At 68.8% G+C, this 57671-nt stretch carries 51 protein-coding genes and 3 tRNA genes (1 of these 54 running past the window's edge); 13 read left to right on the forward strand and 41 right to left on the reverse strand.

What is annotated here, in order from left to right; translation table 11 throughout:
• Positions 1-174: 174 nt before the first annotated feature.
• The 5 genes from ftsY to C7H75_RS16295 all read right to left on the reverse strand — a co-directional run bounded on the left by ftsY (position 175) and on the right by C7H75_RS16295 (position 7107).
• On the reverse strand, positions 175-1668 hold the full coding sequence (gene ftsY / locus C7H75_RS16275) for a signal recognition particle-docking protein FtsY (protein ID WP_106851596.1): 1494 nt from the start codon (positions 1666-1668) through the stop codon (positions 175-177).
• A gap of 116 nt (positions 1669-1784) precedes the next feature.
• Positions 1785-2318, reverse strand: coding sequence for a glutathione peroxidase (locus C7H75_RS16280; protein WP_013416577.1), 534 nt, complete (start codon positions 2316-2318; stop codon positions 1785-1787).
• A 67-nt stretch (positions 2319-2385) separates the two neighbouring features.
• Positions 2386-5988, reverse strand: a complete 3603-nt coding sequence (gene smc, locus C7H75_RS16285; protein WP_106851597.1) for a chromosome segregation protein SMC — start codon at positions 5986-5988, stop codon at positions 2386-2388.
• Between the two features lie 22 nt (positions 5989-6010).
• Positions 6011-6292, reverse strand: coding sequence for an acylphosphatase (locus C7H75_RS16290; RefSeq protein WP_175271739.1), 282 nt, complete (start codon positions 6290-6292; stop codon positions 6011-6013).
• An 8-nt stretch (positions 6293-6300) separates the two neighbouring features.
• Positions 6301-7107 (reverse strand): SMP-30/gluconolactonase/LRE family protein, encoded by an 807-nt coding sequence (locus tag C7H75_RS16295; protein ID WP_233281783.1) that lies wholly within the window; start codon positions 7105-7107, stop codon positions 6301-6303.
• Between the two features lie 1041 nt (positions 7108-8148).
• Between C7H75_RS16295 and C7H75_RS16300 the strand changes: the two genes are divergently transcribed.
• The gene (locus C7H75_RS16300; RefSeq protein ID WP_106851599.1) at positions 8149-9450 is read left to right on the forward strand and encodes an HNH endonuclease signature motif containing protein; all 1302 of its coding nucleotides are present in this window, start codon (positions 8149-8151) and stop codon (positions 9448-9450) included.
• Positions 9451-9503: 53 nt separating this feature from the next.
• Here the strand turns inward: C7H75_RS16300 and C7H75_RS16305 are convergent, their stop codons facing one another.
• The 9 genes from C7H75_RS16305 to C7H75_RS16345 form a co-directional block, all read right to left on the reverse strand.
• A complete protein-coding gene (locus tag C7H75_RS16305) occupies positions 9504-9938 on the reverse strand; it encodes an OsmC family protein (protein ID WP_064057653.1) in 435 nt (144 codons plus the stop codon).
• Positions 9931-11373 (reverse strand): alanine/glycine:cation symporter family protein, encoded by a 1443-nt coding sequence (locus C7H75_RS16310; RefSeq protein WP_106851600.1) that lies wholly within the window; start codon positions 11371-11373, stop codon positions 9931-9933. The genes C7H75_RS16305 and C7H75_RS16310 overlap by 8 nt, the downstream gene beginning before the upstream one ends.
• A 58-nt stretch (positions 11374-11431) precedes the next feature.
• Complete coding sequence (locus tag C7H75_RS16315) at positions 11432-12112, reverse strand: response regulator (protein WP_005512090.1); 681 nt, start codon at positions 12110-12112, stop codon at positions 11432-11434.
• The gene (locus C7H75_RS16320; protein WP_084847361.1) at positions 12109-14682 is read right to left on the reverse strand and encodes a sensor histidine kinase; all 2574 of its coding nucleotides are present in this window, start codon (positions 14680-14682) and stop codon (positions 12109-12111) included. Before C7H75_RS16320 ends, C7H75_RS16315 begins: the two co-directional genes overlap by 4 nt.
• Complete coding sequence (locus C7H75_RS16325; RefSeq protein WP_064057655.1) at positions 14660-15310, reverse strand: potassium-transporting ATPase subunit C; 651 nt, start codon at positions 15308-15310, stop codon at positions 14660-14662. The genes C7H75_RS16320 and C7H75_RS16325 overlap by 23 nt, the downstream gene beginning before the upstream one ends.
• 7 nt (positions 15311-15317) lie before the next feature.
• The gene (gene kdpB, locus C7H75_RS16330; RefSeq protein ID WP_106851601.1) at positions 15318-17444 is read right to left on the reverse strand and encodes a potassium-transporting ATPase subunit KdpB; all 2127 of its coding nucleotides are present in this window, start codon (positions 17442-17444) and stop codon (positions 15318-15320) included.
• Positions 17441-19141, reverse strand: coding sequence for a potassium-transporting ATPase subunit KdpA (gene kdpA, locus C7H75_RS16335; protein WP_106851602.1), 1701 nt, complete (start codon positions 19139-19141; stop codon positions 17441-17443). The genes kdpB and kdpA overlap by 4 nt, the downstream gene beginning before the upstream one ends.
• A 20-nt stretch (positions 19142-19161) precedes the next feature.
• Positions 19162-19260, reverse strand: coding sequence for a K(+)-transporting ATPase subunit F (kdpF, locus tag C7H75_RS16340; RefSeq protein WP_060934553.1), 99 nt, complete (start codon positions 19258-19260; stop codon positions 19162-19164).
• 226 nt (positions 19261-19486) lie between these two features.
• A complete protein-coding gene (locus tag C7H75_RS16345; RefSeq protein ID WP_106851603.1) occupies positions 19487-20146 on the reverse strand; it encodes a pyridoxamine 5'-phosphate oxidase family protein in 660 nt (219 codons plus the stop codon).
• A gap of 78 nt (positions 20147-20224) precedes the next feature.
• On the opposite strand from C7H75_RS16345, the gene pdxR reads away from it, so the two are divergent.
• Positions 20225-21697: a MocR-like pyridoxine biosynthesis transcription factor PdxR gene (gene pdxR, locus C7H75_RS16350; RefSeq protein WP_081182200.1), complete on the forward strand. Its 1473-nt coding sequence runs from the start codon at positions 20225-20227 to the stop codon at positions 21695-21697.
• On the opposite strand, the gene mutM is transcribed toward pdxR, so the two are convergent.
• The 10 genes from mutM to C7H75_RS16400 all read right to left on the reverse strand — a co-directional run bounded on the left by mutM (position 21633) and on the right by C7H75_RS16400 (position 33738).
• The gene (gene mutM / locus C7H75_RS16355) at positions 21633-22499 is read right to left on the reverse strand and encodes a bifunctional DNA-formamidopyrimidine glycosylase/DNA-(apurinic or apyrimidinic site) lyase (RefSeq protein WP_106851604.1); all 867 of its coding nucleotides are present in this window, start codon (positions 22497-22499) and stop codon (positions 21633-21635) included. The two genes, pdxR and mutM, sit on opposite strands and share 65 nt — an antisense overlap.
• Before the next feature lie 24 nt (positions 22500-22523).
• Positions 22524-23294, reverse strand: coding sequence for a ribonuclease III (rnc, locus tag C7H75_RS16360; protein ID WP_005512082.1), 771 nt, complete (start codon positions 23292-23294; stop codon positions 22524-22526).
• A gap of 16 nt (positions 23295-23310) precedes the next feature.
• Positions 23311-23493: a 50S ribosomal protein L32 gene (rpmF, locus tag C7H75_RS16365; protein WP_005512081.1), complete on the reverse strand. Its 183-nt coding sequence runs from the start codon at positions 23491-23493 to the stop codon at positions 23311-23313.
• 2 nt (positions 23494-23495) lie between these two features.
• Positions 23496-24062: a YceD family protein gene (locus C7H75_RS16370; RefSeq protein ID WP_005512080.1), complete on the reverse strand. Its 567-nt coding sequence runs from the start codon at positions 24060-24062 to the stop codon at positions 23496-23498.
• A gap of 156 nt (positions 24063-24218) precedes the next feature.
• Complete coding sequence (locus C7H75_RS16375; protein ID WP_022596897.1) at positions 24219-24974, reverse strand: DivIVA domain-containing protein; 756 nt, start codon at positions 24972-24974, stop codon at positions 24219-24221.
• A 116-nt stretch (positions 24975-25090) separates the two neighbouring features.
• Positions 25091-25585 carry a pantetheine-phosphate adenylyltransferase gene (gene coaD, locus C7H75_RS16380; RefSeq protein ID WP_005512078.1) on the reverse strand — a complete coding sequence of 165 codons (495 nt, stop codon included), beginning with the start codon at positions 25583-25585 and terminating at the stop codon, positions 25091-25093.
• The gene (gene rsmD, locus C7H75_RS16385; protein ID WP_041674318.1) at positions 25582-26148 is read right to left on the reverse strand and encodes a 16S rRNA (guanine(966)-N(2))-methyltransferase RsmD; all 567 of its coding nucleotides are present in this window, start codon (positions 26146-26148) and stop codon (positions 25582-25584) included. The genes coaD and rsmD overlap by 4 nt, the downstream gene beginning before the upstream one ends.
• Positions 26149-26175: 27 nt before the next feature.
• Positions 26176-29583: a pyruvate carboxylase gene (locus C7H75_RS16390; RefSeq protein WP_013416593.1), complete on the reverse strand. Its 3408-nt coding sequence runs from the start codon at positions 29581-29583 to the stop codon at positions 26176-26178.
• Between the two features lie 209 nt (positions 29584-29792).
• Positions 29793-32048 carry an ATP-dependent DNA helicase RecG gene (gene recG / locus C7H75_RS16395; protein WP_106851605.1) on the reverse strand — a complete coding sequence of 752 codons (2256 nt, stop codon included), beginning with the start codon at positions 32046-32048 and terminating at the stop codon, positions 29793-29795.
• A 40-nt stretch (positions 32049-32088) separates the two neighbouring features.
• Positions 32089-33738, reverse strand: coding sequence for a fatty acid kinase ATP-binding subunit FakA (locus C7H75_RS16400; protein ID WP_084847366.1), 1650 nt, complete (start codon positions 33736-33738; stop codon positions 32089-32091).
• A 313-nt stretch (positions 33739-34051) separates the two neighbouring features.
• Between C7H75_RS16400 and rpmB the strand changes: the two genes are divergently transcribed.
• Both rpmB and C7H75_RS16410 read left to right on the forward strand, forming a co-directional pair.
• Complete coding sequence (gene rpmB / locus C7H75_RS16405) at positions 34052-34243, forward strand: 50S ribosomal protein L28 (RefSeq protein WP_005519049.1); 192 nt, start codon at positions 34052-34054, stop codon at positions 34241-34243.
• Between the two features lie 164 nt (positions 34244-34407).
• Positions 34408-35202: an enoyl-CoA hydratase/isomerase family protein gene (locus tag C7H75_RS16410; RefSeq protein ID WP_037086177.1), complete on the forward strand. Its 795-nt coding sequence runs from the start codon at positions 34408-34410 to the stop codon at positions 35200-35202.
• A 27-nt stretch (positions 35203-35229) separates the two neighbouring features.
• Here the strand turns inward: C7H75_RS16410 and C7H75_RS16415 are convergent, their stop codons facing one another.
• From C7H75_RS16415 to C7H75_RS16430, 4 genes are read right to left on the reverse strand one after another with little or no spacing between them, the layout of a single operon-like run.
• The gene (locus C7H75_RS16415; RefSeq protein WP_106851606.1) at positions 35230-35439 is read right to left on the reverse strand and encodes a hypothetical protein; all 210 of its coding nucleotides are present in this window, start codon (positions 35437-35439) and stop codon (positions 35230-35232) included.
• 25 nt (positions 35440-35464) lie between these two features.
• The gene (locus C7H75_RS16420) at positions 35465-36142 is read right to left on the reverse strand and encodes a uracil-DNA glycosylase (protein WP_005519044.1); all 678 of its coding nucleotides are present in this window, start codon (positions 36140-36142) and stop codon (positions 35465-35467) included.
• Positions 36142-36663 (reverse strand): gamma carbonic anhydrase family protein, encoded by a 522-nt coding sequence (locus tag C7H75_RS16425; protein WP_005519043.1) that lies wholly within the window; start codon positions 36661-36663, stop codon positions 36142-36144. Before C7H75_RS16425 ends, C7H75_RS16420 begins: the two co-directional genes overlap by 1 nt.
• Before the next feature lie 9 nt (positions 36664-36672).
• On the reverse strand, positions 36673-37614 hold the full coding sequence (locus C7H75_RS16430; RefSeq protein WP_013416597.1) for a thiamine-phosphate kinase: 942 nt from the start codon (positions 37612-37614) through the stop codon (positions 36673-36675).
• A gap of 261 nt (positions 37615-37875) precedes the next feature.
• On the opposite strand from C7H75_RS16430, the gene C7H75_RS16435 reads away from it, so the two are divergent.
• Positions 37876-38121: an Lrp/AsnC ligand binding domain-containing protein gene (locus tag C7H75_RS16435; protein WP_041674790.1), complete on the forward strand. Its 246-nt coding sequence runs from the start codon at positions 37876-37878 to the stop codon at positions 38119-38121.
• 1 nt (position 38122) lies between these two features.
• The gene (locus C7H75_RS16440) at positions 38123-38710 is read left to right on the forward strand and encodes a DUF3515 domain-containing protein (RefSeq protein WP_005519040.1); all 588 of its coding nucleotides are present in this window, start codon (positions 38123-38125) and stop codon (positions 38708-38710) included.
• A gap of 47 nt (positions 38711-38757) precedes the next feature.
• Here C7H75_RS16440 and C7H75_RS16445 read toward each other — a convergent pair whose 3' ends face one another.
• Positions 38758-39864 (reverse strand): D-alanine--D-alanine ligase family protein, encoded by a 1107-nt coding sequence (locus C7H75_RS16445; protein WP_005519039.1) that lies wholly within the window; start codon positions 39862-39864, stop codon positions 38758-38760.
• Positions 39865-39945: 81 nt separating this feature from the next.
• Positions 39946-40944, reverse strand: a complete 999-nt coding sequence (locus C7H75_RS16450; protein ID WP_013416601.1) for an NAD(P)H-dependent glycerol-3-phosphate dehydrogenase — start codon at positions 40942-40944, stop codon at positions 39946-39948.
• A gap of 154 nt (positions 40945-41098) precedes the next feature.
• On the opposite strand from C7H75_RS16450, the gene cofC reads away from it, so the two are divergent.
• The 3 genes from cofC to C7H75_RS16465 all read left to right on the forward strand — a co-directional run bounded on the left by cofC (position 41099) and on the right by C7H75_RS16465 (position 45089).
• Positions 41099-41815, forward strand: a complete 717-nt coding sequence (cofC, locus tag C7H75_RS16455; RefSeq protein ID WP_013416602.1) for a 2-phospho-L-lactate guanylyltransferase — start codon at positions 41099-41101, stop codon at positions 41813-41815.
• Between the two features lie 147 nt (positions 41816-41962).
• Complete coding sequence (locus C7H75_RS16460) at positions 41963-44092, forward strand: RNA degradosome polyphosphate kinase (protein ID WP_394342311.1); 2130 nt, start codon at positions 41963-41965, stop codon at positions 44090-44092.
• Positions 44093-44156: 64 nt separating this feature from the next.
• Complete coding sequence (locus tag C7H75_RS16465) at positions 44157-45089, forward strand: NUDIX hydrolase (protein ID WP_005519035.1); 933 nt, start codon at positions 44157-44159, stop codon at positions 45087-45089.
• An 87-nt stretch (positions 45090-45176) separates the two neighbouring features.
• Here C7H75_RS16465 and C7H75_RS16470 read toward each other — a convergent pair whose 3' ends face one another.
• From C7H75_RS16470 to leuC, 3 genes are all read right to left on the reverse strand, one after another.
• A complete protein-coding gene (locus tag C7H75_RS16470; protein WP_005519033.1) occupies positions 45177-45905 on the reverse strand; it encodes an HU family DNA-binding protein in 729 nt (242 codons plus the stop codon).
• A 156-nt stretch (positions 45906-46061) separates the two neighbouring features.
• Positions 46062-46673 (reverse strand): 3-isopropylmalate dehydratase small subunit, encoded by a 612-nt coding sequence (gene leuD, locus C7H75_RS16475; RefSeq protein ID WP_005519031.1) that lies wholly within the window; start codon positions 46671-46673, stop codon positions 46062-46064.
• 26 nt (positions 46674-46699) lie between these two features.
• Positions 46700-48133: a 3-isopropylmalate dehydratase large subunit gene (leuC, locus tag C7H75_RS16480; RefSeq protein ID WP_005519029.1), complete on the reverse strand. Its 1434-nt coding sequence runs from the start codon at positions 48131-48133 to the stop codon at positions 46700-46702.
• 120 nt (positions 48134-48253) lie between these two features.
• Between leuC and C7H75_RS16485 the strand changes: the two genes are divergently transcribed.
• From C7H75_RS16485 to C7H75_RS25750, 3 genes are all read left to right on the forward strand, one after another.
• Entirely contained in the window at positions 48254-48955 is a 702-nt protein-coding gene (locus C7H75_RS16485) for an IclR family transcriptional regulator (RefSeq protein ID WP_005519027.1), read from the forward strand.
• Between the two features lie 91 nt (positions 48956-49046).
• Positions 49047-49544 carry a pyridoxamine 5'-phosphate oxidase family protein gene (locus tag C7H75_RS16490; protein WP_005519024.1) on the forward strand — a complete coding sequence of 166 codons (498 nt, stop codon included), beginning with the start codon at positions 49047-49049 and terminating at the stop codon, positions 49542-49544.
• A gap of 96 nt (positions 49545-49640) precedes the next feature.
• Positions 49641-49808 (forward strand): DUF5302 domain-containing protein, encoded by a 168-nt coding sequence (locus tag C7H75_RS25750; RefSeq protein ID WP_005519023.1) that lies wholly within the window; start codon positions 49641-49643, stop codon positions 49806-49808.
• A 79-nt stretch (positions 49809-49887) separates the two neighbouring features.
• Here C7H75_RS25750 and C7H75_RS16495 read toward each other — a convergent pair.
• The 5 genes from C7H75_RS16495 to C7H75_RS16515 all read right to left on the reverse strand — a co-directional run bounded on the left by C7H75_RS16495 (position 49888) and on the right by C7H75_RS16515 (position 52830).
• Positions 49888-49960, reverse strand: a tRNA-Glu gene (locus C7H75_RS16495).
• 67 nt (positions 49961-50027) lie between these two features.
• Positions 50028-50103: transfer RNA gene (locus C7H75_RS16500), tRNA-Glu, on the reverse strand.
• Between the two features lie 119 nt (positions 50104-50222).
• A tRNA-Gln gene (locus tag C7H75_RS16505) sits at positions 50223-50294 on the reverse strand.
• Between the two features lie 189 nt (positions 50295-50483).
• Positions 50484-51956, reverse strand: coding sequence for a glutamate--tRNA ligase (gene gltX, locus C7H75_RS16510; protein ID WP_013416606.1), 1473 nt, complete (start codon positions 51954-51956; stop codon positions 50484-50486).
• A 100-nt stretch (positions 51957-52056) separates the two neighbouring features.
• Entirely contained in the window at positions 52057-52830 is a 774-nt protein-coding gene (locus tag C7H75_RS16515; RefSeq protein ID WP_013416607.1) for a fumarylacetoacetate hydrolase family protein, read from the reverse strand.
• Between the two features lie 127 nt (positions 52831-52957).
• Here C7H75_RS16515 and C7H75_RS16520 point away from each other — a divergent pair, with 127 nt between their 5' ends.
• Positions 52958-54160 (forward strand): MFS transporter, encoded by a 1203-nt coding sequence (locus tag C7H75_RS16520; RefSeq protein WP_041674325.1) that lies wholly within the window; start codon positions 52958-52960, stop codon positions 54158-54160.
• A 74-nt stretch (positions 54161-54234) separates the two neighbouring features.
• Here C7H75_RS16520 and C7H75_RS16525 read toward each other — a convergent pair whose 3' ends face one another.
• The 3 genes from C7H75_RS16525 to ilvC all read right to left on the reverse strand — a co-directional run.
• Positions 54235-55248 (reverse strand): 3-isopropylmalate dehydrogenase, encoded by a 1014-nt coding sequence (locus tag C7H75_RS16525; protein WP_106851608.1) that lies wholly within the window; start codon positions 55246-55248, stop codon positions 54235-54237.
• 110 nt (positions 55249-55358) lie between these two features.
• The gene (gene serA / locus C7H75_RS16530; protein ID WP_005519015.1) at positions 55359-56951 is read right to left on the reverse strand and encodes a phosphoglycerate dehydrogenase; all 1593 of its coding nucleotides are present in this window, start codon (positions 56949-56951) and stop codon (positions 55359-55361) included.
• 263 nt (positions 56952-57214) lie between these two features.
• Positions 57215-57671, reverse strand: partial view of a ketol-acid reductoisomerase gene (ilvC, locus tag C7H75_RS16535; protein ID WP_005519013.1) — the final stretch only. Its footprint extends 557 nt past the window's final position; only the last 457 of its 1014 coding nucleotides appear in the window; its start codon lies off the right edge, out of view; its stop codon occupies positions 57215-57217.

Genomic DNA, 57671 nt, shown 5'->3' on the forward strand with positions numbered 1-57671 from the left:
GTGGTTGCACAGCGTTTCGGATAGGTGAACGGATCGGCCGGTTGTGTTGCAGTCGGGTTTCGCGGTTGCGTTCACCCCCGGATCGAAACTTCGTGGACCACCGCGAAGGTCGCGAAACGCCGCTGCCCGGCCCCTCGGACGAGGGACCGGGCAGCGATGGACGGAGCGTGCCGGTCAGCCCAGCAGCGCGTCGACGAAGGCCTCCGGCTCGAAGGGAGCGAGGTCGTCGGCGCCCTCGCCCAGACCGACGAGCTTCACCGGAACGCCCAGCTCGTGCTGGACCTGGAAGACGATGCCACCCTTGGCGGTGCCGTCGAGCTTGGTCAGCACGACGCCGGTGATGTCCACGACCTCGGCGAACACGCGGGCCTGCATCAGGCCGTTCTGTCCGACGGTGGCGTCGAGGACCAGCAGCACGTCGTCGACGGCCGCCTTCTTCTCGACCACGCGCTTGACCTTGCCCAGCTCGTCCATCAGGCCGGTCTTGGTGTGCAGACGACCGGCCGTGTCGATGAGCACGACGTCGACGCCGTCCTCGATGCCCTTGGCGACCGAATCGAACGCGATGGCCGCGGGGTCGCCGCCCTCGGGTCCGCGAACGACCTCGGCACCCACGCGCTCGGCCCATGTCTGCAACTGATCGGCCGCGGCCGCACGGAAGGTGTCGGCGGCGCCGAGCAGGACGCGTCGGCCGTCTGCGACGAGGACCCGGGCGAGTTTGCCGGTCGTGGTGGTCTTGCCGGTGCCGTTGACGCCGACGACGAGTAGCACGGCGGGATGATCGCCGTGCGGAAGGGCGCGGATCGAGCGATCCATCTCGGGACGCAACTCCTCGACGAGGACCTCGCGCAGGAGCGCCCGGGCCTCCGCCTCGGTGCGCACACCGCGGGACGCCATCTCCTCGCGCAGCCGCTCGACGACCTTGACGGTGGTGGCGGTGCCGAGATCGGCGATCAGCAGCGTGTCCTCGACCTCCTCCCACGAGTCCTCGTCCAGGTCACCGCCACCGAGCAGGCCCAGCAGGCTCTTGCCGACGGCGTTCTGCGAGCGCGACAGCCGACCGCGCAGGCGATCGAGCCGGCCCGCGGTGGGCTCGATCTCCTCGATCGCGGGAGTGGGAGCAGCCTCCGGCTCGGCCACCGGCTCCGGCTCGACCACCGGCTCCGGCTCGACGACGGGCTCCGGCGCGGCTTCCGGCTCGACGACCCGCTCCGGCGCAGGCTCCGGCTCGACGACGGGCTCGGGTGCGGGTGCAGGTTCGACCACCGGCTCCGGCGGAGCCACCGGTTCGGGGGTGACGGGCTCGGGAGCGGCGGGAGCCTCCGGCTCGGCGACCGGCTCCGGGGTGAAGGTGGGCTTCGCCTCCGGAACCGGCGTGGTCGGGGGAACCGGCGGCGCGACCGGGGGCTTGGGCGGAACGACCGGCGGCTTGGGCGCGGCCGGCGGCACCTTGGGCGGCGCGGTGGCCGACGGCCCCTGGCTGAAGTTGAAGCCGCCACCGGCTTGGTATCCGCCCGAACGGTCCTTCGGCTGCTCCGTCAGCTCGGGCTTCTCGGCCGCCGCGGTGAGGCTGATGCGGCGACGGCGGGCCAGGGTCAGGCCGACGACGAGCGCCACGACGAGGACGGCCAGTACGGCCGCTATTGCTATCCAGGCTCCGGTAGTCACACCGACATCCTGTCAGGCTGCCCGCGTCCGTGACGCCTCCGGGCAAGACCGGCGGGGCGTGGCGAGATCGGTCCGTGACACCCGAGGAGCGGCTCCTCGGGTGTCACGTCGGGCCGTCAGAGCAGGGCGGCGATCTCGTCGGCGATCTGCTCCGGGGTGACGGTCGGCTCGAAGCGGCGAACGACCTCGCCGTCCCGGTCGACGAGGAACTTCGTGAAGTTCCACTTGACCTCGTCGGTGCCGATCGCCTCGGGGCGGGTCTTGCTGACGTGCTCGTAGAGGAAGCCGTGGTCCGGGCCGAAGTCACCGGGGGCCTGCGCGCGCAGGTACTGGTACAGCGGGTGTGCGTCGTCGCCGTTGACCTCGAGCTTCGCGTACACCGGGAAGGTGACGTTGTAGTTCACGCTGCAGAACTGCTGGATCTCGGCGTCGTCGCCCGGCTCCTGGTCGCCGAACTGGTTGCACGGGAAGCCGACGACCTGCAGGCCCTTGTCCTTGTTGGCGCGGTGCAGCGCCTCGAGGCCCTCGTACTGCGGCGTGAGGCCGCACTTGCTCGCCACGTTGACGATCAGCAGCAACTTGCCCTTGTGGGCGCTGAGATCCTCGGTGGCGCCGTCGGCGGTCTGGACGGGGAAGTTGTGGGCGTTCATCGATGGTTCTCCCATGTAGTTCGGTGGGGTCGTGCGGGGTGCACGCACGTGAATGACGGTGCCGGGTTCACCCGGCAACCAGGTCCTGACCGCGCAGGCGCTGCGAGATGACGGTGGTGATGCCGTCGCCGCGCATGCTGACGCCGTAGAGCGCGTCGGCGACCTCCATCGTCGGCTTCTGGTGGGTGATCACGATCAGCTGCGACTTCTCCCGCAACTGCTCGAACAACCCGATCAGGCGCCGCAGGTTCGTGTCGTCGAGCGCGGCCTCCACCTCATCCATGACGTAGAACGGCGACGGCCGGGCCCGGAAGATCGCGACCAGCATCGCGACCGCGGTGAGCGACTTCTCGCCACCGGACAGCAGCGACAGCCGCTTGACCTTCTTGCCCGGCGGCCGGGCCTCCACCTCGATGCCGGTGGTGAGCATGTCCGACGGATCGGTGAGCACCAGACGGCCCTCGCCGCCCGGGAAGAGTTTCGCGAACACCTCCACGAACTCGCGTTCGACGTCCGCGTACGCCTCCGTGAACATCTGCAGGATGCGGGCGTCGACGTCGGCGACCACCCCGAGCAGGTCCTTGCGCGCGTTCTTGACGTCCTCGAGCTGGGTGGACAGGAAGTTGTACCGCTCCTCGAGCGCCGCGAACTCCTCGAGCGCGAGCGGGTTGACCTTGCCGAGCGTCGCCAGGTCCTTCTCGGCGCGCTTGGCCCGGCGCTCCTGGGAGGCGCGGTCGTACGGCACCGGCGCGGGCCGGGTGACCTGCTCCCCGCGCTCGCGGGCCTGCTCGTACTCCGCGATCTCGAGTTCCGACGGCGGCAGCGCGACGTCGGGCCCGTACTCGGCGATCAAATCGTCGAGGTTGACTGCGTACTGCTCGAGGATCGTCTGTTCGAGCTGCTCGATCCGCAGGGCCGCTTGCGCCCGCGCCACCTCGTCCCGGTGGACCGCATCGGTGAGTGCCGCCATCTGGGCGGTGAGCTGCCGGACGCGCTCCTTGACCGCCTCGACCTGTTCGGTGTGCGCGGCGCGCAGGCGGCTCAGCTCGTCACGGTGTGCCACCGCGTCCGCCACGACGCGGTCGAGACGGTCGGCCACCTTCTGCCCGGCCGAGGCCACTGCGGCCGCCACCTCGGCGGCGGTTCGACGGGCCTGCCGCGCCCGCTCGGCCCGCGCTCGGGCCTCGCGTTCGGCCTGGGCCGCACGACGCAGCGAATCAGCCTTGCCCCGAACGGATTCCGCTCGCTCCTCGGCGGTGCGCACCGCGAGGCGGGCTTCGACCTCCACGGCACGTACCTCGGTGAGCGCAGCCGCGGCGGCCTCCCGTTCGAAATCCGTCGGCGCAGTACTGCCCGAGTCGGCCGCGGCACCGGACTGTTCGTCCTCCGCGCGCCTCAGCCGCTCCTCGAGTTCGGCGAGCGCCACGAGCGTCTCCTCCCGGCCGCTCTCCGCCTTGGCCCGCTGCGCGAGCAGCCGCTCCGACTCGGCGTGGGCCGCCCGGACAACGTGCCCCAGGCGCCCCAACTGCTCGTAGACCGCGGACATGTTCGCGTCGGACTCGTGCAGAGCGGCCAGCGCCTGCTCCGCGACCTCGGCGCGGTCGGCCTGCTCGGCGACCGCGCCGGCGAGGGCGGCTGCCAGTTCCTCGGAACGTCGCTCGGCCGCCTCGAGAGCCAACGTCGACGCGTCGATCGCGGCCTGCACCTCGAGGGTGCTCGGACGGCGATCGGATCCGCCGGTGACCCAACCGGTTCCGACCAGATCGCCGTCCCGGGTCACCGCCCGCAGGGACGGCTGCCGGCACACGAGTTCGGTTGCCGCGTCGAGCGAATCGACGACGGCCACCCGATCCAGGAGGGCATCGACTGCGGCGCGCAGCGATTCGGGGCAGTGCACGTTGTCGGCGATCCACGTCGCCGACCCGGGAAGGTCCGGACGCGGCGCGACGTCGGAATGCTCGGCGGTGTGCAGGATCGCAGCCCGGCCACCGTCGGCGGCGCGCAGTGCCTGCACGGCCGCCGCCGCGGCGGCGGCAGATTCTGCGGCGATCGCGTCGGCCGCCGGACCCATCACCGCGGCGACCGCGGCCTCGTACCCGGCGTCGACGCGAATCAGTTCGGCGACGGGGCCGGTGAGCCCGCGATCGGTGTGGTGCTCGAGCAGCCAGGCGCCGCCGTCCTTGCGTTCGAGCCCCATCGACAGCGCGTCGATGCGCGCTCTCAGCGACGCCACCTCCTGGCCGGCGTCGCGTTCGGCGGCCTGCAGTTCGGCGACCCGCGCGGTGATCAGGTCGAGTGCCTCGACCGCGCGCTCGTGGTGGCCGTCGAGCCCGAGTTCCCCGGCGTCGAGGTCGTCGACGGTTGCCTCGACCGCGTCGAATTCACGTTGCGCTGCGTCGCCGCGTTCACGGGCCTCGCCGATCGCCACGTCGAGCCGGGCCACCTCGGCGTCCACGGACTCGGCACGGGTACGCAAGGTGTCCACCTGCCCCGCCAGTCGTGCCAGTCCTTCGCGGCGATCCGCGATCGCCCGCACCGCCGCGAAGTGAGCGCGTTCGGCCTCCGCGGACGCCTCCTCACGCTCGGCGAGTTGTTCGCGTGCGGCCTCGAGCGTCGCGCGCGCGATGTCGACGGCGGCGATCAGTTCGGCCTCCTCCGCCGCGATCCGCTCGGCCCGGGCCTCCATCTCGTCGGGATCCTGGCCGCGGCCCGGTTCCGGTTCGCTGTCGAGGTGCCGCGCGCGCTCCTGCGCGATCCGGATGGTCGCGCTCACCCGCTCCGCCAGCGCCGACAGCTGGAACCACGTCTGGCTCGCCGCCTCGGCCTGCGGCGTCAGGCGGGCCAGCGCCTGCTCGTGTCCACCGAGTTCGGCCGTCGCCGCCTCGAGCGCCGCCTGCACCGTCTCCTGCTGTTCGCGGGCGAGTTTCTCGTCGTGAGTCTGGTGGGCGAGTTCGGCCCGGCGTGTGACGAGGTCGTCCGCTGCCAGCCGCAACCGCGCGTCGCGCAGGTCGGCCTGAACGGTCTGTGCGCGTCGCGCGACCTCGGCCTGGCGACCGAGCGGTTTGAGCTGTCGGCGCAACTCGGCGGTGAGGTCGGTGAGCCGCGCGAGGTTGGCCTGCATCGCGTCGAGCTTGCGGACCGCCTTTTCCTTGCGCTTGCGGTGTTTGAGAACGCCCGCGGCCTCCTCGATGAACGCGCGCCGGTCCTCGGGACGCGATTCGAGGATCGCGGACAGCCGACCCTGCCCGACGATGACGTGCATCTCCCGGCCGATACCGGAGTCGCTGAGCAGTTCCTGCACGTCCATCAGGCGGCACGAGTTGCCGTTGATCTCGTACTCGCCGGCGCCGTCGCGGAACATCCGTCGTGTGATGGACACCTCGGAGTACTCGATGGGCAGGGCGCCGTCGGAGTTGTCGATCGTGAGCGTCACCTCGGCGCGGCCGAGCGGGGCCCGCCCGGCGGTGCCGGCGAAGATGACGTCCTGCATCTTGCCGCCGCGAAGCGCCTTCGCGCCCTGCTCCCCCATCACCCAGGTGAGGGCGTCGACCACGTTCGACTTGCCGGAGCCGTTGGGTCCCACGACACACGTGATGCCCGGCTCGAACCGCAGAGTCGTTGCGGACGCAAAGGACTTGAAGCCCTTCAACGTCAGACTCTTCAGGTGCATGACGGTGGACTCTACCGGCGGATCAACGCTCGACGAATCCGGAAAGGCCTCCGCGTGCCGCGTCGATGTGCTCGACTACCAGCGTCACGTTTCCCGGCGTCTGTCCCGATCGCAGCAGCTCGAGCAGCCGCTCGAGTTGCGGCCGCGGGCCCTCGGCGATCACCAGCACCCGCCCGTCGGCGTGGTTGGTGGCGTGGCCGACCAGCCCGAGTTCGAGGGCACGTGCCCGCGTCCACCACCGGAAGCCGACACCCTGGACGTAGCCGTGAACCCAGGCGGTGAGGCGTTCGGTGTCGAAAGTCATGGCTGCCATTATCCGACGGGCGGTGTCAGCTTCCGGACGGCGCCGTCGAAGCCCACCGCGTACAGGGCGCGGCTGTCCCATCCGGGACCCGCACCGAACTTCACGGCCGACGTCAACATGAGCCCCGACGCTATCTCGCAACTCGTACCCGCGACGGGATCCACCCGCAGCACCTTGCCCGCGACGTTGTACGCCAGATAGACGGCGCCGTCCGGGCCGACGGTGAGGTCGTCGGCGACGTTGAGCGGACCGATGCCGGGCAGCGGGATCGCTCGGACCGGGCCACGCAGATCCGACGCGGAGAGGACCTTCAGCTCGCTGACCGGGTCGAACGACGTCGTCAGGTACACGCGATCGCCGTCGGTCGCGACGCCGTCAAGGGTGCCCAGGTCGGAGCGCACCCGTTCGGGCGAGCCGGGTCGATCCGCCGGGATCCGGGTGAGGCCCGGCGTTCCCAGATTGTGGGTGGTGAGCAGGTCGCCGTTGCCGAGTCGGGCGAGACCGTTGGGCATCACGAGACCGCCGGCCACGGTTCGGCGCTCGCGGCTCACCAGGTTCACCACGTCGACGGTGCCGTCCGCGATGTTCAAAAGCCCGGAAATCGCGCTGTTACCGGTGGTGAAGTACACGTCGTCGCCGGCTACGGCCAGCCCGCCCGGACCGTTCACTGGATCGGCGAGCGTTCCCCGCGCACCCGACGCGTCGAGCGTGCGCACAGCGCCGGGCGCCGTCATCGACGAATCCGACAGCAGCATGGAACCGCGACCGTCGAACGCAAGGTTCTCGAGCATCCCGTAGCCGGGCGCGATCGTCACGACGTCCCAACGCGGACAACCGATCCCGTCACTCGACGACTGGGCCGACGCCGGTGACCCTGTCAGCAGTGTCGTGACTGCTGCCGCCGCAAGCGCAAGAACTCCGAGCCGCACCCTTCGCCGACTCCGCACAATGTCCCCCATGTCCGTCCGTTCCGGGCCGAAGGCGCGATTGTTGCAGACGTCGAGCCTGCAGGGATCGGAATCGACCCGCACAACGCCGACGAACCAGGACCTCGGATCGGTCCGGATCACCTGTATGCCATGCGCGGGCGACTCGATCGGCATCATCCGGCGTGAATCCCGAGCGCACGGTCGGCGGATGCTCACGCCAACCGACCAGTCCCGAACTGTCGTGACCCCAGACGCGGACGGCCAACGTCATCGTCGAATCCGCCCAGTCCAACCCGGTCCCCGAGTTCTAACGGCCAGTCAGGAATACATCTGCGACAGCAACCACCAACGCCGACGCACAACCAACAGCGATACCGGCAATTTGCGGCGATCCAGGCCGGAAGTGCCGTACGAGGTAGCCGGCCCCAGCTCCCACCAATCCGATAGCGAGCACACCGCCGAAGATTGAGAACAACGTCATGAACGCGACCATGGTGACCGCCGCTCCGATTGCAGCCCCTACGGAATGGCCGGCGGTGCCGGCGATAGCTACGGGGAACTGCCACACCAGGGCTGTCAAGCCGGCCGCGACAGGGGCCGAGAGCACTGCAGAGCAAGCCCCTCCCCGCAAGCTACGTTTTGAACTGGGCTGCATGGTATGCCAGTGTGCCTTGCCCGCTTCGGAGGGTCGATCAGGTGTGAGCGTTTGTGCCGTAGTCGGTTTCAGTTCCGCTTCCACATGCCGTGCCGCTGTCCGGGCGGGCCTACCGAGGTGTGGGTCGACCCCCGTCGACCTACACCAAGATCAGGAGCCCGATGTTTCGGACACGATGACGCCTGACACCACACGCAGGAACCCTGCGATCACGTCCGGATGTGACAGCCACATCCATTGACTCGAACATCAGTTCGAACTAAGCTTGCATCATGAATCCGGGGGGACTCAACGACACGGGCATCGCAGCTACCGCGCTGCAGCCCGACGACGTGCGCCTACTCACCGAAATCACATTGCTGCAGAACACTCTCGAAGTCACCCGCGAGATCGAACGCCTCGAGGCATTGCGGGTAGCGATGGTCTCCGAAATCGACGAGCGCGCAGTCTCGTTCGACACCCTCGGCTTCCGCAGCGTCAAGCAGTGGCTGTCCGCGAACACATTGCTGGAAGTGCCGGCCGCAGCCCGGATCCTCGCGTTGGGCAGGATGCTGAGCCGGCAGCCCGCGATCGCCGACGCCTTCAACTCCGGCGATATATCGGCCGAGCACGCGGCGTTGATCGGGAAGTTCTGCGAAACCCCACCCCGCGGCATGCCGAACGAAGCGTTGGATTCCTGCCGGAAGGTGTTGCTGGACAGCGCCACCGGACCCACTGCAACCACCATGACCGTCCGCACCTGCATCTCCCGGCTCGAGCGGATCTTCGAATCCGACGAACTGCCACCCAGCGAGGACACCGAACGCAACGAGTTCCATGCGTCGAAGACCTTGAACGGGCGAGTTGCAGTCAAGGGTGATCTCGACGCAGTCACCGGAGAGATGCTCCTGACCGCCCTGTCGACGTTGACCAAGCCGCGCAACCCGATGGACGACCCCGCCGGCGCCCGCACCCCGGCGCGGCAGCGGGCCGATGCGTTCGCAGAGATTTTGTGCCGCTACCTCGACTCGGGCGAGGCGCCCATCGAGGGTGGCGAGCGACCCCATCTATCCCTGCACGTGAACGCGCAGGACCTCGCGCGTACCGACGCGGACCACGAGTGGACAGGCTCGGACGGCGATCCGGACCTGTTCGGCGACAAAGACATCGCCCGCATGCCACACCTGGGACCACTGTCGATCGCGACCGCCCGCAGATTGGCCTGCGACTGCCACCTCACGCCGATCGTCATGAGCGACGGCGTCCCGATCGATCTGGGCCGCACCAGTAGGACTGTGTCGAAGAAGCAACGGCGGGCACTCATCGCCCGCGATCACGGCTGCGCCTTCCCTGGCTGCGGCGCAGTGCCCGCCCACTGCGAAGGCCACCACGTCACACATTGGGCTGACGGCGGACCAACCGACCTCGACAACCTCGTGCTGCTGTGCCGCTACCACCACGGACTGCTGCACCACTCCCACTGGCAAGTGAGAATCGGCGCCGACCGCCACCCGTGGTTCACCCCACCGTCGACCGTGGATCCCTACAAGAAACCCATCCCCGCCCACAATCGCGCCGGACCCCGGGCGGCGTAGGCACCGTCGACGCCTGCCGTCACCCAGGACGGCAGGCGTCGACCAGGCGTGCTCTAGTCGCGCTTGATCGTCAACGTCACCTTGGTGCCGGCCTTGAGCGTGCGGCCGACGGTGCAGACTTTGTCGACCGAACGCTCGACGAGCGCGACCAGTCGATCCTGGGCTTCTACGTCGAGTTCGCTGAGATCGAGTTCGAGAACCTCGTCGAGCTGCGGGTACACCTCGTTCTCCCGGTCGGCCGCGCCGGACACGCGGATGGTGGCGTCGTAGTCGTCACCGAGACGGCGCGACAGCGGGAAGTCCGAGCTCATTCCCGAGCACGCGGCCAGCGCGATCTTGAGCAGTTCACCGGGGGTGAATACGCCCTCCACCGACTCCGATCCGATCCGGACCTCGGCGCCACGCGAGCTACGTCCGGTGTAGAGGCGGGTTCCGGTGCGCTCGACCCAGAGTTCGGTGGGCGTGGGTGCGGGAGTCTGTTCAGCCATGAGTGGAGATCCTGCCATCCTCCGGTGCCTCGTCCCACACCTGGATACCCGAGATCTCCGGCACTTCGTCGCGGTGGAACGTCGGGTCCTTGCCCTCCGCGCGCTGACGTCGATAGTGGCCGAACAGCAGGAACGCGACACCCGACAGCGGCAGCAGTGCGGCCAGGTTCACGGTAGCCATGACACCCATCACCAGGTCGGCGAGCGCCCAGATCAATGGCAGTGATCCGACGGCCCCGGCGAACACACACACCACGACGATCGCCCGGAACCCCTGCAGCACGCGTCGGCTTCCCGTGAGGAACTCGATGTTGGATTCGCCGTAGTAGTAGTTGCCGATCACCGACGTGAAGGCGAGGAAGAAGATCGCGAAGGTCAGGAAGTGCACGGTCCAGCCGCCGAGCTGCGCGCTGAGTGCGTTCTGCGTCAGCGACGCGCCGGCCTTGGTCCCGTAGTCCGGGTTCGACAGCAGGATGATGAACGCCGTTGCGGTGCAGACCAGCAACGTGTCGAAGTAGACGCCCAGGCTCTGCACCAGACCCTGCTTGACCGGGTGTGAGACAGCGGCCGTCGCACCGGCATTGGGGGCCGAACCCATGCCCGCCTCGTTCGAGAAGAGCCCCCGTCGGATGCCTTGCATGAACGCGGCCGCGAATCCGCCGCTGACCACCTCACGGATGCCGAAGGCGTTCTCCACAACGAGCCGGATCATGCCGGGCACCTCGGTGATGTTGAGCGCCACCACAATCAGAGCGATGACCAGATATGCGCCCGCGACCACCGGGACCACCACCTGCGACACGGCCGAGATCCGGCGCACCCCACCGAAGATCACAGCAGCCGTCAGACCCGCGACCACGAGCCCGACGACGATGCTCAGTGCGCGGGAGTCCTCGCCCACCGAGGTGGACACCGCGTCGACGATCGAGTTCGTCTGCACCGCATTGAAGACGAAGCCGTACGTGACGGTGATGATGACGGCGAAGATCACGCCCATCCAGCGACGGCGCAGTCCGTGCAGCATGTAGTAGGCCGGTCCGCCACGAAAACCGCCGTCCTTGTCGCGGATCTTGTAGACCTGCGCCAGCGTCGACTCGACGAACGCCGTGGCGGCGCCGATGAGCGCCATCACCCACATCCAGAACACCGCGCCGGGTCCACCGACGCTGATCGCGATCGCGACGCCGGCGATGTTGCCGGTGCCCACCCGCGACGCCGCCGAGATCGAGAAGGCGCGGAACGCCGAGATCCCCTTCTCCCCGTCGGGCAGCGTCTCGGCCGGCTCGGTGACCGATCGGAGCATGTCCGGCAGCAACCGGATCTGGACGAACCGGGACCGCACCGTGAAGTACAGGCCGAGCCCGACCAGCAGCACGATCACTGCGTACCAGTACGCATCGTTGATGTCGGTTGCCAGTTCCACGAGCGAGTCCACATCAGCGACTATGCGGGACGCTCGTCCGGTCCGCCAGTCGCGAACCGACCGTTAGTTGCTACACCTGGAACCGATAACCCATACCGGTCTCGGTCAGCAGATGCCGCGGTTTCGACGGGTCGACCTCGAGCTTGCGACGCAGTTGTGCGAGGTAAACCCGCAGATAGTGCGTCTCGGTGGCATACGCGGGACCCCACACCTCGCGGAGGAGTTCCTTCTGCCCCACCAGTTTGCCCTTGTTGCGGACGAGCATCTCGAGCATGCCCCACTCGGTCGGCGTCAAGTGCACCTCGGCCCCATCACGGGTGACCTTTTTCGCGGCCAGGTCGACCGTGAACGAATCGGTCACGACGACGGGCTCACCGGTCTCCGCGGCCGCCGCGCCGCGCCGGACCGCGGCCCGCAGGCGCGCGAGGAACTCGTCCATCCCGAACGGTTTGGTGACGTAGTCGTCCGCCCCCGCGTCGAGCGCCTCCACTTTGTCCGACGAGTCGGTCCGGGCCGACAACACGATCACCGGCGCCGTGCACCACCCGCGCAGACCCGCCAGTACCTCGATGCCGTCCATGTCCGGCAGGCCCAGATCGAGGACGATCACCTCCGGGTGCCGCTCGGCTGCCGCCCGCAGCGCCGCCGCCCCGGTCGACGCGGTCGTCACTTCGTAGCCACGGACACTGAGATTGATCCGCAGTGCCCTCAGGATCTGCGGCTCGTCGTCCACCACCAGCACCCGCGTCATCGGGCCCCTTCCACTTCCCCGGCACCCGCGGGTGCCGCATCCAGTTCCACGATCATCGTCAGTCCACCGCCGGGGGTGTCGGTCACCCCGACCGTGCCGCCCATCGCCTCGACGAACCCCTTGACCACCGACAGCCCGAGGCCCACGCCCACGGTGTTGTCGCGGTCGCCGAGTCGCTGGAAGGCGTCGAAGACCTGCTCGTGGGTGCCTCGCGCCAATCCCGGTCCGGTGTCGGCGACGGTGATCGTCATGTGGTCGCCCGCGCGAGCCGCTCCGATCCGAACCGGCTCGTCGGGCGCGTATCGCAGCGCGTTGTCGACGAGGTTGGCGATCACACGCTCGAGCAGGCCGGCGTCCGCCATCACCGCGGCGTCGCCCACCTCGACCTTCACCTGGTCCCGGACCCGTCGTGCGGACCCGGGCCCACCGAACCCCGCGCCGACCAACGCCCGGTGCACCACCTCCTCGAGGTACACCCGGCGCAGCGTCGGTTTCACGACGCCCGCGGCCAGACGCGAGGAATCGAGCAGGTTGCCGACGAGAGCGGTCAGCTGGTCCGTCGACTCCTCCACGGTGGCGAGCAGTTCCGCGGTGTCCTCGGGTGAGAACTCGACGTCGTCGCTGCGCAGGCTCGACACCGCTGCCTTGACCGCGGCGAGTGGGGTGCGCAGGTCGTGGCTGACGGCGGAGAGCAGCGACCGACGCAGCCGGTCGGCCTCCGCGAGGGCCTGCGCCTTGCTGGCCTCCTCGGCGAGTTGCCGCTGCCGGATCAGGCCCACGGCCTGATTCGCGACCGCGTAGAGGACCTTGCGGTCCCGCGCGCCCAGTTCCTCGCCCGCGAGCAGCAGGGCGTATTCGCCGTCGCTCACCTCGCACACCGTGCCGGCCTCGTCGACGGTGCTCGGCGCCGACGCCCCTGCCGCGCTCACGACGCCCTCCCCGCGCCGGACGACGCTGACCCCGGTCTGCGAGTACGTCTCACGCACCTTCTCGAGCAGCGCGGGCAGATCCGCGCCGCGCAACACCGAGCCGGCGAACAGCGCCAGCAGTTCGGCCTCCTGCGACGCCCGCCTGGCTTCGCGCGACCGTTTGGCCGCCGCGTCGACGAGGATCGCCACCGCGACCGCGACCACCAGCAGCACGACGGTGGTGATGAAGTTGTCCGGTTGGGCGATGGTGAAGCTGTAGAGCGGGGCGGTGAAGAAATAGTTGAGCAGCAGGCCCGAGATCAACGCGGACAGGATCGCGGGCCCGACGCCGCCGAGCAGTGACACCACGAGCACGACGACGAAGAACAACGCGTTCTGTCCGCCGACCCCCGCCACCCGGTCGATCAGCCCCATCAGGGCGGCGGCGATCGACGGGACGACGACGGCGGCCAGCCACGACACCGCGCGCCGTTCGCCGCGACCGAGGAACGAGATCCGGTGCCGGGTCGCGGCCTCGTCGTGCGTCACCATGTGCACGTCGATCTTCCCGGACTGCTGGACGATCGCTGCCCCGATCCCCTCGTCGAGGATCCGGGCCCACCGCGACCGCCGGGACGTCCCGATGACGAGTTGGGTGGCGTTGACCTCGCGGGCGAATTCGAGCAGCGTTGTCGGGACGTCGTCGCCGACCACGCTGTGCAGGCTCGCGCCGATGCTCGTGGCGAGCCTGCGCACCTTCCCCATCTCGGCGGCGGACACCCCTTCGATGCCGTCGCCGCGGACCACGTGCACCACCATCAGTTCCGCGCTCGCCTTGCCGGCGATACGGCTCGCGCGTCGTACGAGGGTTTCGGATTCGGGACCCCCGGTTACGGCGACGACGACGCGTTCGCGTGCTTCCCACGTGTCGGTGATCTTGTTCTCGGCGCGGTACTTGGCGAGGGCGGCGTCCACCTGGTCCGCGACCCACAGCAACGCGAGTTCGCGCAGCGCCGTGAGGTTTCCGCGCCGGAAGTAGTTGCCGAGCGCCGCATCGACCTTCTCGGCGGAGTACACGTTTCCGTGAGAGAGCCTGCGTCGCAGCGCTTCCGGGGTGATGTCGACGAGCTCCACCTGCGATGCGGCCCGCACCACAGCGTCCGGCACCGTCTCCTGCTGAGTCACACCGGTGATCTGCTGGACCACGTCGTTGAGACTTTCGAGGTGCTGGACGTTGAGGGTCGAGAGTACGTCGATCCCGGCGTCGAGCAGCTCGTAGACGTCCTGCCAGCGCTTCTCGTTCCGGCTGCCCGGGGTGTTCGTGTGGGCGAGTTCGTCGACGAGCACCACCGCCGGCCGCCGCGCCAGCACGGCCTCGACGTCGAGTTCGGGCATCGCCGTGCCGCGGTACTCGACGAACTTCGGTGGAATCAGCTCGAGTCCGGCGGCCTGCTCGGCGGTGCGGGCGCGGCCGTGGGTTTCCACCACGGCCGCGACCACGTCACCACCACGTTCGAGGCGCCGGTGCGCCTCCCCGAGCATCGCGTACGTCTTGCCGACGCCCGGCGCCGCACCGAGATAGATGCGCAGCTCACCACGGCGCGGCGCGCGGTGCTGCTCGGGACTGCTCACAACGCCATCATTCACCCGCGGGGACCGCATTGCATCCGGGTGCGGTCAGTCCGAGCGCGACGTTGAGTTCGAGCACGTTGACGCGCTCGGCACCGAGGAAACCGAGCTGACGGCCCTCGGTGTGCTCGGCCACGAGCTCTCGGACCCGGTCCTCCCCCAGGCCTGTGGCCGCGGCGACGCGCGGCACCTGCAGCTGCGCGTAGGCGGGTGAGATGTGGGGATCGATGCCGGAGCCGGACCCGGTGACCGCGTCGACGGGGACGTCCCGCGCAGGCACGCCCTCCCGCTCGGCGACGGCTGCCCGGCGCGCCTCGACGAACCCGGCCAGCACCTCGCTGCTGGGGCCCTGATTGCCGGGCAGGGCCGCTGCAGGGTCACCGGGTGCGAACGGGTCCTCGTCCGCGACCGAGCCGACGACCCGGTTGTGGAAGAACGGATCCGGCTCGCCGGCCGGGACCTGTGGATCGACGCCGACCCAGCGGCTGCCCACGACACACCCCGCGGCGTCGTGGACCGGAGAGCCCTCCGCGGACCCCGAGGCGATGCGTCCCACGCCCCATACGGCGGCCGGATACAGCACCCCGAGGATCGCCGTGAGCGTAAGGAGGACGAGCAGCCCCGCCCACACCTGCTTGAGGAAACCGATAGCGAATCTCATTGGCTTTTCACCCGATTCCAGGAATGAGGCGGACGACGAGGTCGATCACCCAGATTCCGACGAAGGGGGTGACGACACCGCCCACGCCGTAGATCAACAGGTTTCGGCCGAGCAGTTTCGATGCGGCCGCGGGCCGATAGCGGACGCCCCTGAGCGCCAACGGGATCAGTCCGACGATGACGAGAGCATTGAAGATCACCGCCGACAGGATCGCCGACTGCGGAGTCGCCAGATGCATGATGTTCAGCACCGCGAGCTGCGGATAGATCGCACTGAAGAGCGCCGGCAGGATCGCGAAGTACTTCGCGAGATCGTTCGCGAGCGAGAACGTCGTGAGCGCCCCGCGGGTGATCAGCAACTGCTTGCCGATCTCGACCACCTCGATCAGCTTGGTCGGATCCGAGTCGAGGTCCACCATGTTGCCGGCCTCCTTCGCGGCCGACGTCCCGGTGTTCATCGCGACGCCGACGTCGGCCTGCGCGAGGGCGGGGGCGTCGTTGGTGCCGTCGCCGGTCATCGCGACCAGGCGTCCGCCCTCCTGCTCCTGACGGATCCTCTCGAGCTTGTCCTCGGGCGTGGCCTCGGCCATGAAGTCGTCGACCCCGGCCTCCTCCGCGATGGCCCGCGCAGTGAGCGGGTTGTCGCCGGTCACCATGACGGTGCGGATCCCCATGGCCCGCAACTCCGCGAACCGTTCGGCGATCCCCGGCTTGACGACGTCGGTCAGCGCGATCACGCCGAGCACCGTCGCCGTGCCACGCTCGGCGACCGCCACCACGAGCGGGGTGCCGCCCCCGAGGGCGACCTCCTCGACCGAGTCGGACACGGCCGGATCGACCGCCGCACCGTACCCGGCGACCCACGCCAGCACGGCGTCACCGGCACCCTTACGGATCTGCTGCCGGCCGGTGCCGGTGGCGATGTCCAGTCCGCTCATTCGGGTCTGCGCCGTGAACTCGACGAACTCGGCGCCCCGCTCGCTGTCGGAAGCCTCGGTGGTGAGCCCGTACCGCTCGGCACACAGCTCGACGATGCTTCGCCCCTCGGGGGTGCCGTCCGCGAGGCTGGACAGCCGTGCCGCGGCGGCCAGTTCGTCCTCCGACCGGCCCGGCGCCGGATGGAGCGCGGTGGCCCGGCGGTTGCCGAAGGTGATGGTGCCGGTCTTGTCCATCAGCAGCGTGTCGATGTCGCCGGCGGCCTCGACCGCGCGGCCCGACATCGCCAGCACGTTGCGCTGCACCAGCCGGTCCATTCCGGCGATACCGATCGCGGACAGCAGCGCGCCGATCGTGGTCGGGATCAGGCACACCAGCAGCGCGATGAGCTTGACCGGATCCTGAGCCTCACCCGCGTACTCGCCCATCGGTCCGATCGCGACCACCGCGAGCAGAAAGATGATCGTGAGCGACGCGAGCAGGATGTTCAGCGCGATCTCGTTGGGCGTCTTCTTGCGCGACGCCCCCTCGACGAGCGCGATCATCCTGTCCACGAACGAATGCCCCGGCGCGCAGGTGATTCTCACCACGATCCGGTCGGAGAGCACCGTGGTGCCACCGGTGACGGCGCACCGGTCGCCCCCGGACTCGCGGACGACGGGGGCGGATTCGCCGGTGATGGCCGACTCGTCGACGGTCGCGATGCCCTCGACGACGTCGCCGTCGCCGGGAATCACCTCGCCCGCCTCGACCACCACGGTGTCGCCGACCACGAGCGTGGTGGCCGAGACCTCCTCGACCGCGCCGGACGCCGTGACCCGTCGGGCCACGGTGTCCTGCTTCACCTTCCGCAGGCTCGCGGCCTGGGCCTTGCCACGGCCTTCGGCGACCGACTCGGCGAGGTTCGCGAAGAGCACCGTGAACCACAGCCAGGCGGCAATCGCCCACGAGAACATCGTCGGCTGCACGATCGCCATCGCCGTGGTCACGACGGACCCGACGAGGACGACGAACATCACCGGGTTGCGGGCCTGGTGGCGTGGATCGAGTTTGCGCACCGCGCCGGGCAGCGACGTGATCAGCTGCCGGGGACTGAAGATGCCGGCCGCGACCGGCGCGTGGCCGTGCGCGGAATCCGCGTCGGGCACATCGGTGGGAACGTCGGTCACGGGGACCGTCGTGTGGGTCTGAAGACTCATTGCAGGGCCTCCGAGATGGGCCCGAGAGCGAGGGCCGGGAAGAAGGTGAGGGCCGCGACCAGCACGACGGTGCCGGTGAGCAGTCCCGTGAACATGGGGCCGGACGTGGGCAGGGTGCCCGCACCGGCGGGTGTCCGACGCTGCGCGGAGAGCGATCCCGCGAGCGCGAGGACGAACAGGATCGGCAGGAAACGTCCCAACAGCATGCAGACACCGAGCGCCGACTGGAACCAGTCGCTCGTGACCGTGAGGCCGCCGAACGCGCTGCCGTTGTTGTTGGACGCCGACGCGAATGCGTACAGCACCTCGGTGAAGCCGTGGATGGACTGCGGAGTGCCGGGATCGCCACTGTTGCCGAGGTATCCGACGGTCGAGCCGAGGATGACGGTGATGCCGGTGCCGATCAGGACGAGGGCGGGCATCACGAGCACCGACAGTGCCGCGAACGTGATCTCACGCTGCCCGAGCTTCTTGCCGAGGTATTCGGGGGCACGTCCGACGAGCAGACCACCGACGAACACCGCGATGAGGGCGAGGACGAGGATGCCGTACAGGCCGGTCCCGACGCCGCCGGGCGCGATCTCGCCGAGCAGCATGTTCAGCAGTACCGCACCGCCGCCGAGCGGCGACATACTGTCGTGCGCCGAGTTCACGGCACCGGTACTGGTGCCCGTCGTGGCGACGGCGAACAGTGCCGATCCGGGGATTCCGAAGCGGACTTCCTTGCCCTCCATCATCGACCCGGCCGCCGTCGCCGCGGCGCCGCGCGCCCCGGATTCGGCCGCGAGCGTCACAGCGAGCAGGCCGAAGAACAGCGTCGACATCACGGCGAGGAGAGTCAGGCCCTGCCGACGGTCGCCGACCAGTGTGCCGAACGTGCGGGTGAGGCTGACCGGGATCAGCAGGATTGCAAGGATCTCCACGATGTTCGTCATGGGGGTGGGATTCTCGAACGGATGCGCCGAGTTGGCCGCGAGGATGCCACCACCGTTGGTGCCGAGTTCCTTGATCGCCTCCTGCGAGGCCACCGGGGCCAGTGCATTCGTGACAGTGGTCCCGTCGAGCCCGGTGGACGAGAAGCCGGTCCGGAACGACTGGATCACGCCCTGGCTCAGCAGGATCAACGCGATCACGAAGGCGAAGGGCAGCAGGATGCGCAGGGCACCGCGGGTGAGATCGACCCAGAAGTTGCCGATCTCGCCGCCCCGCGAGACGCGGACGAATCCACGGATGAGCGCCGCCGCGACGGCCATGCCGACGGCGGCGGACACGAAGTTCTGGACGGCCAGGCCCGCGGCCTGCGTCAGGTGGCTCATCGTCGTCTCCGGGACGTACGACTGCCAGTTGGTGTTGGCGACGAACGACGCCGCGGTGTTGAACGCGACGGCGGGACTCACGCCCTCCAGGCCGCCGCCGAGCGGCAGCACTCCCTGGATCCGCTGCAGGAAGTAGAGCAGCAGCACGCTCGCGGCCGAGAAGCCGAGCAGGCTGCCGGCGTAGCCGTACCAGGTCTGCTCGGTGCGGGGATTGATCCGGCAGAGCCGGTACACGACAGTTTCGATGCGCAGATCCCCGGACCGGAGATCTGTGTCGGTGGTGTAGACCTTCGCCATGTAGTCACCGACGGGGACGTACAGAATCGCTAGCACGGCAACGACCAGTGCTATCTGCAGTCCCGCTGCGAGAGCGGGATTCATGTGTGGAGACCTCTCGAGGACTAGAACCGCTCAGGGTTCAGGAGCGCGATGAGCAGGTAGATCACCAGCGCGGCGGCGATCACGACGACGGCGACACCGACCGTCCCGGCGACCGTCACCGGACGCTCCTCGTCTGCAGACCACGCAGCACCAGCGCACAGACGGCGAACACTCCGATGATCAACCCGACGTAGGCCAAATCAGCCATGACGTTCCTCTTCGTCTTCCTCGAAAACCGCAGCGTCGTATCTCGACGCCCACTGCGGAGCGTGCCCCCGTTCTGCGCCCGGATGCGCTGCCCTTACGCATCGCTGACACCACCGACTGATCGCGTTGACGCGATCTTTACGCGCCGCTCCGTCCGGGCTTCGAGAGCGCCCGTACCGACGCCGGCACCGGTACGTCGTCGGACACCCACGGGGCGCGGATCGGTTCGCCCGCAACGGTTCGCATCGGCACCACCCCCGCCCACACCCCCGGATCCCGGTCGCCCTCGCTCGGCGGGGCGTCCCGCACCTTGACCGTCCAGCGGCCGGGCTCGATCGGCAGTGCGATCGTGAGGGTCGCGGCCAGTTCCTTGCGGGTCGACGCACGCACCTCGGTGCTGCGGTCCGAGATGAGCGCGTCCGACAGTTGGACGAGCGCGCACTCCGCCTCTTCTCGGCGCAGCGGCGTCAGGTTGCCGTGCACGACCGCAGAGCGGTAGTTGGCGGAGGAGTTGAAGAGGTTGTCGGCCACGACGATTCCGTCGAGTAGCGTGACACACAGCGATGCGGGCGCACCGGACGCGACATGGCGCAGCGCGCCGGCCCCTGTCGAACCGTGCAGCAGTATCCGGTCTCCGACCCGGGCGTAGAGCATCGGCACCGTCCAGGGCAGCCCATCGACGACGGTGGCAAGCGTGCCGACGGCGCAGGCGTCGAGCACCGAGTCCAGGTCGGCGCGGGACTCGCGGGAGCGTTCGGGCAGTCGTCCGATGCCGCACAGCGGCGGTGTGATGGTCATACCGACAACTGTGGGTCGATAGTGGCGCCCCGGCCAGGTCCGGAATCGTCCAATCAGCCAGACCAGTATGGTGCACGGATGGCCCGGACCCCTCGTGCGTCGACCCTGCACCTCACGCTGCCCGACACGAGTGAACCGCTCCGACAGCGGATCGCCGGAGCAGTGGTCGCGGCGCTGCGGAGCGGCGCGCTCCGGCCCGGCGATCTCCTGCCGGCCAGCCGGGTCCTCGCCGTCGAACTGGGTGTGTCCCGTTCCGCGGTGGTCGACGCGTACGACGAATTGGCGGCCGCGGGTTTCGTCGACTCGCGTGCGGGATCCGGCACCCGGATCGCGCTGGGCGCCGACGTCGCGGCGCACGCCGGTGTGACCCCGCACGTGACCCCGGCGGAGGGCACGGCGTCGTCGCCCCGCACCGTCCGCCCCGCCGTCGCCCTGGACCTGTCGCCCGGCTACCCGGACACGGACCTGATCCTTCCTCGCGACTGGCGATCCGCGTGGCGCGCGGCCACGGCGGGGCCGGTGCCGAACATCCCACCCGGGCCCAGTGGCCATCGGCGACTGCGTGAGGCGCTCGCGGTGCACCTCCGGCGCACTCGCGGCATCGTGGCAGAACCCGACGAGATCGTCGTCGTGCCCGGCGCGCTCGCCGCCCTGAGAGCCCTTGTCGCCGCGGCAGACCTGCCCGGCAAGCCGATCGCGTTCGAGGATCCCGGTTACGCGAAAGCCCGGGTCGCGCTCGCGGCCGCGGGCGCCGACATCCGACCGGTCACCGTCGACCAGGACGGGATCGATCCTGCGGCCCTACGCGCCACCGACGCCGCGGTCTACTGCACTCCGGCACACCAGTACCCGATGGGCTCGCGACTCTCCGCGGCCCGGCGAGCCGCCCTCCTCGCCAGCGCCTCGACGGCCGGACGGCTCGTCATCGAGGACGACTACGATGGCGAATTCCGTTACGGCGTACCGACACTGCCTGCTCTGCGCGCAATCGAGGGCGGACGTGAACGGGTGGCGTACGTCGGCACCGTGTCGAAGATCCTCTCGCCGTCCCTGCGCTTGGCGTGGCTCGTGCCCCCGGCCGACCTGCTGCCCCGCGTGCACGACGCACTCGCGGCGAGCGGCGAGACCGCCTGCGCCGTCACGGCGGACGCCGTCGCCAGGTTCGTCGAGTCGGGTTCGCTCACCAGGCACCTCGCCCGGTCGTCACGCACGTACGCGGCCCGGCGGCAGGCGTTCGTCGACGCGTTGCGGACGCACCTGCCGGGCGTGCAGCCCCTCGGAGTCGAGGCGGGACTGCATGTGGCGCTACGCCTTCCCGACGGCGCCGACGACGTCGCGATCGCCACCGAGATCACCCGCCGCGGCGTGAAGGTACCGGCACTGGCCAAGTATCGGGTGTCCGAGGCCGGACCGCGCGGACTGCTGTGCGGCTACGCGCAGTTGCCGGAATCGAAGGCATCCGCGGCCGCGACGACGATCGCCGAGGTCATCCGCGAACGAGCCGCGGCCGCGGCTGACACTTCGGACAGCTGTACGACGAGCGGTTCATGAACTTCTCGCGCCGGATCGGCGCCCCGCAGCGTCGGCACGGCAGGTTCTCCTGCCCGTAGGCGTTGAGGGACCGGTCGAAGTAGCCGGACTGGCCGTTGACGTTGACGTACAACGCATCGAACGACGTGCCGCCCTGGTCGAGAGCCTCGGTCATCACGTCTCGGGCCGCGTCGAGCAGGACTCGCAGCCGAGGGCCACTCAGCTTGTCGGTGGGACGGTTGCCGTGAATCTCGGCCCGCCACAAGGCCTCGTCGGCGTAGATGTTGCCGACGCCGGACACCACGGTCTGGTCGAGGAGGGCGCGCTTGATCTCGGTGTGCTTGGCGCGCAATGCCTTCACGACGAGATCGGGATCGAAACGCGGATCGAGCGGATCGCGGGCGATGTGCGCGACCGAGTCCGGCACGACGGTGCCGTCGACGGTGACGAGGTCGGCCAGCGCCCATCCACCGAAGGTCCGTTGGTCGACGAAACGGAGGTCGATGCCGGACTCCAGGCGCGCCCGGATCCGGAGATGCTTCTCGTCGGGCACCGTCGGATCCTGCACGAGCATCTGCCCGCTCATGCCCAGATGGACGACGATCGCAACCGAGCTCGGTTCGAGGACGAGCCACAGATACTTGCCTCGGCGCTCGGCCCCCACCACGGTCTGGCCCTCGAGTCGACCGGCGAGGTCGAGAGAGCCCGGCAGATGCCGGCGTACGGCACGCGGATGCAGAACCTCGACGTCGGCGATGGTGTGCCCGACGACGTGGGCCTCGAGACCCTGTCGGACCACCTCGACCTCGGGAAGCTCCGGCACGCTACGCCCTCGACCTGTGCCGGGTCAGGACTCGACGACAGTGTCGTCGGGAAGGACGACCGACTGCGCAGCCTCGGACAGCGCGCTCCACGCGGTGCTGGCGGCCTTCTGCTCGGCTTCCTTCTTCGACCTGCCCACACCGACACCGAAAGCATCGCCACCGACGACGACCGTCGCGGTGAACTCCTTGTCGTGGTCGGGACCGGTCGCGGTGATCTCGTACGACGGGACACCGATGCCACGTTCGGCGGTCAGTTCCTGGAGGCTGGTCTTCCAGTCCAGGCCGGCACCGAGTTTCGGGGCACGCGAGAGCAGATCGGCGAACAGATCGAGCACCACCCGTCGGGCAGTGTCGATTCCGTGCTCGAGGTGGATCGCACCGAGGAGCGACTCCATGCCGTCGGCCAGGATGCTCGGCTTGTCGCGGCCACCCGTCATCTCCTCGCCCTTGCCGAGGAGCAGGTGCGCACCGAGACCACCGGGCCCCAGACCGCGCGCCACCTCCGCGAGGGCGTGCATGTTGACGATGCTGGCGCGGATCTTCGCGAGCTCACCCTCGGACTTCTCGGGGTGGGCCGTGTAGAGGCGCTCGGTGATCGTCAGTCCCAGGACCGAGTCACCGAGGAACTCGAGGCGCTCGTTGGTCGGCAACCCGCCGTGCTCGTACGCGTACGAGCGATGGGTCAACGCGAGCGTCAGCAGATCCTCCGTCAGAGGCACGCCAAGGGCGGCGAGGAGAGATCCGTGATCTTCCTCGCCGCCGGCGTAAGCTGTATTGCTTTTTTTGCTGGTCACAGCGCGACTTAGCAGACTAGACCGCTGCGGTAACCTGACGGCCCTTGTAGGTGCCGCACGACGGGCACGCAACGTGGGGCAGCGTCTTCTCGCCGCACGCACGGTTCGGGCAGGTGATGAGGGTGGGCGCAGTGGTCTTCCACTGGCTCCGTCGCGACCTCGTGTTGGACCGCGACATTCTGCGCTTGGGAACAGCCACGTCTACTTCTCCTCGTTGATCTTGCTGGCATCAGCAGTTGCATTGCTGGCGTCGGATCCTGCACCGAATTTGGCTGCGAGCCCAGCCCAGCGAGGATCCATTATTTCATGACCGTGCCCGGATTCCGCAATCGCCAGGCGAATGCCACATTCGGGACACAATCCCTCACAGTCGTCGCTGCACAACGGCTGGAGCGGAAGCTCCAGTCCGACCGCATCGACGATCACCGGTTCGAGGTCGATCTCGTCGTCCACGACCCGGTAGACCTCGTCCTCCTCGGTGGTCTCCTCGGTGGCGCTGTCCGGGTACGCGAACAGCTCCGTGAGGTAGAGGTTCACCGAATCGGTGAACGGCTCGAGGCACCGCGAGCACTCGCCCACGATGTCCGCACTGACGGAGCCGGTGACGAGGACACCCTCGGACACCGACTCGAGCCGCAGATCGAAAGTCACGTCCGCACCCTCTTCGATCGCGACCATGTCGAGACCGATCCGGGAAGGAGCCGGGACAACCCGTGACACCGTACGCATCGAACCGGGCCGACGGCCCAGCGAGAGCGTATCCAGCACGAAACCCTCGTCCCGGGCGGGACGTGAGGCACTGCGATGATGGGATGACACCGGAATCTCTTTCAGGAAGCACAGGGTAGGGCAACCACTCCACGGTACGCGATGTAACCCGGAGAGGCGAAATCGGCAGTCGATCGGCCGCCGATCCGGGGCCTTCTAGCGGCGGCGGTCGCCGTAGCCGGCGTCGTAGTCCGGTACCCCGGTCCCCGTCCGCAACTGCTGGCGACCACGCCCCACGGACCGGATGGTGCCGTTCAGGAAGTCCTCGAACTCTGCGAGCTTGGTGTCGACGTACAGGTCGCATTCCGAGCGCAGTCGATCCGACTCGGCATGGGCGGCGTCGATCACGCGCGCCGACTCCGCGTTGGCGGCCTGGACCACCTCGGCCTGCGACACCAGTCGCTCCTGCTCGGCGATGCCGTCCGCGACGGAGCGCTCGTACGAGGCCTTGCCGGACTCGATCATGCGGTCCGACTCGGCCCGCGCGCGCCCGGTGAGCGAGTCGTACTCGCGCTGACCCTCGGCGACCGTCGCGTCGGCCTCGGCGCGTGCCTCGTGGACCAACTGCTCGGCATGCGAGCGCGCCTCGGCGACCATGCGATCGGCCTGCGCCTTGGCGTCGGCGAGAATTCGGTCCGCGTCCTCGCGAGCCTCGGTGATCGTCTGGTGCGCCTGCGCGTTGGCCGTCGTCACCATCTGCTCGGAACTCTGGCGGGCGTCGCCGACCAGCTTGTCGCGATGATCGAGCACGTCCTGCGCGTCGTCGAGTTCACCGGGAATCGCATCCCGGACGTCGTCGAGCAGTTCGAGGACGTCGCCACGCGGTACGACGCACCCCGCGGTCATCGGAACTCCACGCGCCTCCTCGACGATCGCGACAAGCTCGTCGAGTGCCTCGAATACCCGGTACACGCACAACCCCAATCGTCGAATGCCATCGCTGGTGCTGAAAGACAGTTTGCCCCAGACCCCGCACACCCGCCGCCGCGGCGCCGGTGTGTCGGACGAAGGAGTTCGTCAGCCCTTCGTCAGCCCTTCTCCTGGGCCCGCTCGGCGAGCCGCGCCACGAGCCGCGCGTGCACCTTCTCCGGGACCATGTCCGCCACGTCGCCACCGAACGTCGCGACCTCCTTGACCAGCGAACTGGAGAGGTAGCTGTACGTGGGGTTGGTGGGGATGAAGAGCGTGTCGACTCCCGACAGCTTCTGGTTCATCTGCGCCATCTGCAGCTCGTAGTCGAAGTCGTTGGCACCGCGCAGGCCCTTGACGATCGCCGAGATCCCTTGCGACTTGGCATAATCCACCAGCAGCCCGTGCCACGACGCGACCCGCACGTTCGGCAGGTCGCCGGTGGCGTCCTCGAGCATCTCGATGCGTTCCTCGACGCTGAACAGACCGCGCTTGCTCTTGTTGATCATCACGGTGACGACCACCTCGTCGAACAGTGCCGCAGCACGTCCGATCACGTCGAGGTGGCCATTGGTCACGGGGTCGAAGGATCCGGGGCAGACGGCGCCAGTCATGAGTCCAGACCGTAGCAGGTGGCGACCTCGATCCGGGTCTCGCCGTAACGCTTGGTCCGCTCCGGGCGCATGCCGTCGGGCCACGTGGTCTCGGGCGAGCGGGAGGAGCGCTCGACGACCACGATGGAGCCCTCCCCCACCCAGCCGTGCGCGACGAGATCGGAGAGCACGGAGGTCACCGCCTCCTCTGTCACGGCGTACGGCGGATCGGCCAGCACCACGTCGAATTCGCGCTCGGCCGCACCGCCCACGACGGCTGCGACGGGGGCCGTGCGAACGACCGCACCGCTCAGGCCGACCGCCGCCACGTTCTGCTTGACGACGGCGGCGGCCTTCGCGTCCGACTCGACCAGCAGCACGTGAGCGGCGCCCCGCGAGAGCGCCTCGAGCCCGAGGGCGCCGGAACCCGCGTACAGGTCGAGCACGGCGGCGCCCTCGAGGTCGATGCGGCTGTCGAGCGAACTGAACAGGGCCTCGCGGACTCGCTCGGACGTCGGGCGGGTCCCGCTCGCGGGCACCTTCAAACGCCTGCCTCCGGCACGGCCGGCGACGATTCTTGTCACACTGCAGTCCTGTTCACTCGCCCACGGTCACTCGTTGCCGGTTGTCTCCCGCGTCGAGACGACCGCCAGGAGATCGCCACCCTCGACCTGCGAGGCACCGGCGATGGCAACTCGCGAGACGATACCGCTGCGCGGCGCCGTGATCGCGGCCTCCATCTTCATGGCCTCGATCGTGGCAACGGTGTCACCGGCCGAGACCTGCTGGCCCTCGGTCACGACCAGGGTGACCGCACCCGCGAACGGGGCGGCGACGTGGCCGGGGTTGTTCCGGTCGGCCTTCTCCGCCGCGGGCACCTCGCTCGCGATGGAGCGGTCGCGCACCGACACCGGACGCAACTGGCCGTTGAGGATGCACATGACGGTGCGGTAGCCGCGCTCGTCGGGTTCGGAGATCGCCTCGAGCCCGATGAGCAGCTCGACGCCCTTGCCGAGCTTGACCCGGTGTTCCTCGCCGCGGCGCAGGCCGTAGAAGAACTGGTTGGCCGACAGCTGCGAGGTGTCGCCGTACTTGTCGCGGTGCTCCTCGAACTCCCTCGCCGGGCCGGGGAACATCAACCGGTTGAGGGTGGCCTGCCGTTCCTTGGACGATCCGGACAGTCCCTTCTCGTCCTCGGGCGTGAGCTGCACCTCGGGCTTCGCGGCACCGCGACCCTCGAGCGCCTTGCTGCGGAACGGCTCGGGCCACCCTCCGGGAGGGGTGCCGAGTTCGCCGCGCAGGAACCCGACCACCGAATCCGGGATGTCGAAACGGGCGGGATCCGAGGCGAATTCGTCGGCGGGGACGTTCGATCCCACGAGGTGCAGCGCGAGGTCGCCGACCACCTTCGACGACGGCGTCACCTTGACCAGGCGGCCCAGCATCCGGTCGGCGGCGGCGTACTTCGCCTCGACCTCCTCGAAGCGGTCGCCGAGACCGAGGGCGATGGCCTGCTGACGCAGGTTCGACAGCTGACCGCCCGGAATCTCGTGGGTGTAGACGCGACCGGTGGGGGCGGGGATGCCGGACTCGAACGGCGCGTACACCTTTCGCAGCGCTTCCCAGTAGGGCTCGAGATCGCACACGGCCTGCAGGTCGATGCCGGTGTCGAACTCGCTGTGCGCGGCGGCGGCGACGATCGCCGACAGCGCGGGCTGGCTGGTGGTGCCCGACAGCGGCGCCGAGGCACCGTCGACGGCGTCCGCTCCGGCGTGCCACGCGGCGAGGTAGGTCGCGAGCTGGCCGCCGGGAGTGTCGTGGGTGTGCACATGCACCGGCAGGTCGAAGTTGGAGCGCAGTGCGGTCACGAGCTTGGTGGCGGCGGGGGCACGCAGCAGGCCGGCCATGTCCTTGATCGCGAGGATGTGGGCGCCCGCCTCGACGATCTCCTCCGCCAGACGCAGGTAGTAGTCGAGGGTGTAGAGCTTCTCGTCCGGGTTCGCCAGGTCGCCGGTGTACGACATCGCGACCTCGGCGACCGTGGTGCCGGTCTCGCGGACCGCCTCGATCGCGGGACGCATCTGGTCGACGTTGTTGAGCGCGTCGAAGATCCGGAAGATGTCGATGCCGGTGTCGGCGGCCTCCTGCACGAACGCGCGGGTGACCTTCTCCGGGTACGGGGTGTAGCCGACGGTGTTACGGCCGCGCAGCAGCATCTGCAGGTTGATGTTCGGTACGGCCTCGCGCAGCGCCGCGAGCCGGTACCAGGGATCCTCGTGCAGGAAGCGCAGCGCCACGTCGTAGGTCGCTCCGCCCCACGCCTCGATCGAGAGCAGTTCGGGCGTCATCCGCGCGACGTGACCGGCGACGTCCAGCAGTCCGGACGTGCGCACCCGGGTGGCGAGCAGCGACTGGTGCGCGTCGCGGAACGTGGTGTCGGTGACCGCGAGCGCCTTCTGCTCGCGCAGTGCCTTCGCGAATCCCTCGGGTCCGAGGGCGAGCAGCTTCTGGCGCGACCCGTCCGGCGGGGCGACACCGAGATCGACCTTGGGGAGCTTGTCGTGCGGGTACACCGCGGTCGGACGCTCGCCGTGCGGCTTGTTGACCGTCACGTCGGCCAGGTAGTTGAGGATCTTGGTGCCACGGTCGGCCGAGCTGCGCAGCGTCAGCAACTCGGGCCGCTGCTCGATGAACGACGTCGTCACGCGTCCCGCACGGAAGTCGGGGTCGTCCAGAACCGCCTGCAGGAACGGGATGTTCGTGGAGACACCGCGGATGCGGAACTCCGTGACGGCGCGGCGGGCGCGGGCGACGGCGGCCTCGAGGTCGCGACCACGGCAGGTCAGCTTGACGAGCATCGAGTCGAAGTGGGCGCCGACCTCTGCGCCCAGGTTCGCGCCGCCGTCCAAGCGCACGCCCGCGCCGCCCGGGGTGCGGTACGCGGTGATCCGACCGGTGTCGGGGCGGAATCCGTTGGCGGGGTCCTCGGTCGTGATGCGGCACTGCAGTGCGGCGCCGCGGATCGTGATCTTGTCCTGTGCCAGACCGAGATCGGCCAGCGTCTCGCCCGACGCGATGCGCAGCTGCGCCTGCACCAGATCGACGTCGGTGATCTCCTCGGTGACCGTGTGCTCCACCTGGATTCGCGGGTTCATCTCGATGAAGACGTGGTTGCCGCGGGTGTCGAGGAGGAACTCGACCGTGCCCGCGCAGCGGTAACCGATCTGCTTGGCGAACGCGACCGCGTCGGCGCAGATCCGATCTCGCAGTGCGGGATCGAGATTGGGGGCCGGCGCGAGCTCGATCACCTTCTGGTGCCGCCGCTGCAACGAGCAGTCGCGCTCGAACAGGTGGATGACGTTGCCCTCGCCGTCGGCGAGGATCTGTACCTCGATGTGACGCGGGTCGACGACGGCCTGTTCGAGGAACACCGTCGGATCACCGAACGCCGACTCGGCCTCTCGCGAGGCCGCCTCGATCGCCTCCCGCAGTTGCGCACGCTCGGCGACCCGGCGCATACCGCGTCCGCCGCCGCCGGCGACGGCCTTGACGAAGACGGGGAACTCCATGTCCTCGGAGGCCGCGAGCAACGCCTCGACGTCCGACGAGGGCTCCGACGATGCCAGCACCGGCAGGCCCGCTGCCTTCGCGGCCGCGATCGCACGCGCCTTGTTGCCGGTCAGCTCGAGTACCTCGGCTGACGGGCCCACGAACGTGATGCCGTTCGCTTCGCACGCCGCGGCCAGGTCCGGGTTCTCGGACAGGAAGCCGTAGCCGGGGTAGATCGCGTCCGCACCGGCACGCTCGGCCGCCGCGATGATCTCTTCGACCGAGAGGTACGCGCGGACCGGATGACCGACCTCACCGATCTGGTACGCCTCGTCCGCCTTCAGGCGGTGCACCGAGTTGCGGTCTTCGTACGGGAACACCGCAACGGTCCCGGCACCCAGTTCGTAGGCGGCACGGAACGCGCGGATGGCGATTTCGCCGCGGTTGGCGACGAGGACTTTGGTGAACATGGGAAGCAAAGTACCTTGCCGCGCGGCGTGCCGTGAGCGGGGCGTCCCATGATGCGGAACGCTTCGCAAGCTTCACAAACAGCTGCTCTGACATGCGAAATTGGCAAGTTTGCAAACCGGAGAAGAAGTGCCCTGCACAGGCCGTACTCGGTGGCCGTGCTCGGCCTCCGACACCGGATCCGGAGGGCCGGGAGGGCACCCGGAAACTTCTAGGACTTCTCCAGAAATTCGATCCTCTCGGAATCGAGCGCGGCCGCCACCATCGCCGCCAGACCGGGGTGGCGGGACAGATCCGGGTCGTCGTCGACGACACCGCGGGCGAACTCCTGCGCCGACGCGATCACGTCCTCGTGCTCGAGCAGGGACAGCAACCGCAACGTCGTCGCGCTGCCCGACTGGGCCGAGCCGAGGACATCGCCCTCTCGACGCTGGCGCAGATCGAGCTGGGCGAGTTCGAAGCCGTCGTTGGTCCCGGCGACGGCGGTCAGTCGCTCGAAAGCCGGCGATCCCGGCATCATGTCGGTGATGAGGATGCACAGTCCCTGATGGCTGCCGCGACCCACCCGGCCGCGCAGCTGATGAAGCTGGCTGACGCCGAACCGATCCGCGTCGACCAACACCATGACGGTCGCGTTGGGGACGTTGACACCCACCTCCACCACCGTGGTGCAGATGAGGACGTCGATCGCACCGGCCGTGAAGTCGCGCATCACCGCGTCCTTCTCGTCGGATGGCAGCCGCCCGTGCAAGAGTCCGAGCCGCAGATCTTGCATGGGCCCCGACCGCAGTTCGTCGAAGAGATCGACGGCCGACTTCGTCTCCGGCGGCTCCTTGCCGGCCTTGATCAGTTCGGCATCGCTGTCGCCGTCACCGATCCGCGAGCACACCACGTACGCCTGCCGTCCGTCGGCCACCTCCTCCCGGATCCGCTCCCACGCCCGGGCGACCCACTGCGGGGTCTGCCGTGCCGCCACGACCTTGCTCACGATCGGCGCGCGCCCCTGCGGCAGCTGCCGCAGCGTCGACGTCTCGAGATCGCCGAGCACCGTCATCGCGATCGTGCGGGGAATCGGCGTCGCGGTCATCACCAGCAGGTGCGGGCTGAGCCCCTCCTTGGCTCGCTTGCGCAGCTCGTCGCGCTGCTCGACACCGAAGCGGTGCTGCTCGTCGACCACGACGAAGCCGAGGTCGAAGAACTCCACGTTGTCCTGAATCAGCGCGTGTGTGCCGATGACGATCCCCGAATCACCGGTCACGATGTCCAGGAGCGCTGCCCGACGCGCCTTGGTCGACATCGATCCCGTCAGGAGCGTCACCTTGGTCGCCACGTCCGCGGCCCCCAGCTCACCGGCAGCGCCGAGCGGCCCGAGCATCTCCCGCAGCGACCGGGCATGCTGCGCCGCAAGCACTTCCGTGGGGGCGAGCAGTGCGCACTGGTATCCGGCATCGACGGCCTGCAGCATCGCCCGGAGCGCCACGATCGTCTTGCCGGAACCCACCTCACCCTGCAACAGGCGGTTCATCGGGTGCCGGCGGGCGAGATCGGCCGAAATCTCCTCGGCCACCTCCTTCTGCCCCTCGGTGAGCTCGAACGGCAGCATCTCGTCGAATGCGGCAGCCAATCCGTCCGGCTTCGGCGGGCACTGCGGCGCCACCCGCGCCGCGATGTCCCGTCGGCGCTGCGCGAGCACCAACTGCAGTGCCGCCGCCTCGTCGAATCGCAGACGCTCCTGCGCACGGCCGATGTCGTCGCGGGTCTCGGGTAGGTGCACCAGGCGCAGGGCCTCGTCGAGCCCGATCAAGCCTTGTTCCCCACGCACCGCGTCCGGCAGCGGATCCTCGACTGTGTCGAGCTGATCGAGCACCTGACGCACGCAACGGAGGATCGTCCAGCTCTCCACCTCCCGCGTCGCCGGGTACAGCGGGATCAGCTCGCGGTCGAAGATCGACATGTCGACGCCGGAACCGGAATCCTGCGTGGCGCGCGCCATTCCGGCGAGGGAACCCGCCCCCTGCACGTGTGCCATGGACACCACCGGATCCTCGCCCTCCGCCGGCTCGGGCAGGATCAGGTAGCTCGGATGCGTCAGGCTCCACTTGTTGCGGAAGTACTTCACGGTGCCGGAGAACATCGCCCGGACACCGACACGCACAGCGTGCTTGACCTTGTGCGGGTTGAAGAACGTGACGTCGACGCTCTGCGACTCGGCCGCGAGCACCACCTTGAGCATCTGGCCGCGGCGGCTCTTCATGTTCACGACGTCGGCCTTGACGACTCGGGCGATGATCGTGACGTGCGAACCCTCCTCCGGCTCCTTCTCCGTCAGTTCCCGCCCCTGTGCGGCGTACCGGTGGGGGTAGTGCCGCAGCAGGTCCTCGACCGTGCGGATGTCGAACGCCTCGACGAGCGCGTCGGCCGTCTTCGCCCCCAGCAGGTGGTCGAGGCGATCCGTCAGCGTCGCCATGTCGGGTGTCCCGTCGCCGTGCTCACTATCGACTCGCCTTCTACTCGACGCCGAACTGCAACAGATCGCGGCTCTGCCCACCCCGGTAGACCATCACCTCGACCCCCGGATGGCGGGACGTGATGTAGTCCGCGACCCGCTCCCCCAGCCCCTCGCTCGCCTGCGCGCCCAGGAGCACCGTCACGAGCTCGCCGCCGGCCCCCAGAACGAGGTCGACGAGCCGGCATCCGGCGGCCACGACGTCCCGTTCGATCACCACGACCTCGTGCCCGACGAGGCCCAGTCCGTCCCCCGGTTCGCACGTCCCGACGTAGGTGAGGGCGCGTTCCTCCGCGACCCGAAGCGAACCCCAGCGGGTGGCCGCCGCCGCTTCCGACATCGCGAACGCGTCGTCGACCGCCAGCCGCTCGGCGTCGTGCACGGCGAGCGCCGCGAGTGCCTGCACCATCGACGAGCTGGGCAGGAAGACGACGTCGCGCGCATCGGCGCGGGCCCGCGCGCCCACCGCGATCAGGTCCTGGGCCGGCAACGCGCCGTTCGGCAGCACCACGACCTCGCGGCGGCCGGTGCCCCGGATGGCCGCGAGCAACTGCTCGGGGGTGACGGCGCCGTCGGACCGCAGTACCCGCGCGCCCTCCTGCTCGAACAGTTCCGCCGCGCCCGGCCCCTCCACCACGGACAGCACCGCGCGTGGGGTGGCGGGGTCCGGGACGTCGGCGCGGGCAGCGTCGAGCACGAAACACGTGATGCGAACGCTGTGCAGGCGCCCGGCCTCGAGTCCGGCCTCGACGGCGGCTCCCGCGTCGCTGCAGTGCACGTGGACCGACCACGTGGGCATCTCGTCCGAACCGTCACCGACGATCACGACGGAATCCCCCAGGGAACAGAGCCGACCACGCAGATCCGCGATGCGTGCCTCGTCCGATTCGGCGACGAGGTACATCACCTCGTAGTCCTGGCCGGCGACCTCGTGGACGAGGTGCGCGGGGCCGCACACGTGCTCCGCGCCGGTCGCCGCACCCTCGCCGGCCGGCGCCAGGAAGGCCTCCCGAGCCGGGGGCACACCGCAGATCACCTCGACCAGGGCGTCGAGGATGACGACCAGACCCCGGCCACCGGCGTCGACCACGCCGGCCGCACCGAGCACGGCGAGCTGCGACGGAGTCCGGAGCAGCGCCTCGGCCGCCGCATCCGCGGCCACCGCCGACAGCCGCGCAAGCGGAGCACCCGCGGCCTCCGCGGCCACCGCGTCGGCGGCGGCCGCGAGCACCGTGACGATGGTTCCCTCCATCGGGACGCTGACAGCCTCGAGAGCCAGATCCGATGCGTGCCGCAGCGCCGAACGGAAGGTGTCGGCGTCGAGCCTGTGCGACTTCGTGGACTCGGCGACCCCCCGCAGCACCTGGGAGAGAATCGCACCCGAGTTTCCGCGCGCGCCCGTCACCGCCCCGCGCGCGAGCGCCCGGGCCACGGCGGACGCGTCGGCCCCGCGCTCGTCCGCGGACAGTGGTGCGGCGGCCCGGACCGCTGCGCGCATCGTTGCGAGCAGATTCGTTCCGGTGTCCGCGTCCGGGACGGGGAAGACATTGAGATCGTTGATCTCGTCGCAGCGCTTCTCGATGCCGGTGACACACGCGTCGGCCCATCGGTACAGAGCGGAGCCGTCGACCGCCTCCAGGACCTCGAGCACCCGTGTTCGTCCTCTCCGCGCATCGGCCACACCAGCAGCGGGACGGGGCCACTACCCGCCCAGCCGTCCCAGACCGCCAGCTTAGCGGGGCCATCCGACGTACCCCTCGAACGCGGCCCACGCGCAACCTGTACCGTCATTCCAGTCTTCGACACGGCCCGAACCGCACTGTAGTTCGCCTCGGGCCCGATGATTTGGCCAATCCATGCGGATGCGGTTACCCTTGCAGGGTTGCCTCGCACGGGTCGTTCCACTTCGCGTGTTCGTAGGCAAGAACAAGACAATGTTTGACTATCACAAGGAGTTCGCGACTATGGCTGCCGTCTGCGACGTATGCGCCAAGGGGCCCGGCTTCGGTAAGTCGGTCTCGCACTCGCACCGGCGTACCAACCGTCGCTGGAACCCGAACATCCAGCCCGTTCGTGCTCAGGTTGCCCCCGGCAACACCAAGAAGCTGAACGTCTGCACCTCTTGCCTGAAGGCCGGCAAGGTCGTGCGCGGCTGATTCCGCTCACAGCACAGTTCTTCGACTGAGCCCCCGACACCTCGGTGTCGGGGGCTCAGTCGTTTTCGCGGCTCGTCCGGAGGGGCTCTCGGCCGCTCGTGACCGTCGCGGTGGATGGGACCGGACTACCGGACCGGCCCGATCGAGCGGCTAGTGTGCTCCACGTGACTGCAACAGAAGCACCCAGCAATGTCCGGATCGAGGACGGCGTCCTCCGCGTGGCCGTGGCAACTGCCGCGAACGGAACCTCCCTCGACATCGACGGAATCACCGAGGCGACTGCCGCACTGCGCGCGGCCGGCAGCGACGTGGGCGCGGTGCTTCTCGTCGGTGACGGCGCGAACTTCTGCGCCGGAGGCAACGTTCGGGCTTTCGCCTCGGCCGAGCGTCGCGGCGAGTTCGTCGGCGAGATCGCGACCGCGTTCCACGAGTTCGTGCGCGCGCTCGACGACACCACGGTCCCGGTCGTCGCGGCGGTCCACGGCTGGGCTGCCGGCGCCGGCATGAGCATCGTGTGTCTCGCGGACATCGCGATCGGTGGCACCTCGACCAAGCTGCGTCCCGCGTACCCGTCCATCGGCTTCACACCGGACGGCGGCATGTCGTGGACGCTGCCGCGCATCGTCGGTGCGTCACGCGCACGGGAGATCCTGCTCACCGACGCCGTCCTGAACGGCGAGGAGTCCGTGCGTCTCGGCCTGCTCAGCCGGATCGTCGAAGACGACCAGGTGCAGGACGAAGCCCTGCGTGTGGCACGGACGCTCGCAGCCGGCCCGACCGCGTCCTACGCCGGGATCAAGAAGCTCTTCGCGAGCAGCCGGGCCAACTCGCTGTCCGAGCAGCTCGACGCCGAGACCGCGTCGATCTCCGCCGCAGCCGACGGTCCCACCGGCCGCGAGGGTGTCGACGCGTTCGTCGAGAAGCGTCGCCCCGACTTCTCGTCGGTGCGCAACGCGTAAGCGGGAACCGCGGATCCCGGTCGCTCGTCAGGCCTCCACGGTCACGGCGACCGGGGTCCGGTCCGCACGGAAGTGCACCTTCGGCCAGTAGCCGGCCAGGAAGGCCTGTTCGAACAGACCCCGGTCGTCAGAGAGGTCCACCCCGAAGTCCCCCGAGTGGTAGACGGTGGCGGCTTCGAGCCCGAACGAGTCGAGGAAACGCAGCCGGTCCTCGTCGGTGTCGCTCTCCTCGCGCACCCGCCACCCTATCGACACCGAGGCGTCAGGGCAGACGCCAATCCACCTGGTTCGCACCGAGTTCGGCGAGCAACTCGTTGGCGCGACTGAACGGCCGCGACCCGAAGAAGCCGCGGGACGCCGACAGCGGCGACGGGTGCGCCGACTCGATCGTGGGAACGTCGCCGAGCATCGGCTTCAGTGTGGCAGCGTCACGCCCCCACAGGATCGCGACCATCGGCGACTGCCGCTCCACGAGCGCGCGGATCGCCTGTTCCGTGACCGCCTCCCAGCCCTTCCGGCGGTGCGACCCGGCCTCCCCCGGCGCGACGGTCAGCACCCTGTTCAGCAACAGCACACCGTTCTCGGTCCAGGGCGTCAGGTCGCCGTTCGACGGCGTCGGGTACCCGAGGTCCCGGCTGTACTCGGCGAAGATGTTGTTCAGGCTCCGCGGCACCGGCCGGACGTCCGGCGCCACCGAGAAGCTCAGGCCCACAGCATGTCCGGGTGTCGGGTACGGATCCTGACCGACGATGAGGACGCGCACGTCCTCGAAGGGATGCGTGAACGCGCGCAGCACGTTCTCACCACTCGGGAGGTACTGTCGTCCGGCGGCGATCTCGGCGCGCAGGAAGTCGCCCATCTCGGCGATCCGGCCCTCGACCGGTGCGAGGGCCTTCGCCCACCCGGGGTCGATCAGGTCCGTCAGCGCCTTTGCCGCCATCAGTCGAGCCTGCGCAGCGCGTCGCGGTAGAACGCGGCATTCGCCGCGTACAGCTTCACGTTGAGTTCGAGGTGACCCTCGGGAACCTCGTAGCCCTCGCGCACCTTGGCCGGCACACCGAGCGCCATGCTGCGCGGCGGCACCTCGAACTTGAACGGCACGACGGCGCCCGCCCCGACCACCGATCCGGCACCCACCGTCGAGCCGTTCAGCACGACGGCGCCGGACGCGATGAGGCAGTTGTCGCCGATCTGCGCCCCCTCGATGTGGGCGTTGTGCCCGACCACGCAGCCGGCGCCGATGACGGTCGCGTCGATCGACGTGCAGTGGACGACGGTGCCGTCCTGGATGTTGGTGCCGGCGCCGACGCTGATCGTGCCGTAGTCGCCGCGCAGCACCGCCTGCGGCCAGATCGAGGCGCCCGGCCCGAGGGTCACGGCGCCGATCACGACGGCGTCGGGATGGACGTAGGCGTCCGGTGCGATGTCCGGTTCGCGATCACCGAGTGCGTAGATAGCCATGCGTGCAACCTATCCCGCGTCGAAGCTCTGCCAGCCACCGGACACCGTCCACGGATGCCCGTCGACCAGCACCCTGCCGCCGTCGGCGTCCACACCGGAGACCACCTCGCCGATCGCCGACCAGCCGTCCGGAAGCACCGTTCCGGGCGGGAACGTCGCCGCCAGGGCGTGGTCCTCGCCACCGGTCAGGATCCACTCCCACGGATCCCGCCCGAGATCGCGCGCCGCATCGAGCAAACCGGCGGACGCGTCGATCCGCCCCCGGTCGATCCGGATCCCGACGCCCGACGCGTCCGCGATGTGGCCGAGGTCGGCGACGAGACCGTCGGAGACGTCGGTCATCGCGCTCGCGCCGGCGACCGCGGCCGCGACGCCCTGCTCGTAGGGCGGTGTGGGGACCCGGTGCGCGTCGATCAACTCCGCCGCACCCGGAACCGACGGGTCCACGCCGGCGAGCAGCAACGCCAGTCCCGCAGCCGACCGGCCGAGCGCCCCGGCGACAGCGACGACGTCGCCCTCTCGCGCACCCGAGCGCAGCACCGGACTGCGGCCTTCGAGGTCGCCGAGGACCGTGACCGACACGACGACCTCGTCGGCCTGCACCAGATCGCCGCCGACCACACCCGCGCCGAGAGCCTCCGCGGCACTGCCGAGACCGTCCGAGATGCCCGCGGCAACCGCGAGTGGGGTGTCGGGCGGGCAGCCCAGCGAGACGAGGAACGCCGTCGGACGCCCTCCCATCGCGGCGATGTCCGCACCGTTCTGGGCCACCGCTTTTCGGCCCACCTGCTCGGGTGTCGACCAGTCCAGCCGGAAGTGCCGATGTTCGACGAGCATGTCCGCCGACACCGCGGCCCGGCCGTCCGGCATCCGCACCACGGCCGCGTCGTCGCCCGGCCCGAGCAGCGTCGTCGACGGTTGCCTGCGTCGTTCCACGGCCCGCCCGATCACCGCGAACTCCCCCACCGACGCCACGGTGCGATCGTCGTCGTCCTGCTGCGGTCGCGAGGATTCGATGGTGGGCCTCCCAATGCTGATGTGCGTACTCGTGTGCGCCGGCGGTCTCCCGGTCCCGGGATTCGCCTCCCGCAACTGCGGTACCTTTTAGTGTGCGGCCGGGCATCCGGTGCGGGGCGCCGGGACCGGAGTCCCGTGGGTCTCCGCGACTCTACCGAGGCGACGGCGCACGACGACGGGAAGGACGGACCCGTGGTGCAGGCTTACGTACTGATCCAGACCGAGGTCGGCAAGGCCGCGGCGATCGCGGCGACGCTGTCCCGGATCACCGGCGTCGATTCCGCCGAGGACGTGTTGGGGCCGTACGACGTGATCGCCCGCGTCGGCGCACCCGCCGAGGCCGCGCTGTCCGACGTCGTCGACGACATGAAGAAGGTCCGCGGGATCACCCGCATCCTGACCTGCCAGATCGCGGCGCCAGCCGCACCGACCGAGAACTGAGATGTCCGAACCCGAGAACCCCACCACCGATCAGAACGAACCGCACCCGTCCGAGAAGCGCAGTCCCGCGCTGATCGCGACCGCGGTCGCCCTCCCCGTCGCGCTCGTCATCGGCGTCATCGTCGCCGCCGCGATCGCCGGGCGTTCACCCGTGAAGGAAGATGTCGGGCTCGGCCCCGTGGAGGCGCCGGCAGCGCAGTCCGCGGAATGCACGACATTGATGAACGACCTGCCCGAGAACCTCGGCGACTACACGCGCGCCGAACTGCGCGACCCTGCACCCGAGGCGACCGCCGCGTGGCAGCCCGACGAGGGCGAGCCCGTCGTGATGCGGTGCGGTCTGCCGCGTCCCCCGGAGTTCGACCAGGCATCGCCGCTCAGCGTCGTCGACGGCGTCCAGTGGTTCGAGATCTCCGGCGCCTCGCAGGGCATCGAGGCCAGCACGTGGTACGCCGTCGACCGCGGCGTGTACGTCGCGTTGACCGTGCCCAACGGATCGGGCCCGACGCCCCTGCAGGACGCGTCCGCTGCGGTTTCCGAGGCGCTGCCGCAGAAGCCGCTCGACCCCGCGCCGGTCCCCAACCCGTAGCGGGTCGCGCGCGGGCCGGGGTCCGACGCCGCGGCGCTCGGCTCAGCTCAGCGCAGCCCCGTCCCGCGCGCCACGGCCGTGTCGACGAGCGTCGAGACGAGCGTCTCGTACTCGACACCGGCGGCCTGCCACATGCGCGGGTACATCGAGATCGACGTGAAGCCCGGCATCGTGTTGATCTCGTTGATCACGGGTCCGTCCGCAGTGACGAAGAAGTCGACGCGGGCCAGCCCCTGGCAGTCCAGCGCGCGGAAGGCACGGACCGCGAGGGCGCGGATCTGTTCGCTGACGTCGTCGTCGAGCTTGGCCGGAACGTCGAATTCGCAGACGTCGTCGAGGTACTTGGTGTCGAAGTCGTAGAACGCGGACTCGTCCCCGTCGGTGTCGGGCATGCGGATCTCGGCGACCACGCTGGCCCGCACGTCACCGTCGGGGAATTCGAGGACGCCGCATTCCACCTCGCGCCCGACGATCGCCGACTCGACGATCACCTTGGGGTCGTGCGAGCGGGCGACGGCCACCGCGGCGTCGAACTGCGACCAGTCCGCCACCCGCGTGATGCCGATCGACGAACCGCCACGGGCCGGCTTCACGAACACCGGCAGCCCCAGCTGCTGCTTCTGCTCGTCGGTGACGGTCGACGTGCCCGGGCGGAGCACCACCTGGAACCCGACCGGCAGACCCTCGGCCGCCAGCAGCTTCTTGGTGAACTCCTTGTCCATGCCCGCCGCGCTGGCGAGGACGCCGGGACCGACGTAGGGAATGCCGGCCAGCTCGAGCAGGCCCTGGATGGTGCCGTCCTCGCCGTACGCACCGTGCAGGACCGGGAACACGACGTCGACCGACGCGAGCGCCTGACCAGCCTGCTTGTCGTCGAGAGCGACGACGGCACCCGCACGGGTCGGGTCCGCGGTGAGGGTGAGAGCCTTGCCGTCCGCGTCCACGGTCGGCATGGACCGGTCGCGGATCGCGAGGTCCGCGGGATCGGTCGAGCCCAGCACCCACGCGCCGTCGGTCGTGATGCCGATCGGTACCACTTCGTAGCGATCCGGGTCGAGGTTCCTCAGGACGCTGCCGGCGGAGACACAGGACACCGAATGCTCGTTGCTGCGGCCACCGAAGACGACGGCGACCCTGGTACGCGGATTGTTCACGCCCCAAACCGTACCGTTGCGAGCGGCCTCGCCACGAACCGACCGAACAGCTCGATTCGATACTGCCCGAAGTGCCCGGAACTACTCGGGTTTGATGCGGCGCCCCAGCAACATACCGACCGCGTCGTGAACCGACATGCCCTCGTGGCACACCCGGTGCACGGCGTCCGTGAGCGGCATCTCGACCCCCTTCGCAGCGGCCAGGGCGCGCACCGACGTACACGACTTCACGCCTTCGGCGATCTGGCCGTGGGTCGCGGCCTGGGCGCTCTCGAGCGACCCTCCGAGCCCCAGCCGCTCACCGAAGGACCGGTTCCGGGACAGCGGCGACGTGCAGGTGGCCACGAGGTCGCCGACGCCCGCCAGGCCCGCGAGCGTCGCGGCGTTGGCTCCCGATGCGACTCCGAGTCGGATGATCTCCGCGAGTCCTCGGGTGATCAGGCTCGCGATCGTGTTCTCCCCCAGCCCGATGCCGGACGCCATGCCGCACGCCAGCGCGATCACGTTCTTGCAGGCCCCACCGATTTCACACCCGATCACGTCGGTGTTCGTGTAGGGCCGGAAATAACTTGTCGCGCAAGCTTTCTGGACGGCGAGGGCGCGCGCCTCGTCGGTGCACGCGACGACCGTGGCGGCCGGCTGGCCGAGCGCGATCTCACGCGCGAGATTGGGCCCCGAGAGCACCGCCACCCGTGTCGGGTCCACCGACGCCACCTGTGAGACGACCTCGCTCATCCGGAGCAGTGTCACGCTCTCGATGCCCTTCGCGAGGCTGAGCAGGGTCGCGTCCGGACCGATCGCACCGGCCCACCGCTCGAGATTTCCGCGCAGCGACTGGGACGGCACGGCGAGGACGACGATGTCCGCGCCCGCCAGAGCCTCCTCGTGATCGTCGGTCGCCGACAGCGTCGGCGGCAGCGCGATCCCGGGCAGGTAGTCCGGGTTCTCGTGCCGGCTGACGACGGCGTCGGCGATCTCGGTTCGCCTGGCCCACAGCGTCACGTCGGTTCCCGCGTCGGCCAGCACTTTCGCGAACGCCGTCCCCCACGATCCCGCCCCCAGAACCGCCGCCTTGCTCACGCCGCCCCCTCCGCTCCGCGCTCACCCGAGTTGTTCACTGCCCACACCGTTCCGCCGCCGACCTGCCCGCTCACTGCCTGCGAACACGATATCCCTCACACCGATCGGTCGGCGGGCGCGCCGCGTCGACGGCGCGGCTGGCAAGATTGGCGACATGAGGGGTGCGCACCGATCGGATCAGCCCGCGCACACCCATGTCGTCGTCGCCGTGAAAGACCTCAGCCGCGCGAAGACCCGCCTCGCGGAATCGCTGTCGGCCTCGGACCGGACCGACCTCGTCGTGGCGATGCTGCGGGACACGCTGAGCGTCCTGGTGGGCGCGCGCGACACGGCCGACCCGGCTCGGATCACGGACGTGACCGTGGTGACCCCCGACCCCGTCGTTGCGTCGATCGCCGCCGAGTGCGGCGTCGGGCACCTTCCGGATCCGGCCCGACGCGCCATCGGCGAGTCCGGGCTCAATGCGGCGCTCACGGACGCGGAACGCGCGCTCGGCACCGCCGGGGGCGCGATCGACGTGGTGGCGCTGCAGGCCGACCTGCCCGCCCTGCGGACAGCCGAGCTGCTCGATGCACTCGGACAGGCCCGCCGCGGCGGACGCTCGATCGTCGTGGACCACACCGGCACGGGAACCTCGGCGCTGTTCGCCTGCGGCCCGTCCACTCGTCTCGACCCGAGGTTCGGGACCGACTCCGCACGGGCCCACATCGCGTCGGGGGCGCGGGTACTCGACGGGGCCTGGCCAGGACTGCGCCAAGACGTAGACACCCTCGACGACCTGTTCGCCGCAGCCCGCCTCGGCCTCGGCCCCGCGACCCGGGCGGTGTTCGACCGCCTCGGATGTACGCCGGGTGTCCGGCAACTCCGATAGCTGTGAACTCCGTGTGATCGATTGTCCTGCCTGCGAATCTCGAGGGATGATCGTGGAGTGAGCAACGGGAGAGCACTCGAGCGACGCACGGACTCCGACCGATCGGCGGAGGACGGTTCCGACTCTGATCGAACACGCCCGGCGGGTATCGGCCATTCGGCCATCATCCCGACCGCCCCGCCTGCGGCCACCCCCACCGGCTCCCCGGACGGCGGTCTGCCCACGGCGCGCTATCTCAACCGCGAACTGAGCTGGCTCGACTTCAACTCCCGTGTGCTCGCCCTCGCGGAGGACACTTCGCTGCCACTGCTCGAACGCGCAAAGTTCCTCGCGATCTTCGCCTCGAACCTCGACGAGTTCTACATGGTCCGGGTGGCCGGCCTGAAACGACGCGACGAAACCGGGCTGTCGGTGCGGTCCGCGGACGGACTCTCGCCCCGTGAACAACTGGCGCTCATCGGATCCCGCACCCAGGAGATCTCGTACAAGCACGCCAGGGTGTTCCTCGATTCCGTGCGTCCGGCGCTCGCCGACGAGGGCATCTCGATCATCGGCTGGTCCGACCTCGATTCCGAGGAACGCACGCGTTTGTCGGCGCACTTCCACGAACAGGTCTTCCCGGTCCTGACCCCGCTGGCCGTCGACCCGGCCCATCCGTTCCCCTACATCAGCGGGCTGAGCCTCAATCTCGCGGTCACCGTGAAGGATGCCGCAACCGGCGGAGAGCACTTCGCGCGCGTGAAGGTGCCCGACAACGTCGACCGGTTCGTGCGCGTGACCCGCACCGGCGACACCCCCGGCGCGATCGCGGCCTTCCTGCCCACCGAGGACCTCATCGCCGCCCACCTCGACGTACTCTTCCCCGGCATGGAAGTGGTGGAGCACCACGCTTTCCGCGTCACACGCAATGCCGATTTCGAGGTCGAGGAGGATCGCGACGAGGACCTGCTCCAGGCACTCGAGCGCGAACTGGCCCGACGGCGGTTCGGTTCCCCGGTCCGCCTCGAGGTGGCCGACGACATGACCGAGCACATGCTCGAACTGCTGCTCCGGGAACTGGACGTGGATCCCGGGGACGTCATCCAAGTACCTGGGCTTCTTGATCTTTCGTCGCTCTGGCAGGTCTACGGCGTCGACCGCCCGAATCTCAAGGACGCGCCGTTCGTTCCCGCCACGCACCCGGCGTTCGGCGAGCGGGAGACGCCCAAGAGCGTCTTCTCGACCCTGCGCGACGGCGACGTTCTCGTTCAGCACCCGTACGACTCGTTCTCCACGAGTGTTCAGCGGTTCATCGAGCAGGCGGCCGCCGACCCTCAGGTTCTCGCGATCAAGCAGACGCTCTACCGCACCTCCGGCGACTCCCCGATCGTCAACGCCCTCGTCGCGGCGGCCGAGGCGGGCAAGCAGGTGGTGGCGCTCGTCGAGATCAAGGCGCGCTTCGACGAGCAGGCGAACATCAAGTGGGCCCGCAAACTCGAACAGGCCGGCGTCCACGTCGTCTACGGACTGGTCGGTCTCAAGACCCATTGCAAGACATGCCTCGTCGTGCGACGCGAGGGGTCGACCATTCGCCGCTACTGCCATATCGGCACCGGCAACTACAACCCCAAGACGGCCCGCCTCTACGAGGACGTCGGCTTGCTCACGGCGGCACCCGAGATCGGCGCCGACCTGACGGACCTGTTCAACTCCCTCACCGGGTACTCCCGAAAGTCGCAGTATCGCAACCTGCTCGTCGCCCCGTACGGCGTGCGCGCCGGGATAATCGCCCGCATCGAATCGGAGATCGAGCACCGCAAGGCCGGCCGCGAGGCGGGAATCCGGCTGAAGGCCAACGCCCTCGTCGACGAACAGGTGATCGACGCGCTCTACCGCGCATCACAGGCCGGGGTCCCGGTCCGGATCGTGGTCCGCGGGATCTGTGCGCTCAAGCCCGGCGTTCCCGGCCTCAGCGAGAACATCGAGGTCCGCTCGATCCTCGGCCGCTTCCTCGAGCATTCGCGGATCATGCACTTCCAGGGTTCGAACGAGTTCTGGATCGGTAGCGCCGACATGATGCACCGGAACCTCGATCGCCGCGTCGAGGTGATGGCACAGGTCAAGGATCCGCGTCTCACCCGTCAGCTCGACGAGATCTTCGACTCCGCACTCGATCCCACCACCCGCTGCTGGGTACTCCAGTCCGACGGCAGCTGGCAGGCCGCACCCGCTCGTGGCGAGAAGGTGCGGGAGCACCAGGAAGAGATGATGCGCCGACGCAGATCCACCAACTCCTGACGCGGAATCCGCTCCAGTCCAGCCGTTCGACCACGACCTCCGGTCGAGGGAAGGAACCACACCGTTGAGTCCTGATAAACCGGTCAAAGCAAACATTTTCGCGGCCGGCGCAGTTCTGTGGCGCAAGTCACCGAACAACCCGTACGAGATCGAAATCGCACTCATTCACCGGCCGAAGTACGACGACTGGTCTTTTCCCAAAGGAAAACTCGATCCCGGCGAAACATCGATTTCCGCCGCAGTGCGGGAGATCCACGAAGAGACCGGAATTACAGCGCAATTGGGGCGACATCTCTCAGGTGTGACATATCCGATACCGGGCCACCGCAAGCTCAAGCGGGTCGAATACTGGGCAGCCGAGGCGGCGGGCGGTGAGTTCACGCCCAACGACGAGGTGGACGAGATGCGGTGGCTGCCACCGGACGACGTCCCCGACCAGCTCTCCTACCCGATGGACCGAACGATCCTGCGGCGGTTCGTCCAGATCCCGCCGGACACCACCACGGTCCTGCTCGTGCGTCACGCAAAGGCGGGCAGCAGGAAGAAGTACGAGGGCGACGACGACACGAGGCCGCTCGACGAGAAGGGTCGTGTGCAGGCGGAAGCCCTTGTCGGCCAACTACGAGCCTTCGGAGCATCCGAGGTGTCGTCGGCGGACCGGACCAGGTGCGTGCAGACGGTGGAGCCCCTCGCCGCGTCGCTCGAAGTACCGATCCACATCGAGCCCCTTCTCTCCGAAGAGCAGTACGCGGCCGATCCGGCGAGCGCCCGCGCCCGCGCCCGCAAGATCGCTGCTCGAGGCGGCGTTCAGGTCATCTGCAGCCAGGGCGGGGTCATCCCCGACCTCCTGGAGTGGTGGGCCAAACGCGACGGCATCACGCTGCCGCCTGCCCGAAACCGTAAGGCGAGCACGTGGGTGCTGTCGTTGTCGGGCGGTCGGTTGGTCGCGGCGGATCACATCGACAGCCCGCTGCCCATGCCCCGCAACGCGGATTGACCTCTCGACACACGACAAGGCGGCCACGGGATTCGATCCCGTGGCCGCCTTGTCAGTTACGGAGTATTTCCGCCGAAGTCTCGCGACTTACTTACGTGCGGTGCGCTTGGCCGGAGCCTTCTTGGCTGCAGTCTTCTTCGCGACGGTCTTCTTGGCTGCGGTCTTGGCGGGAGCCTTGGCTGCAGTCTTCTTCGCGACCGTCTTCTTGGCTGCGGTCTTGGCAGGAGCCTTGGCCGGGGCCTTGGTCGCGGTCTTCTTCGCGACGGTCTTCTTGGCGGCGGTCTTGGCCGGAGCCTTGGCCGCGGTCTTCTTGGCTGCGGTCTTGGCAGGAGCCTTGGCCGCAGTCTTCTTCGCCACGGTCTTGGCAGGAGCCTTGGCCGCAGTCTTCTTCGCCACGGTCTTGGCAGGAGCCTTGGCCGCAGTCTTCTTCGCAGCCGTCTTCTTGGCGGCGGTCTTCTTGGCAGCCGTCTTCTTGGCGGCCTTCTTCACGGGCTCAGCGGCGCCACGCTTGACGGCCGGTCCGCTGCTGGGGAGCTTCTGCCCACCGGCGATGAGCGCCTTGAACTGTGCGCCCGGACGGAACGCCGGAACCGACGTCGGCTTGACCTTGACCGTCTCGCCCGTGCGCGGGTTGCGAGCGACGCGAGCCGCGCGACGGCGCTGCTCGAAGACACCGAAACCGGTGATGGTGACGCTCTCGCCGGCATGGACTGCACGCACGATGGTGTCGACCACGTGCTCGACGGCCTCACTCGCGGTGCGCCTGTCCGTGCCCAGCTTCTCGGTCAGAACATCGATGAGCTCTGCCTTGTTCATGGAAAATCCTCCGCAAACTAATGGTCCACCGTCGGACCGACTACGAACTACGGTAAACCCGAAATCGGCAAGAGTCTATGTGCCACGCCAATTCTCATCAAGCGCGGCCCCCCGATCTGTGCTAGATCGAGGGGCCGAACCAGTTATCCGATTACGTCAATTGTCGTTCGCGACGCGCGCCGGAAGGGTCGCAGGTTTCCATGACGGCCTTGACTTTTCGAACTCGGAAATCGCCTCTACCTGGCGCAACGTGAGTCCGATGTCGTCCAGCCCCTCGAGTAGACGCCAGCGCGTGTAGTCGTCAATCTCGAACGGCACCACAGTCGTTCCGGCGGTCACGGTCTTGGATGCGAGATCCACCACGAGTTCGAGACCCGGCTGCTCCTCGAGCAACTTCCACAGCATCTCGACGTCGCTCTGCTCGACCTGAGCCGCGAGCAGACCGGCCTTACCGGCGTTGCCGCGGAAGATGTCGGCGAAACGCGATGCGATGACGACGCGGAAACCGTAGTCGGACAACGCCCACACCGCGTGCTCCCGAGACGACCCCGTGCCGAAGTCGGGACCCGCCACCAGGACGCTGCCCTTGTCGTACGGCGCGACGTTGAGGATGAACTCCGGGTCGGTCCGCCAGGCTGCGAACAGCCCGTCCTCGAAACCGGTTCGGGTCACTCGCTTCAGGTACACCGCAGGGATGATCTGGTCGGTGTCGACATTGGACCGGCGCAGCGGAACACCGATTCCCTTATGAGTGGTAAAGGCTTCCATCGTTTTTCTCCTAGTTCCCTTGCGCCCTATGCCAGGTCTGCCGGTGCCGAGAGCTTGCCCCGCACCGCTGTCGCGGCCGCGACAGCCGGAGAAACGAGGTGCGTACGCCCACCCTTGCCTTGGCGGCCTTCGAAATTGCGGTTCGATGTCGACGCCGAGCGCTCGCCCGGGGCCAACTGGTCGGGGTTCATACCCAGGCACATCGAGCATCCGGCCTGACGCCACTCGGCACCCGCCGTGGTGAAGATCTCACCGAGACCCTCGTCCTCGGCCTGAGCGCGCACCCGCATCGAGCCCGGCACGACGAGCATCCGGACACCGTCTGCGACCTTGCGCCCCTTGAGAACCTCCGCAACCGCGCGAAGATCCTCGATACGCCCGTTGGTGCACGAACCGACGAAAACGGTGTCGACCGGCACCTCACGCAGCGGCGTGCCCGCCTCCAGGCCCATGTACGCCAGCGCCTTCTCGGCGGCGAGACGTTCGCTCTCGTCGGCGAAGTCGGCCGGGTCGGGAACCGAATCGCCGAGCGGGGCACCCTGACCGGGGTTCGTTCCCCAGGTGACGAACGGCGTCAGCGCCGAACCGTCGATATGCACCTCGGCGTCGAAAACCGCGTCGTCGTCGGTCTTCAGCTGATCCCAGGCCGCCACCGCCGCGTCCCAGTCGGCGCCCTGCGGAGCGTGCGGACGGCCCTTGACGAACTCGTAGGTGATCTCGTCCGGGGCGATCATTCCGGCGCGAGCCCCTGCCTCGATGGACATGTTGCAGATCGTCATCCGCGATTCCATCGAGAGCTTGCGGATCGCCTCGCCGCGGTACTCGAGGACGTACCCCTGCCCGCCACCGGTGCCGATCTTCGCGATCACGGCGAGGATCAGGTCCTTGCTCGTGACGCCGGGCGCCAGTTCGCCGTCCACCGTGATCGCCATGGTCTTGAAGGGGCGCAGCGACAGCGTCTGCGTCGCCATCACGTGCTCGACCTCACTGGTGCCGATTCCCATTGCCAGAGCGCCGAAAGCACCGTGCGTCGACGTATGGCTGTCGCCGCACACGACGGTCATGCCCGGCTGGGTCAGGCCGAGCTGGGGGCCCACGACGTGCACGATGCCCTGATCGAGATCACCCATGGGGTGCAGGCGAACTCCGAACTCCTCACAGTTCTTCCGCAAGGTGTCGACCTGGGTCCGCGAGACCGGGTCCGCGATCGGCTTGTCGATGTCGACCGTCGGCACATTGTGGTCCTCGGTCGCGATCGTGAGGTCGGGTCGGCGCAACTTGCGTCCGGCGAGCCGCAGACCGTCGAAGGCCTGCGGGCTGGTGACCTCGTGAACGAGATGCAGGTCGATGTAGATCAGATCCGGCTGCCGTGCCGCACCCTCACCTTCACCGCGCACGACAACGTGCTCGTCCCACACCTTCTCGGCCAGAGTGCGTCCTCTGTCAGCCATCTTCTCCACCTCTGTCTCGGGATGTCGCGCGTCGACAGGTTCCTGGGCTGCCCCGTGTCGCGCGCCGTGTCGAACCACCTCGCACGCAATCGGCTATGATCCCAATATGCGAGAAGGGAGTATCGATCTATGAGACAGCATAGCGGTATCGGGGTGCTCGACAAAGCAATGGGCGTGCTTCACGCCGTCGCCGAACAGCCCTGCAGCCTCACCGAACTGTGCAACCGGACCGGGCTCCCCCGCGCCACCGCACACCGTCTCGCCGTGGGACTCGAAGTGCACCGACTCCTCACTCGCGACGCGGACGGACTGTGGTGCACCGGACCCGGCCTCGGCGAGCTCGCCGCGACCGCGAGCGACGCCCTCGTCGACGCTGCGGCGCTCGTCCTGCCGCGGCTCCGCGAGATCACCGGAGAAAGCGTTCAGCTCTACCGGCGCGAGGGGACCCACCGGGTGTGCATCGCGTCGATGGAGCCGCCCGCCGGCCTGCGCGACACCGTGCTCGTCGGCGCGCGACTGCCGATGACCGCAGGTTCGGGCGCCAAGGTCCTTCTCGCATGGGCGGACGCCCAGACCCAACGCGCCATCCTGCCCGAGGCCTCGTTCGGCGAACGAGTGCTCGTCGAGGTGCGTCGGCGTGGCTGGGCGCAGAGCGCGGCCGAACGCGAGTCCGGCGTGGCCAGTGTCGCGGCGCCCGTCCGGGATGCGTCGGGCAACGTCGTCGCGGCGATCTCGGTGTCGGGACCGATCGATCGCATGGGCCGCCGCCCCGGCGCCCGCTGGGCAGCGGACCTGCTCGCCGCTGCGGACGCGCTCCACAAGCGCCTCTGAGGACCTAACCGACCCCACGCGCGTGCCGTGAAAGTGATTCGTGGCACAGTCGTTCGAAGGAACGAAATCCACTTCGAGTCGAGGAGCGGCTGTGGGGACCAACCAACGCGGGCAGATCACGATGTCGGACGCCGAGATCACCGAATTCGTCGAACGCAGCCGAGTCTCGACGATGGCGACGATCGGGGTGAACGGCACCCCTCACCTGGTCGCGATGTGGTACGCCGTCATCGACGGGGAGCTGTGGTTCGAGACGAAGGCCAAGTCGCAGAAGGCCGTCAATCTCCGGCGCGACGACCGGCTCACGATGATGATCGAGGACGGTGACACGTACGACACCCTCCGCGGCGTCTCGATCGAAGGTCGCGGCGAGATCGTGGACGACCCGGAGGCCCTGTTCAAGGTCGGGATCAGCATCTGGGAGCGCTACACGGGGCCGTACTCCGAGGACGTCAAGCCGGCGGTCGAGATGATGTTGCACAAGCGCATTGCCGTCAAGGTCGTCCCGGAGCGGGTGCGGTCGTGGGATCACCGCAAGCTCGGACTGCCGGAGATGCCGGTCGGCGGGTCCACCGCGGCTTACCTCTAGGCAGCCCGGCGCCGCCGTAAAACCACGCGACGCGCGCCCGGCCTCGGCGGTACATTCCGAATCGACGAGTCACCACCGAGGCAGGAGGAGGACGACGTGAGCGAATCGGCCGACAACGAGATCAAGCGCAAGTTCCGCGAGGCCCTCGACCGCAAGAACCACCGGCAGTCGAGTGCGACGGCGCACCTGGACGGGCAGTCGAAGGTCCATGATGCCCACGGCAGCGCCGACCACAAACGCGAGTTCCGCCGGAAGAGCGGGTAGGCCCGGTCGGCCGCGGCCGGTGCGCTCCCCCGAAATGAGAAATACCCTCGGATCGATGATCGGAGGGTATTTCTCGTTGTAGCCCCGACGGGATTCGAACCCGCGCTACCGCCTTGAGAGGGCGGCGTCCTAGGCCGCTAGACGACGGGGCCAGGACTGACACTCGAATGCAAGTTCACTTCCGCAGAAGAACCTCCGCTTCTGCGGAGGGTCTGTCCGTGGTAGCCCCGACGGGATTCGAACCCGCGCTACCGCCTTGAGAGGGCGGCGTCCTAGGCCGCTAGACGACGGGGCCGAGAACTTGCATCGAACGCTGTACTGCTATGACTGCGAAGCAACACATCCGCAGTGTAACTGGAAGCCGGTGAGCTGAACTCACCGAAGTACGGCGACCTTTCGGCCTCCGAACTTCCGCTGGGGTACCAGGACTCGAACCTAGAATGGCTGAACCAGAATCAGCTGTGTTGCCAATTACACCATACCCCAATGGTCTGTTCCTTCGGCCTGCCCTGCGGGCGTCTGGCCTCCGTTCCGAACCGAGAAGAAGATTAGCACCAACCCTCGCCCGAACTACAAATCGGCTGGTCAGAGTCGGTAAATCGCGCTAATGACCGCCGCGACCCGCCCGGACGAGCCGGTGCGGGCCGCGGCTGACGACCTGAAGTGGACCCCGAGTCAGGCGATCTGCGCCCGAGCCGAACGCAGGCGGGCGAGGGTCTTCTCGCGACCGAGCAGTTCCATCGACTCGTACAGCGGCGGACTGATGTGCGAACCGGTGAGCGCCACGCGCACGGGAGCGAAAGCCTTACGCGGCTTGAGTTCGAGCTTGTCGATCAGGGCGCCCTTGAGCGTCTCCTCGAGATCCGCGGTCGCCCACTCCGGCAGCGCATCCAGCGCCTCGATCGTGGCGTCCAGCACCGGCGCGGCGTCGGCGCCCAGGTTCTTCGCAGCGGCGGCCGGATCGATCGCGAAGTCGGCGTCGTCGACGAGCAGGAACTTCAGCAGGTCCCACGCGTCCGACAGAACGACGATGCGGGTCTGCACGAGATCGGCCGCCACGTCGAACTGCTCGGCGGTGAGGGCGTCGACCGGGTGCCCGTGAGTGGTCAGATACGCGCGCAGGCGGGCAGCGAAGTCGGCCGGCTCGAGCAGACGAATGTGCTCCGCGTTGATCGCGTCGGCCTTCTTCTGGTCGAAGCGGGCCGGATTGGAATTGACCTTGGAGATGTCGAACGCGGCGACCATCTCGTCGAGGGAGAAGACGTCGTGGTCGTCGGCGATGCTCCAGCCCAGCAGTGCCAGGTAGTTGAGCAGCCCTTCGGGGATGAAACCGCGATCGCGGTGGATGAAGAGGTTCGACTCCGGATCACGCTTGGACAGCTTCTTGTTGCCCTGTCCCATGACGAACGGCAGGTGACCGAACTCGGGTGTGAAATCGGCGACACCGATGCGCTCCAGCGCCTCGTACAGCGCGAGCTGACGCGGCGTGGACGAGAGCAGATCCTCGCCCCGCAGCACGTGCGTGATCTTCATCAGCGCGTCGTCGACCGGGTTGACGAGCGTGTACAGCGGAATGCCGTTGCCGCGGGTGAGCGCGAAGTCCGGCACCGTACCGGCCTTGAAGGTCGTCTCCCCGCGCACCAGGTCGTTCCACGTCAGGTCGTGGTCGGGCATCCGCAGCCGCACGACGGGCTTGCGTCCCTCGTCCAGGTACGCCTGGACCTGCTCGGGCGTCAGGTCCCGATCGAAGTTGTCGTAGCCCAGCTTGGGGTCGCGGCCGGCCGCCTTGTGCCGCGCCTCGACCTCGTCGGGAGTCGAGAACGACTCGTACGCCTCCCCCGCCTCGACCAGGCGGCGCACCACGTCGAGGTGCAGATCGCGTCGCTGCGACTGCCGGTACGGCTCGTACGGGCCGCCCACCTCCGGACCCTCGTCCCAGCTCAGCCCCAGCCACCGCAGCGCATCCAGGATCGCCTGGTACGACTCCTCCGTGTCACGGGCAGCGTCGGTGTCCTCGATACGGAACACGAACGTGCCACCGTGGTGACGCGCGAACGCCCAGTTGAACAGGGCGGTGCGGACGAGCCCGACGTGCGGGGTGCCGGTGGGTGACGGACAGAAACGGACGCGTACTTCGCTGGTGGTCATGGCTCACTTCGGGTCGACACTGCTAGACGCTGCTAGGCGTGGTCAGCTACGGGAACGGACCCCTACAGGCTAGTCCGCAGCCACCCGGAGCGGTATCCGATCAGCGCTTGGCAGCAACCGGATTGGTCAGCGTGCCGATCCCCTCGACCGTCACGCTCACACTCTGACCGTCGACGATCGGCCCCACACCCTCGGGCGTTCCCGTGAGGATCACGTCACCGGGAAGCAGGGTCATGACAGCGGACACCCACTCGATGATCTTCGGAATGTCGTGCAGCAGAAGCGAAGTTCGGCTGCGCTGCTTGATCTCGCCGTCCACCTCGGTCGTGATCTCGACGTCCGAGACATCCACATTCGTCTCGATCCACGGACCCAGCGGGCAGAACGTGTCGTACCCCTTCGCGCGGGTCCACTGGCCGTCGTGCCGCTGCTGGTCGCGCGCCGTGACGTCGTTCGCGACCGTGTACCCGAGCACGACGTCGAGCGCCTTGGCCGCGGGGACGTCCTTGCAGGGACGGCCGATGACGACCGCGAGTTCGCCCTCGTAGTGCACCTCGTTCGACGACGGCGGCAGCATGATGGGAGCGCCCGGACCCGCGATCGAGGTGTTGGGCTTGATGAAGATGACCGGATCCTCGGGCGCCTCGCCGCCCATCTCCGCAGCGTGCGCGGCATAGTTCTTGCCGACGCAGATCACCTTGCTGGCCAGGATCGGGGCGAGCAGGCGAACGTCCGCGAGCGGCCAGCTGCGGCCGGTGAAAGTCGGTGTGCCGAAGGGATGTTCGGCGATCTCCTTCGCGGTCTGCGCGTCGCCCTCCCCTTCGATCGACACGAAGGCAACTCCATCGGGACTGGCAATTCGACCAAGGCGCATGTGCCCGAGTCTATCGAGTCACACGACTGCGCTCGGCCATACCCGTCGCACGGTCGATCGCGAAGGGTCTAGACTTCGACGAATATCCACATTCTAGGACATTCATTTCATATACTGGGACGGAATCATGAGCGCACAGGTAGGCGAGGAAGTTCGGGTAAGTGCGGCGAAACGCTGGGCCATGCTGGCACTCGGTGTGCTCGCGCAGGCCGCGGGCGCCGTGTTCTCGAACGCGCCCGCGTTCCTGTTGCCCACGCTGCACGACACCCACGGCATGGAGCTGTCCCGTGCCGGACTGGTCGTGGCCGCGCCGACTGTCGGGTTCCTCCTCAGCCTGATGGCCTGGGGCGCCGTCGTCGACCGCGTCGGCGAGCGCCGCGTCCTGGTGATCGGCATGGCGGCGACCGCGCTGGCGAGCGCCGGCGCAGCCCTCAGTTCGTCGTTCGCGATGCTCGGCGTCTTCCTCCTGATCGGAGGCATGGCCGCGTCGAGCGCCAACGCGGCCAGCGGCCGGGTCGTGGTGGGATGGTTCCCACCACAGCGACGCGGATTCGCGATGGGGATCCGGCAGATGGCACTGCCGCTCGGCGTTGCGATCGCGGCGCTCACGGTGCCCGGAATCGCGCAATCGCACGGTGTCGGTTGGGCATTGGCCCTGCCCGTGGCGGCGACGTCGGTTGCCGCGGTCGGTTGCCTGTTCGTGGTCGATCCGCCCCGGCCGGGGCGTGCGGCCGCCCGGGGTTCGGGCCTGTTGGACAACCCGTACCGCAACTCGGGTGTGCTGTGGCGGATCCACGGCGTGTCGGTGCTGCTGGTGGTGCCGCAGTACCTGGTGTGGACGTTCGCGCTGCTGTGGTTGATGACGGACCGGAACTGGTCCGCCGCGTCGGCCGGTCTGCTGATCACCGTCACCCAATTGCTGGGCGCTGCAGGGCGGATCGCGGCCGGAGCACTGAGCGATCGTGTCGGTAGCCGGATGCGCCCGTTGCGCTGGGTGGCCGTAGCGGCGGCTGTGTCCATGGGAGCGCTGGCCCTGACGGACTGGCTGGACTCCCCCGTGTCCGTGGCGCTGCTTGTGGTGGCGTCGGTGATCACGGTGGCGGACAACGGTTTGGCGTTCACCGCCGTCGCCGAGATCGCCGGACCGTACTGGAGCGGCCGTGCGCTGGGGGCCCAGAACACGAGCCAGTACCTCGCGGCGTCGCTGGTACCGCCGGTCTTCGGGGCTCTGGTCGCGGCGGTGAGCTTTCCCGTCACGTTCGCGGTCGCGGCCCTGTTCCCACTCGTTGCCGCGCCACTGGCGCCCCACGACCACCCCGAACGCCGCTGAAACACCCGCCGGAACGACCGTGACCGCCGCCCGGAACCCGGGCGGCGGTCACGTCTTTCGAGTGTCGAGAGCGCCTAGAGGGCGGCGGCGATCCGGTCGCCGACCTCGGTGGTCACGATCGGACCGTCCCCACGCGAGGCCAGATCGGCCTCGACCGCGGCCTCGATGCGCGCGGCGTCGTCCTCGCGGCCGAGGTGACGCAGCAGCATCGCCGCGGACAGGATCGCCGCGGTCGGGTCGGCGATGCCGTGGCCGGCGATGTCCGGTGCCGAGCCGTGGACGGGCTCGAACATCGACGGGTTGGTGCCGGACGCATCGATGTTGGCGCTCGCAGCAAGGCCGATACCACCGGTGACGGCGCCCGCGAGGTCGGTGATGATGTCGCCGAACAGGTTGTCGGTGACGATCACGTCGAAGCGGGCCGGGTCGGTGACCATGTAGATGGTCGCCGCGTCGATGTGGCAGTACGCCGTCTCGACGTCGGGGTACTCGGCACCGACGGTCTCCATCGCGCGCGTCCAGATGCGACCGGCGTTGGAGAGCACGTTGGTCTTGTGGATCAGCGTCAGGTGCCCCCGCCGCTTCTGCGCCAGCTCGTACGCTGCACGGACGACGCGTTCGGCGCCGAACCACGTGTTGACCGACACCTCGGTCGCGACCTCGTGCGGGGTGCCGATGCGGATCGAACCACCGTTACCGGTGTACGGGCCCTCGGTGCCCTCACGGACGACGACGAAGTCGATGTCCGGGTTCGCGGCCAGCGGCGAGCTCGACTGCGGGTAGGTGCGTGCCGGACGCAGGTTCACGTGGTGGTCGAGCAGGAAGCGCATATTCAGCAGCAGGCCGCGTTCGAGGATGCCCGGGGCGACGAACCGCGGGTCGCCGATGGCGCCGAGCAGGATCGCGTCGTGCTGACGGATCGCGTCGAGCTCGGCGTCGGGCAGAAGATCGCCGGTCTCGTTGTAGCGCTTGGCACCGAGGTCGAACTCGGTGGTCTCCACATCCGGCACCAGCTTCCGCAGCACCTTCAGCGCTTCCGCCGTGACCTCGACACCGATGCCGTCACCGGGGATGACCGCAAGCTTCATGGGACACACTCTCTTTCGACTGGATCCGCCGGTGGCGTGAGACACCCCGGCTGCACCGGTGGCCGTGACCGTCGTCGACGGTCACGGCCACCGGGGAGGGATGGGGAGGATCAGGACAGGTCGACCTGCGCGACGCGGGCGTCGAGCTGCTCCACGATCTGGGCGACCTCGGCGTCACCGACGACACGGTCGACGCGCAGGATGACGGTGGCGCCCTCACCCTCGGCGTCCTGGCTCAGCGCGGCGGCCTGGATGTCGATACCGGCGGTGCCCAGCACGGTGCCCAGGACACCGAGAACGCCCGGGCGGTCCGTGTAGTGGACGACGATGTTGTGGCCCTCGGCGCGCAGGTCGAAGCTGCGGCCGTTGATGTTGACGATCTTCTCGACCTGCTGCAGGCCGGTCAGCGCGCCCGCGACGGTGGTGACGGTGCCGTCCGCGGCAACCGCGCGAACCTCGACCGCGCTGCGGTGCGTCTGTGCCTCGCTGTGCTTCTCGACCTCGACGCTCACGCCGCGCTGCTCGGCGAGCTGCGGTGCGTTGACGAACGTGACGGCCTCGTCGCTGCTCGCCGAGAACAGGCCACGCAGTGCGGCCAGACCCAGGATGTCGACGTTCTCGGCCGACAGCTCCCCGCTCGCGACGACCTGGACGTTCTGGACGGCCTCGGGCGACAGCGTGCCGGCGAGCAGGCCCAGCTTGCGGACCAGCTCGAGCCAAGGGGCGACCTCTTCGCCGACCGGGCCACCGGAGACGTTGACGGCGTCCGGCACGAACTCGCCGGCCAGGGCCAGCAGGACGCTCTTCGCGACGTCGGTACCGGCGCGATCCTGGGCCTCCGAGGTGGACGCACCGAGGTGGGGGGTGACGACGACGTTGTCGAGGTCGAACAGCTTGGAGTCGGTGCACGGCTCGGTTTCGAAGACGTCGAGTCCGGCGGCGCGGACCTTGCCGTTCACGAGCGCGTCGTACAGCGCGTCCTCGTCGATCAGGCCACCGCGAGCGGCGTTGACGATGATGACGCCGTCCTTGGCCTTGGCCAGACGCTCGGCGTTGAGCAGACCCGCGGTCTCCTTGGTCTTGGGCAGGTGCACCGAGATGAAGTCGGCGCGCTCGACCAGCTCGTCGATGTCGACCAGCTCGATGCCCAGCTGCGCGGCGCGAGCGGCGGGCAGGTACGGGTCGTACGCGATGATGTCGGTCTCGAAGGCGGCGAGACGCTGCGCGAACAGCTGGCCGATGCGGCCCAGGCCGACGACGCCGACGGTCTTGCCGAGGATCTCGGTGCCGTTGAAGCTCGAACGCTTCCAGGTCTTCTCACGCAGCGTGCGGTCGGCAGCCGGGATCTGGCGCGCGGTGGACAGCAGCAGCGAGACGGCGTGCTCGGCGGCCGAGTGGATGTTGGAGGTCGGGGCGTTCACGACCATGACGCCACGCTCGGTGGCAGCCGGGATGTCGACGTTGTCGAGGCCGACGCCGGCGCGGCCGACGATCTTCAGCTTCGTGGCGGCGGCGAGGACCTCGGCGTCGACCGTCGTGGCCGAGCGGACGAGCAGGGCGTCGGCCTCGGGCACGGCCGCGAGCAGCGCGGGACGGTCCGGACCGTCGACCCAGCGCACCTCGACACCGTCACCGAGCGCATCGACGGTCGATTGTGCGAGCTTGTCGGCGATCAGGACAACGGGACGGCCATTCTGGCTCACGAGGAACTCTCCTGTGTTTCGGTGTCTGGGTGTGTCGGGTCGAGCGATTGTCCGCGGCCGGGCACCGCTTCGGGCGCGCACGGGTCGCAGTCGTGATCAGTTTAGTTGGCAGTGCGGCGCGATTCCGCAGGGCGGGTACCTGCTACCACATAGTGGACGCCGCCGGAGCGCAATTCGGAGATTCGCGCCACAGCCGGAAACGACTCCGGCCCGGGGGCCGCACGACGGTACGCGCGGACCCCGGGCCGGACGGAGGCTGTGGATCAGGCCGTCTCGGTGATCGGACGATCGACCCAGCTCATCAGGTCGCGCAGCTTCTTGCCGGTGACCTCGATGGGGTGCTCGGCGTTCTCCTTGCGGAGAGCCTCGAGCTCCTTGTTGCCGTTCTCGACGTTGGCGACCAGGCGGCGGGTGAACTCGCCGGACTGGATGTCGGCCAGGATCGCCTTCATGCGCTCCTTGGTGTCGGCGTCGATGACGCGGGGGCCGGACAGGTAGCCACCGAACTCGGCGGTGTCGGACACCGAGTAGTTCATGCGGGCGATGCCACCCTCGTACATGAGGTCGACGATGAGCTTGAGCTCGTGCAGCACCTCGAAGTACGCCATCTCGGGCGCGTAGCCGGCCTCGACCATGACCTCGAAACCGGTCTTGACCAGTTCCTCGGTGCCGCCGCACAGCACGGCCTGCTCGCCGAAGAGGTCCGTCTCGGTCTCTTCC

It is taken from the genome of Rhodococcus (subgen. Prescottella) equi, from assembly GCF_003013675.1.
In the GTDB taxonomy this organism is placed as follows: Bacteria; Actinomycetota; Actinomycetes; order Mycobacteriales; family Mycobacteriaceae; genus Prescottella; species Prescottella equi.

What these genes read in the sequence shown, in the direction of transcription:
- C7H75_RS16280 (WP_013416577.1), bottom strand. Translation starts at nt 2,318, where the DNA reads ATGAACGCCCACAACTTCCCCGTCCAGACCGCCGACGGCGCCACCGAG.
- smc (WP_106851597.1), bottom strand. Translation starts at nt 5,988, where the DNA reads ATGCACCTGAAGAGTCTGACGTTGAAGGGCTTCAAGTCCTTTGCGTCC.
- C7H75_RS16290 (WP_175271739.1), bottom strand. Translation starts at nt 6,292, where the DNA reads ATGACTTTCGACACCGAACGCCTCACCGCCTGGGTTCACGGCTACGTC.
- C7H75_RS16300 (WP_106851599.1), top strand. Translation starts at nt 8,149, where the DNA reads ATGAATCCGGGGGGACTCAACGACACGGGCATCGCAGCTACCGCGCTG.
- C7H75_RS16305 (WP_064057653.1), bottom strand. Translation starts at nt 9,938, where the DNA reads ATGGCTGAACAGACTCCCGCACCCACGCCCACCGAACTCTGGGTCGAG.
- C7H75_RS16315 (WP_005512090.1), bottom strand. Translation starts at nt 12,112, where the DNA reads ATGACGCGGGTGCTGGTGGTGGACGACGAGCCGCAGATCCTGAGGGCA.
- C7H75_RS16320 (WP_084847361.1), bottom strand. Translation starts at nt 14,682, where the DNA reads ATGCGGTCCCCGCGGGTGAATGATGGCGTTGTGAGCAGTCCCGAGCAG.
- C7H75_RS16325 (WP_064057655.1), bottom strand. Translation starts at nt 15,310, where the DNA reads ATGAGATTCGCTATCGGTTTCCTCAAGCAGGTGTGGGCGGGGCTGCTC.
- kdpB (WP_106851601.1), bottom strand. Translation starts at nt 17,444, where the DNA reads ATGAGTCTTCAGACCCACACGACGGTCCCCGTGACCGACGTTCCCACC.
- kdpA (WP_106851602.1), bottom strand. Translation starts at nt 19,141, where the DNA reads ATGAATCCCGCTCTCGCAGCGGGACTGCAGATAGCACTGGTCGTTGCC.
- C7H75_RS16345 (WP_106851603.1), bottom strand. Translation starts at nt 20,146, where the DNA reads ATGACCATCACACCGCCGCTGTGCGGCATCGGACGACTGCCCGAACGC.
- pdxR (WP_081182200.1), top strand. Translation starts at nt 20,225, where the DNA reads ATGGCCCGGACCCCTCGTGCGTCGACCCTGCACCTCACGCTGCCCGAC.
- coaD (WP_005512078.1), bottom strand. Translation starts at nt 25,585, where the DNA reads ATGACTGGCGCCGTCTGCCCCGGATCCTTCGACCCCGTGACCAATGGC.
- C7H75_RS16390 (WP_013416593.1), bottom strand. Translation starts at nt 29,583, where the DNA reads ATGTTCACCAAAGTCCTCGTCGCCAACCGCGGCGAAATCGCCATCCGC.
- recG (WP_106851605.1), bottom strand. Translation starts at nt 32,048, where the DNA reads ATGGCGACGCTGACGGATCGCCTCGACCACCTGCTGGGGGCGAAGACG.
- rpmB (WP_005519049.1), top strand. Translation starts at nt 34,052, where the DNA reads ATGGCTGCCGTCTGCGACGTATGCGCCAAGGGGCCCGGCTTCGGTAAG.
- C7H75_RS16420 (WP_005519044.1), bottom strand. Translation starts at nt 36,142, where the DNA reads ATGGCGGCAAAGGCGCTGACGGACCTGATCGACCCCGGGTGGGCGAAG.
- C7H75_RS16425 (WP_005519043.1), bottom strand. Translation starts at nt 36,663, where the DNA reads ATGGCTATCTACGCACTCGGTGATCGCGAACCGGACATCGCACCGGAC.
- C7H75_RS16440 (WP_005519040.1), top strand. Translation starts at nt 38,123, where the DNA reads ATGTCCGAACCCGAGAACCCCACCACCGATCAGAACGAACCGCACCCG.
- cofC (WP_013416602.1), top strand. Translation starts at nt 41,099, where the DNA reads ATGAGGGGTGCGCACCGATCGGATCAGCCCGCGCACACCCATGTCGTC.
- C7H75_RS16470 (WP_005519033.1), bottom strand. Translation starts at nt 45,905, where the DNA reads ATGAACAAGGCAGAGCTCATCGATGTTCTGACCGAGAAGCTGGGCACG.
- leuD (WP_005519031.1), bottom strand. Translation starts at nt 46,673, where the DNA reads ATGGAAGCCTTTACCACTCATAAGGGAATCGGTGTTCCGCTGCGCCGG.
- C7H75_RS16485 (WP_005519027.1), top strand. Translation starts at nt 48,254, where the DNA reads ATGAGACAGCATAGCGGTATCGGGGTGCTCGACAAAGCAATGGGCGTG.
- gltX (WP_013416606.1), bottom strand. Translation starts at nt 51,956, where the DNA reads ATGACCACCAGCGAAGTACGCGTCCGTTTCTGTCCGTCACCCACCGGC.
- C7H75_RS16515 (WP_013416607.1), bottom strand. Translation starts at nt 52,830, where the DNA reads ATGCGCCTTGGTCGAATTGCCAGTCCCGATGGAGTTGCCTTCGTGTCG.
- C7H75_RS16520 (WP_041674325.1), top strand. Translation starts at nt 52,958, where the DNA reads ATGAGCGCACAGGTAGGCGAGGAAGTTCGGGTAAGTGCGGCGAAACGC.
- C7H75_RS16525 (WP_106851608.1), bottom strand. Translation starts at nt 55,248, where the DNA reads ATGAAGCTTGCGGTCATCCCCGGTGACGGCATCGGTGTCGAGGTCACG.